51 protein-coding genes, 1 rRNA gene and 1 riboswitch are annotated in these 56,742 nt (G+C 57.7%); of the genes, 13 read left to right on the forward strand and 39 right to left on the reverse strand.

Features of this window, described 5'->3' with window-relative positions; all coding sequences use genetic code 11:
• A partial coding sequence (locus RMS95_RS09190) for an uL13 family ribosomal protein (protein WP_310645599.1) occupies positions 1 to 120 on the reverse strand: 120 nt, incomplete at its 3' end.
• A gap of 209 nt (positions 121 to 329) precedes the next feature.
• On the opposite strand from RMS95_RS09190, the gene RMS95_RS09195 reads away from it, so the two are divergent.
• Complete coding sequence (locus RMS95_RS09195) at positions 330 to 1,217, forward strand: 23S rRNA (adenine(2030)-N(6))-methyltransferase RlmJ (protein WP_310645514.1); 888 nt, start codon at positions 330 to 332, stop codon at positions 1,215 to 1,217.
• A 14-nt stretch (positions 1,218 to 1,231) separates the two neighbouring features.
• Here RMS95_RS09195 and RMS95_RS09200 read toward each other — a convergent pair whose 3' ends face one another.
• Positions 1,232 to 1,933, reverse strand: coding sequence for a haloacid dehalogenase type II (locus tag RMS95_RS09200; RefSeq protein WP_310645515.1), 702 nt, complete (start codon positions 1,931 to 1,933; stop codon positions 1,232 to 1,234).
• 139 nt (positions 1,934 to 2,072) lie between these two features.
• Here RMS95_RS09200 and paaA point away from each other — a divergent pair, with 139 nt between their 5' ends.
• Genes paaA through paaE form a run of 5 tightly spaced genes read left to right on the forward strand, consistent with a single transcriptional unit; the run spans position 2,073 to position 5,854 of the window.
• A complete protein-coding gene (gene paaA / locus RMS95_RS09205) occupies positions 2,073 to 3,104 on the forward strand; it encodes a 1,2-phenylacetyl-CoA epoxidase subunit PaaA (protein ID WP_310645518.1) in 1,032 nt (343 codons plus the stop codon).
• Positions 3,101 to 3,406, forward strand: a complete 306-nt coding sequence (gene paaB / locus RMS95_RS09210) for a 1,2-phenylacetyl-CoA epoxidase subunit PaaB (RefSeq protein ID WP_310645520.1) — start codon at positions 3,101 to 3,103, stop codon at positions 3,404 to 3,406. Before paaA ends, paaB begins: the two co-directional genes overlap by 4 nt.
• A complete protein-coding gene (gene paaC / locus RMS95_RS09215) occupies positions 3,406 to 4,188 on the forward strand; it encodes a 1,2-phenylacetyl-CoA epoxidase subunit PaaC (protein ID WP_310645522.1) in 783 nt (260 codons plus the stop codon). The genes paaB and paaC overlap by 1 nt, the downstream gene beginning before the upstream one ends.
• Complete coding sequence (paaD, locus tag RMS95_RS09220) at positions 4,182 to 4,745, forward strand: 1,2-phenylacetyl-CoA epoxidase subunit PaaD (protein WP_405023378.1); 564 nt, start codon at positions 4,182 to 4,184, stop codon at positions 4,743 to 4,745. The genes paaC and paaD overlap by 7 nt, the downstream gene beginning before the upstream one ends.
• Positions 4,746 to 4,765: 20 nt before the next feature.
• Positions 4,766 to 5,854: a 1,2-phenylacetyl-CoA epoxidase subunit PaaE gene (gene paaE / locus RMS95_RS09225; protein ID WP_310645525.1), complete on the forward strand. Its 1,089-nt coding sequence runs from the start codon at positions 4,766 to 4,768 to the stop codon at positions 5,852 to 5,854.
• Positions 5,855 to 5,929: 75 nt separating this feature from the next.
• On the opposite strand, the gene RMS95_RS09230 is transcribed toward paaE, so the two are convergent.
• The 4 genes from RMS95_RS09230 to ahcY form a co-directional block, all read right to left on the reverse strand.
• The gene (locus tag RMS95_RS09230) at positions 5,930 to 6,535 is read right to left on the reverse strand and encodes an OmpW family outer membrane protein (RefSeq protein WP_310645527.1); all 606 of its coding nucleotides are present in this window, start codon (positions 6,533 to 6,535) and stop codon (positions 5,930 to 5,932) included.
• A gap of 126 nt (positions 6,536 to 6,661) precedes the next feature.
• Positions 6,662 to 7,501, reverse strand: a complete 840-nt coding sequence (gene metF, locus RMS95_RS09235) for a methylenetetrahydrofolate reductase [NAD(P)H] (RefSeq protein ID WP_310645529.1) — start codon at positions 7,499 to 7,501, stop codon at positions 6,662 to 6,664.
• A 22-nt stretch (positions 7,502 to 7,523) separates the two neighbouring features.
• A complete protein-coding gene (locus tag RMS95_RS09240; RefSeq protein WP_310645531.1) occupies positions 7,524 to 8,279 on the reverse strand; it encodes a TlyA family RNA methyltransferase in 756 nt (251 codons plus the stop codon).
• Between the two features lie 19 nt (positions 8,280 to 8,298).
• Entirely contained in the window at positions 8,299 to 9,732 is a 1,434-nt protein-coding gene (ahcY, locus tag RMS95_RS09245) for an adenosylhomocysteinase (protein WP_310645533.1), read from the reverse strand.
• 97 nt (positions 9,733 to 9,829) lie between these two features.
• A riboswitch (S-adenosyl-L-homocysteine riboswitch) is annotated at positions 9,830 to 9,953 on the reverse strand.
• 63 nt (positions 9,954 to 10,016) lie between these two features.
• Here ahcY and RMS95_RS09250 point away from each other — a divergent pair.
• Together RMS95_RS09250 and RMS95_RS09255 are read left to right on the forward strand one after the other, a co-directional pair.
• Positions 10,017 to 11,861, forward strand: a complete 1,845-nt coding sequence (locus RMS95_RS09250) for an ATP-binding protein (protein WP_310645535.1) — start codon at positions 10,017 to 10,019, stop codon at positions 11,859 to 11,861.
• 39 nt (positions 11,862 to 11,900) lie between these two features.
• The gene (locus tag RMS95_RS09255; RefSeq protein WP_310645537.1) at positions 11,901 to 13,532 is read left to right on the forward strand and encodes a peptide chain release factor 3; all 1,632 of its coding nucleotides are present in this window, start codon (positions 11,901 to 11,903) and stop codon (positions 13,530 to 13,532) included.
• 4 nt (positions 13,533 to 13,536) lie between these two features.
• Here RMS95_RS09255 and RMS95_RS09260 read toward each other — a convergent pair whose 3' ends face one another.
• From RMS95_RS09260 to RMS95_RS09275, 4 genes are all read right to left on the reverse strand, one after another.
• Entirely contained in the window at positions 13,537 to 14,742 is a 1,206-nt protein-coding gene (locus RMS95_RS09260) for an MFS transporter (protein WP_310645539.1), read from the reverse strand.
• A 2-nt stretch (positions 14,743 to 14,744) separates the two neighbouring features.
• A complete protein-coding gene (locus RMS95_RS09265) occupies positions 14,745 to 20,657 on the reverse strand; it encodes an excinuclease ABC subunit A (protein WP_310645541.1) in 5,913 nt (1,970 codons plus the stop codon).
• A gap of 154 nt (positions 20,658 to 20,811) precedes the next feature.
• Positions 20,812 to 20,994, reverse strand: coding sequence for a hypothetical protein (locus tag RMS95_RS09270; protein WP_310645543.1), 183 nt, complete (start codon positions 20,992 to 20,994; stop codon positions 20,812 to 20,814).
• Positions 20,995 to 21,078: 84 nt separating this feature from the next.
• Positions 21,079 to 22,737: an MFS transporter gene (locus RMS95_RS09275; protein WP_310645545.1), complete on the reverse strand. Its 1,659-nt coding sequence runs from the start codon at positions 22,735 to 22,737 to the stop codon at positions 21,079 to 21,081.
• Positions 22,738 to 23,130: 393 nt separating this feature from the next.
• On the opposite strand from RMS95_RS09275, the gene RMS95_RS09280 reads away from it, so the two are divergent.
• Positions 23,131 to 23,439 (forward strand): DUF485 domain-containing protein, encoded by a 309-nt coding sequence (locus RMS95_RS09280; RefSeq protein WP_310645547.1) that lies wholly within the window; start codon positions 23,131 to 23,133, stop codon positions 23,437 to 23,439.
• On the forward strand, positions 23,436 to 25,163 hold the full coding sequence (locus tag RMS95_RS09285) for a cation acetate symporter (RefSeq protein WP_310645549.1): 1,728 nt from the start codon (positions 23,436 to 23,438) through the stop codon (positions 25,161 to 25,163). The genes RMS95_RS09280 and RMS95_RS09285 overlap by 4 nt, the downstream gene beginning before the upstream one ends.
• An 86-nt stretch (positions 25,164 to 25,249) precedes the next feature.
• On the opposite strand, the gene RMS95_RS09290 is transcribed toward RMS95_RS09285, so the two are convergent.
• From RMS95_RS09290 to RMS95_RS09335, 10 genes are all read right to left on the reverse strand, one after another.
• The gene (locus tag RMS95_RS09290; protein WP_310645601.1) at positions 25,250 to 25,912 is read right to left on the reverse strand and encodes a 3'-5' exonuclease; all 663 of its coding nucleotides are present in this window, start codon (positions 25,910 to 25,912) and stop codon (positions 25,250 to 25,252) included.
• Between the two features lie 2 nt (positions 25,913 to 25,914).
• On the reverse strand, positions 25,915 to 27,735 hold the full coding sequence (locus RMS95_RS09295) for a DUF294 nucleotidyltransferase-like domain-containing protein (RefSeq protein WP_310645551.1): 1,821 nt from the start codon (positions 27,733 to 27,735) through the stop codon (positions 25,915 to 25,917).
• A gap of 28 nt (positions 27,736 to 27,763) precedes the next feature.
• On the reverse strand, positions 27,764 to 28,396 hold the full coding sequence (locus tag RMS95_RS09300) for a 2-hydroxychromene-2-carboxylate isomerase (protein WP_310645553.1): 633 nt from the start codon (positions 28,394 to 28,396) through the stop codon (positions 27,764 to 27,766).
• Positions 28,393 to 28,713, reverse strand: coding sequence for a DUF1289 domain-containing protein (locus RMS95_RS09305; RefSeq protein WP_310645555.1), 321 nt, complete (start codon positions 28,711 to 28,713; stop codon positions 28,393 to 28,395). Before RMS95_RS09305 ends, RMS95_RS09300 begins: the two co-directional genes overlap by 4 nt.
• Positions 28,714 to 28,754: 41 nt before the next feature.
• Positions 28,755 to 29,480: a DUF4197 domain-containing protein gene (locus RMS95_RS09310; RefSeq protein ID WP_405023379.1), complete on the reverse strand. Its 726-nt coding sequence runs from the start codon at positions 29,478 to 29,480 to the stop codon at positions 28,755 to 28,757.
• Between the two features lie 63 nt (positions 29,481 to 29,543).
• Complete coding sequence (locus RMS95_RS09315; RefSeq protein ID WP_310645557.1) at positions 29,544 to 30,455, reverse strand: hydroxymethylglutaryl-CoA lyase; 912 nt, start codon at positions 30,453 to 30,455, stop codon at positions 29,544 to 29,546.
• A 22-nt stretch (positions 30,456 to 30,477) separates the two neighbouring features.
• Positions 30,478 to 31,398 (reverse strand): glyoxylate/hydroxypyruvate reductase A, encoded by a 921-nt coding sequence (locus RMS95_RS09320; protein WP_310645558.1) that lies wholly within the window; start codon positions 31,396 to 31,398, stop codon positions 30,478 to 30,480.
• A gap of 4 nt (positions 31,399 to 31,402) precedes the next feature.
• Entirely contained in the window at positions 31,403 to 33,469 is a 2,067-nt protein-coding gene (locus RMS95_RS09325; RefSeq protein WP_310645560.1) for an acetyl/propionyl/methylcrotonyl-CoA carboxylase subunit alpha, read from the reverse strand.
• A gap of 73 nt (positions 33,470 to 33,542) precedes the next feature.
• The gene (locus RMS95_RS09330) at positions 33,543 to 34,337 is read right to left on the reverse strand and encodes an enoyl-CoA hydratase/isomerase family protein (RefSeq protein ID WP_310645562.1); all 795 of its coding nucleotides are present in this window, start codon (positions 34,335 to 34,337) and stop codon (positions 33,543 to 33,545) included.
• A 16-nt stretch (positions 34,338 to 34,353) separates the two neighbouring features.
• Positions 34,354 to 35,961 carry a carboxyl transferase domain-containing protein gene (locus RMS95_RS09335; RefSeq protein ID WP_310645564.1) on the reverse strand — a complete coding sequence of 536 codons (1,608 nt, stop codon included), beginning with the start codon at positions 35,959 to 35,961 and terminating at the stop codon, positions 34,354 to 34,356.
• Positions 35,962 to 36,049: 88 nt separating this feature from the next.
• Between RMS95_RS09335 and RMS95_RS09340 the strand changes: the two genes are divergently transcribed.
• Positions 36,050 to 37,099: an AraC family transcriptional regulator gene (locus tag RMS95_RS09340; RefSeq protein ID WP_310645566.1), complete on the forward strand. Its 1,050-nt coding sequence runs from the start codon at positions 36,050 to 36,052 to the stop codon at positions 37,097 to 37,099.
• A gap of 31 nt (positions 37,100 to 37,130) precedes the next feature.
• On the opposite strand, the gene RMS95_RS09345 is transcribed toward RMS95_RS09340, so the two are convergent.
• The 18 genes from RMS95_RS09345 to RMS95_RS09430 form a co-directional block, all read right to left on the reverse strand.
• Positions 37,131 to 37,787: an HAD family phosphatase gene (locus tag RMS95_RS09345; protein ID WP_310645568.1), complete on the reverse strand. Its 657-nt coding sequence runs from the start codon at positions 37,785 to 37,787 to the stop codon at positions 37,131 to 37,133.
• A 17-nt stretch (positions 37,788 to 37,804) separates the two neighbouring features.
• On the reverse strand, positions 37,805 to 38,209 hold the full coding sequence (locus RMS95_RS09350; RefSeq protein WP_310645570.1) for a YchJ family metal-binding protein: 405 nt from the start codon (positions 38,207 to 38,209) through the stop codon (positions 37,805 to 37,807).
• Between the two features lie 10 nt (positions 38,210 to 38,219).
• A complete protein-coding gene (locus RMS95_RS09355; protein WP_310645572.1) occupies positions 38,220 to 39,113 on the reverse strand; it encodes a plastocyanin/azurin family copper-binding protein in 894 nt (297 codons plus the stop codon).
• 61 nt (positions 39,114 to 39,174) lie between these two features.
• Positions 39,175 to 40,305, reverse strand: coding sequence for an acyl-CoA dehydrogenase family protein (locus RMS95_RS09360; protein ID WP_310645574.1), 1,131 nt, complete (start codon positions 40,303 to 40,305; stop codon positions 39,175 to 39,177).
• A 35-nt stretch (positions 40,306 to 40,340) separates the two neighbouring features.
• The gene (locus RMS95_RS09365) at positions 40,341 to 41,006 is read right to left on the reverse strand and encodes an SDR family oxidoreductase (protein WP_310645575.1); all 666 of its coding nucleotides are present in this window, start codon (positions 41,004 to 41,006) and stop codon (positions 40,341 to 40,343) included.
• A gap of 9 nt (positions 41,007 to 41,015) precedes the next feature.
• A complete protein-coding gene (locus RMS95_RS09370) occupies positions 41,016 to 42,209 on the reverse strand; it encodes an acetyl-CoA C-acyltransferase (protein WP_310645576.1) in 1,194 nt (397 codons plus the stop codon).
• A 45-nt stretch (positions 42,210 to 42,254) separates the two neighbouring features.
• The gene (gene can / locus RMS95_RS09375) at positions 42,255 to 42,923 is read right to left on the reverse strand and encodes a carbonate dehydratase (protein WP_104799555.1); all 669 of its coding nucleotides are present in this window, start codon (positions 42,921 to 42,923) and stop codon (positions 42,255 to 42,257) included.
• Between the two features lie 29 nt (positions 42,924 to 42,952).
• The gene (locus tag RMS95_RS09380; protein WP_310645578.1) at positions 42,953 to 44,134 is read right to left on the reverse strand and encodes an isovaleryl-CoA dehydrogenase; all 1,182 of its coding nucleotides are present in this window, start codon (positions 44,132 to 44,134) and stop codon (positions 42,953 to 42,955) included.
• A 19-nt stretch (positions 44,135 to 44,153) separates the two neighbouring features.
• Entirely contained in the window at positions 44,154 to 44,600 is a 447-nt protein-coding gene (locus RMS95_RS09385; protein WP_310645580.1) for a PaaI family thioesterase, read from the reverse strand.
• Entirely contained in the window at positions 44,597 to 45,022 is a 426-nt protein-coding gene (locus RMS95_RS09390; protein ID WP_310645582.1) for a MerR family DNA-binding transcriptional regulator, read from the reverse strand. Before RMS95_RS09390 ends, RMS95_RS09385 begins: the two co-directional genes overlap by 4 nt.
• Positions 45,023 to 45,085: 63 nt before the next feature.
• The gene (locus RMS95_RS09395; protein ID WP_310645584.1) at positions 45,086 to 45,970 is read right to left on the reverse strand and encodes a SprT family zinc-dependent metalloprotease; all 885 of its coding nucleotides are present in this window, start codon (positions 45,968 to 45,970) and stop codon (positions 45,086 to 45,088) included.
• A 22-nt stretch (positions 45,971 to 45,992) separates the two neighbouring features.
• Entirely contained in the window at positions 45,993 to 46,739 is a 747-nt protein-coding gene (locus tag RMS95_RS09400; RefSeq protein ID WP_310645605.1) for a lysophospholipid acyltransferase family protein, read from the reverse strand.
• Entirely contained in the window at positions 46,739 to 47,347 is a 609-nt protein-coding gene (gene gmhB, locus RMS95_RS09405) for a D-glycero-beta-D-manno-heptose 1,7-bisphosphate 7-phosphatase (protein ID WP_310645586.1), read from the reverse strand. The genes RMS95_RS09400 and gmhB overlap by 1 nt, the downstream gene beginning before the upstream one ends.
• A 41-nt stretch (positions 47,348 to 47,388) precedes the next feature.
• Positions 47,389 to 49,530: a glycine--tRNA ligase subunit beta gene (glyS, locus tag RMS95_RS09410; protein ID WP_310645587.1), complete on the reverse strand. Its 2,142-nt coding sequence runs from the start codon at positions 49,528 to 49,530 to the stop codon at positions 47,389 to 47,391.
• Between the two features lie 17 nt (positions 49,531 to 49,547).
• Positions 49,548 to 50,453, reverse strand: coding sequence for a glycine--tRNA ligase subunit alpha (gene glyQ, locus RMS95_RS09415; RefSeq protein WP_310645589.1), 906 nt, complete (start codon positions 50,451 to 50,453; stop codon positions 49,548 to 49,550).
• A gap of 64 nt (positions 50,454 to 50,517) precedes the next feature.
• A complete protein-coding gene (gene lnt, locus RMS95_RS09420; protein WP_310645590.1) occupies positions 50,518 to 52,164 on the reverse strand; it encodes an apolipoprotein N-acyltransferase in 1,647 nt (548 codons plus the stop codon).
• On the reverse strand, positions 52,164 to 53,054 hold the full coding sequence (locus RMS95_RS09425; protein ID WP_310645592.1) for a CBS domain-containing protein: 891 nt from the start codon (positions 53,052 to 53,054) through the stop codon (positions 52,164 to 52,166). Before RMS95_RS09425 ends, lnt begins: the two co-directional genes overlap by 1 nt.
• 72 nt (positions 53,055 to 53,126) lie before the next feature.
• Positions 53,127 to 53,852: a GNAT family N-acetyltransferase gene (locus RMS95_RS09430; RefSeq protein WP_310645593.1), complete on the reverse strand. Its 726-nt coding sequence runs from the start codon at positions 53,850 to 53,852 to the stop codon at positions 53,127 to 53,129.
• Positions 53,853 to 53,983: 131 nt separating this feature from the next.
• Here RMS95_RS09430 and RMS95_RS09435 point away from each other — a divergent pair, with 131 nt between their 5' ends.
• Positions 53,984 to 55,681, forward strand: a complete 1,698-nt coding sequence (locus tag RMS95_RS09435) for an AMP-binding protein (RefSeq protein WP_310645595.1) — start codon at positions 53,984 to 53,986, stop codon at positions 55,679 to 55,681.
• The gene (locus RMS95_RS09440; protein WP_310645597.1) at positions 55,678 to 56,598 is read left to right on the forward strand and encodes an MBL fold metallo-hydrolase; all 921 of its coding nucleotides are present in this window, start codon (positions 55,678 to 55,680) and stop codon (positions 56,596 to 56,598) included. The genes RMS95_RS09435 and RMS95_RS09440 overlap by 4 nt, the downstream gene beginning before the upstream one ends.
• Before the next feature lie 49 nt (positions 56,599 to 56,647).
• On the opposite strand, the gene rrf is transcribed toward RMS95_RS09440, so the two are convergent.
• Positions 56,648 to 56,742, reverse strand: a 5S ribosomal RNA gene (gene rrf / locus RMS95_RS09445); the annotation flags it as partial.

Genomic DNA, 56,742 nt, shown 5'->3' on the forward strand with positions numbered 1-56,742 from the left:
GTGTTTGCCGCGCAAACGGAGAGCAACTTCGCTGGCTACTCGTCCGAGCACCTTATCGGTGGCGTCAATCACAAACCACTCATGCACCACGTCAGCGGGTTTTGCGCTGAATGTAGACATAGTTAAATCCTAAAAGGAGAGAGGTTTGTAGGGCCCTTTTCCACGGTCGGCGTTCTTCTGTTGAGAACCTCTTAGGTGGGATGTGCTTCTTGCGAAACCTCTGCCGCGGGACCACTCAAGCGCTGCAGAGCCTGAAATTATACGAAAAATCAAGGACTTAAAGCAAGTCTCGCCAAAACCACCAGAAATGGCGGGTTACCATCCGGCCCATGTTCAGTTATCGCCACGCCTTTCACGCCGGAAACCATGCCGACGTCCTCAAACATTTGACGCTGATCGCGACTTTGAAGCACTTGATGCACAAAGATCCCGGCATTCAGTTTGTGGACACCCACGCCGGTGCGGGCCTCTATCGCCTCGACGGCGACTATGCTGAAAAAAGTGGCGAAGCCGCTGACGGCATCCTGAAGTTATTGGCCACCAAAGATTTAGCCAAAGTCCCTGCCTTGCAAGAGTACCTGGACATGGTGGCCAGCTTCAATTCGGGCGGCAGCACTCGCATCTACCCCGGATCGCCCTTCATCATGCATCGCTTGTTGCGTTACGAAGCCCGTGACCGCCTCAAGCTGTTTGAGATGCACCCGACCGATCACAAATCGTTGACGGGCAACATTGAGCAGCTCAATGCGGGTCGCACGGTCAGCGTCACGCGGGCTGACGGCTTTGAGTCACTCAAAGCCTTGTTACCACCGCCGGTCTCGACCAGCGGCTCGCGTCGCACCTGTGTGCTGATCGACCCCAGCTACGAAATTAAAAACGATTACTACCGCGTGATCGATTGCATTCAAGACAGCTTGAAGCGCTTTGCCACAGGCACCTACATCGTCTGGTACCCGATCATTCCTCGCCCCGAGGCGCACGATTTGCCACGCAAACTCAAAACCATGTGCACCCAGCTCAAAAAACCTTGGTTGCACGCGACCTTGGCGATTGGCCGCGCCACCGGTGGCGACGACACGGGGTTGAACGCCAGCGGCATGTTCTTGATCAACCCACCCTACACACTCAAACCGCTGCTCAACGAAGCCTTGCCCATCGTGGCCAAAGCTTTGGCACGCGGCCCCGGACAAAGCTGGGCGGTGGAATCGGGCGGCTAAGCATCGGCGCCTGCTTACCGCGTTGGCGCCAAAAAGGCCAAGACATCTGTCAAATCGCGACCGGTGACCGTGGGCTTAGGCCCTAGGGTTTCATGCGGCAAGCTCTGGCGATTGACCCACAATGTTTGAAAACCAAACCAAGTGGCCCCCAGCGCATCCCATGCGTTGCTCGACACAAACAAAATCTCATCCAGCCGGAACGGCAAGACTTGCTGCACCAAGCCGTAGCTTTCGGGTGAGGTCTTGAACTGGCGCACACGGTCGACCGAAATGATGTGGTCGATCAAGGTGGACATGCCTGCATGGGTCACCGCCACACTCAACATGTCGGGGCTACCGTTGGACAAAATCGCCGTCGGAATACCTTGCGCTTTGAGCGCCTCCAGCACCCCCACGTTTTCAGGAAATGCCGTGAGATGCGCGTATTGGCGCATCAACGCCCCTTCATTCGCCGCCGACTGGGCCAAGTGCAAACGCGCCAAGGTGTATTGCAAAGCAGCCCGCGTGACCTCAAAAAATGACTGGTAATGCCGGCTTCCCCCTTCGGCGTGTGGATCGGACATCGTGATCAAGCGGGAATATTCAATCTGCTTGTCGCGCCACAACACCGAAATCGCAGCGCCTTGACCTGGGTACAAACGCTCAGCCAGCGCCCCAATTGAATACACATCAAACAAGGTGCCGTAAGCATCAAAAACAACGGCTTGAATAGCCATGGCGATGTCCCTTTTTTAAAACGCACATTGTCAGGTTTTTAGGCTCGGAAAAACCCCTAGAGAATTAACCGACCAGTCGGTCGGCTAATTCTCTATACTTTCGCTTGTGCACCGCATGTCGCTGGTGCAGGAGTGGTTCATGTACACCCAATCGTTCAACGTGCCCGACGCCACCGATGCGTCAGCCCCTCAAGGCGCTCAGCTCAAAGCTGTGGCTAAACCCGTCAGCGCATCAGAAGCGGCCTTGCAAAAGGCCTTCGACGTGCGGATTGATGCAGATGGTCGCATCGAGCCGCAAGACTGGATGCCCGAGGCCTACCGCAAAACCTTGGTCCGCCAAATCAGCCAGCACGCCCACAGCGAAATCGTCGGCATGCTGCCCGAAGGCAACTGGATCAGCCGCGCCCCCAGCCTCAAACGCAAAGCCATCCTGATCGCCAAGGTACAAGACGAGGGCGGCCACGGTCTGTACTTGTACAGCGCCGCCGAAACCTTGGGCACCAGCCGCGATCAGATGCTCGATGCCCTGCACACCGGCAAAGCCAAATACAGCTCCATCTTCAACTACCCCACCCTCACTTGGGCAGACGTAGGCGTGATCGGTTGGTTGGTCGATGGCGCGGCCATCATGAACCAAATTCCCCTGTGTCGTTGCTCCTACGGCCCTTACGCTCGCGCCATGGTGCGCGTGTGCAAAGAAGAAAGCTTCCACCAACGTCAAGGCTATGAAGCCTTGTTGGTGATGATGACCGGCACTGCCGAGCAAAAAGCCATGGTGCAAGACGCCGTCAACCGCTGGTGGTGGAAGTGCTTGGCCATGTTCGGGCCACCCGACGCCGACAGCCCCAACAGCGTTCAGGGCATGCGCTGGGGCATCAAGCGCATCAGCAACGACGACTTGCGCCAAAAGTTTGTCGACGCCACCGTGCCACAGGCCAAGGTGCTGGGCGTGACCCTGCCCGATCCCGATTTGAAATGGAACGAGGCACGCGGCCACCATGACTACGGCCAAATCGACTGGGACGAATTTTGGGCCACCGTCAACGGCCATGGTCCTTGCAACAAAGAGCGATTGGGCACCCGAGTGAAAGCCTGGAATGACGGCCAATGGGTGCGCGACGCAGCCTTGGCCCACGCACGCAAACAACACACCATGAAGGAGGCCGCATGAGCCAAGCCACCCCCAAAGCATTGAACGAATGGCCCCTGTGGGAAGTTTTTGTGCGCAGCAAACAAGGCTTAGAGCACAAGCACTGCGGCAGCCTGCACGCCAGTGATGCACAACACGCGCTGCAGATGGCGCGCGATGTGTACACACGTCGCCAAGAAGGCGTGAGCATTTGGGTGGTGCCATCCAACACCATCACGGCCAGCGCGCCTGACGACAAAGCCGAATTCTTCGAGCCCGCCAGCGACAAAATTTACCGCCACCCCACCTTCTACACCATCCCCGACGAAGTGGGGCACATGTGATGACCGCGCACTTGGACTACGTGCTGCACTTGGCCGACAACGCCTTGGTGCTGGGCCAACGCAACGCGGAATGGTGCGGCCACGGCCCCATCTTGGAAGAAGACATTGCCATGGCCAACATCAGCTTGGACTTGGTGGGTCAAGCCCGCCTGCTCTACCAACATGCGGCCACGCTCAAAGGCGATGGGGCGACCGAAGACAGCTTGGCCTATTTCCGTGACGTACCCGACTTTCGCAACTACACCTTGCTGGAGTTGCCGCATCACGCGGCCTTGGTGGGCTACGCCGTGGACAACCGCGACTACGCCGTCACCATCGTGCGCAACTTTTTGTACAGCACGCTGATGGCCCTGGTTTGGGAAAAGCTCCAAACATCCCAAGACGAACACTTGGCAGCCATTGCCGCCAAATCACTCAAAGAAGTGCGCTATCACCTGCGCCACTCGCACGACTGGCTGGTGCGCTTGGGCGACGGTACCGAGGTGTCGCACGCCAAAACACAAGCGGCGCTGAACCACCTAATGCCCTACACCCAAGAGTTTTGGTCAGCCAGTGACTTTGAATCACACGTCACATCGGCGGGCATTGGCGTCGACACCGCCACCGTGCGCGACGACTGGCAAACCTTGGTGAACAACGGCATCGCTGACGCCACCTTGCAGCAGCCATCCACAGAAGGGTTTGTTCACACTGGTAAGCACGGCTTGCACTCCGAGCATTTGGGCTTTTTGCTCGCCGAGATGCAAAGTTTGGCGCGCGCCCACCCCCAAGGCGTGTGGTGAACACATTCGCCGCATCCGTGCCAGATGCGTCCGCGAAAGCGGCGTCGCTGGCACGCATCTGGGCGGCGCTCGACACCTTGAGCGACCCTGAAATTCCCGTGGTGACCCTGCGTGAAATGGGCATCTTGCGTGACGTGGTGTGGCAAAACGATGGCGTCTTGGCCGTGATCATCACGCCCACCTACAGCGGCTGCCCGGCCATGGGACAAATTGAAGACGACGTGCGCACCACCCTGGCCACCTTGGGCGTGAACGCCCGCGTGCAGACCCAGCTCGCGCCAGCATGGACCACCGACTGGATGAGCCCAACCGCACGCGACAAACTGCGGGCCTACGGCATCGCCCCGCCCGCACGTTGTGGTGCCAACAGCAACACCGATGCCGCTTCCACCGTGGTTCAGTTCGCCAGCCGTGCGAACAAGCCTGAGGTCGTACCGTGTCCGCACTGCAGCTCGCACGACACCACCGAAACCTCGCACTTTGGCTCCACCGCCTGCAAAGCACTTTACAAGTGCTTGTCATGCATGGAGCCGTTTGACTACTTCAAACCCTACTAATTTTTGAACAGGCCAGCCCCATGTCTGCAGCCCCTCAATTTCATACCCTCACCGTGTCAAGCGTCGATGCGGAGGCTGCAAATGCAGTCGCACTCAGCTTTCGCATCCCTGCTGAGTTGCAAAGCACATTTGCGTTTGAACCCGGTCAGTTTTTAACCCTACGCGCCACACTCGAGGGGCAAGATGTACGCCGCAGCTACTCCATCTGCTCAACACCCCAAACGCTGGCACGCGATGGTCTGTTGCAAGTGGGCATTCGCGCGGTTGACGGCGGCCTGTTCTCGAACTGGGCCACCACCCAACTGAAGGCAGGCGACACATTGCAAGTCATGCCCCCGCAAGGCCGCTTTGGCGTCCAACGCCCACGCGCTTTGCACCGCGTAGGCTTTGCAGCAGGCTCGGGCATCACCCCCATCTTGTCGATCATGGCCAGCACGCTGCACAGCCAGCCCGAATCGAAATTCACCTTGGTCTACGGCAACCGCCACATGGCCAGCGTGATGTTCAACGAAGCGCTGCAAGACCTGAAAGACCGCTACCCCGACCGCTTGACCTTGATCCACATTTTGTCGCGCCAAGCCCAAGAAGTGCCCTTGCTCGAGGGACGGATTGATGGCGACAAAGTCCGCGCCATCATCGCGACATTGCTGCCCGTGAAGAGCATGGATGAGGTGTTTGTGTGCGGCCCAGAAGCCATGATTGAAGCCACAGAAACCGCGCTCATTGACGCAGGCGTTTCTGCCAAACGTGTGCATTCTGAGCGCTTCACATCGAGCACACCCGCCACACCTCGCAAGGCCAGCACCGCGCAAACAGACGCCACCAAGCATGCCATCCAATTGCGCATCGTCTTGGATGGCAAGCCCTACGACATGACCATGGGCCCCGATGACCATGTGCTGGACGTGGCGCTCAACCATGGTCTCGATTTGCCTTATTCATGCAAGGGTGGCGTGTGTTGCACCTGCCGCGCCAAGGTGATGGAAGGCCAAGTGGAAATGAGCAAAAACTTCACCCTTGAACCTTGGGAAATGGAACAAGGCTTTGTGCTGAGCTGCCAAGCACGCCCCACCACCGCCAGCGTGGTGGTGAGCTTTGATGAGCGTTAAGTTTCTGATCGCCCATAAAAAATGCCCTGCGATCGCAGGGCATTTTTGTCGCAACGAAAGCGCTGCGGTTCGCGCTTAGAAGCGGTAGCCGACGCCGACAGCCACCAACAGCGGATCAAGTTTCAACGTACCAGCCTTGGCGCCGTTGGCATAAACATCCGTCTGGATATAAACCTTCTTCACGTCCAAGTTGACAGAGACTTGCTTGGTCACAGGAACATCCACGCCGACTTGCAATGCGGCACCCCAGCTGTGGCTATCCAAAGTCACAGGCGCCAGCGCGGTGCCAGCCAACGCGGAGAAGTCTGTCCCAGTGATCTTGGTGTAGTTCACACCTGCGCCCACGTAAGGCTTGAAGCCTTGAAAATCCGTGAAGTGATATTGCGCTGTCAATGTCGGCGGCAAGTGCTTGAACGAACCAATCGCTGCGGCATTGGAATACACAGCTTGCGATTGGGGCAGCGTCAAGATCAACTCAGCAGCCACGTTTTTGTTGAAGAAGTAGGAAACATCAACCTCGCCAATTGTTTTGTCGTTTACCGTCAAACCCAAGCCCGTGGAATCCTTGTTTGCCATGTTCAACTCAACGGCACGCACACGCACCAACCAAGGCGACTCTTGCGCGGCGACTTGACCGGCGACCAACATGCCCACAGCGGCAGCGATGATTATTTTTTTCATGATTTTTCCTTCTTAGACTCGGGTCTATTCCCGTGAGATCTATTTCAAATCAAGAAGGACGCGAACGAATTGATGCGCATCAATGCCGCCTGCTGCGACATTTGACAAAGATCAAACGGACGCGGTTTAAGCGGTCAAACCTAGGTTTTCACAAATGGACAAGGTCGCTGCGCTTTGGTTCATGCTGTAGAAATGCAAGCCTGGGGCACCCGCGCTGCGCAGTTGGTCGCACAAGTCGGTCACCACCTCCAAGCCAAAGGCTTTGATGGACGCGATGTCGTCCCCGTAGCCCTGCAAACGCAAACGAATCCAACGCGGAATCTCAGCGCCACACGCATCTGAGAAACGCAAGAGCTGTGACGAGCTGGTGATCGGCATGATGCCCGGCACGATGGGGATGTCAACACCGAGTTTTTGCACGTCGTCCACGAAACGGAAATACGCATCGCTGTTGTAGAAATATTGCGTGATGGCCGAATCAGCCCCCGCACGGGCCTTGGTGGCAAAGGCTTGCAAATCAGCTTCTGCCGATTTGGCTTGCGGGTGAATCTCGGGATACGCCGCCACCTCAATGCCGAAATCATCCCCCGTTTCGGCGCGGATGAAGGCCACCAAATCGCTGGCGTACTGAAACTCACCGCCCGCGCCATAACCACTGGGCAAATCACCACGCAAAGCCACCAAACGCTTCACGCCCATGGCTTTGAATTCGGCCAACTGCTGACGCACGCTGTCGCGCGTCGCGCCGATGCACGAAAAGTGCGATGCTGCCGCCATGCCCTCACCCAAAATTTCTTTCAAAGTCGACATCGTGCCCGCTTGCGTCGAACCACCAGCACCATAAGTGACCGAACAAAACTGCGGCTTGAGCGGATACAACGCTTGGCGCACCGCACGCAACTTGTCTGCCCCCTCTGGGGTTTTGGGTGGAAAAAACTCAATGCTCAAACTGTTGTTGACGATCATCTCTATCTCTCTTCATGGCGCGTCAGGCACGACGGGCACCGATCCAAAACTCTTGGTTGCCATCGCCACCGGCAATGGCGCTGGGCCAATAGCCCAACACGTCTAAATTCAATGTGACACAGGCCTCGCGCAAACGCGCCTCGACCTGCACATAACTGGCTTCGTCTTTGACCAAGCCCCCTTTGCCGATGTCGCTGGGCTGCAATTCGAATTGCGGTTTGACCAACATCAACAGCGCACCATCCGCTTTCAAAAACGGCAAGATCGCGGGCAAAACAAGGGTGAGCGAAATGAACGACAAATCGCCCACCACCAAGTCAAAACCTTGGTGCACATCAGGAATCCGCGCATCGTTGACTTGCAACTCACGGGCATTGATGCGCTCCACGCACACCACACGTGCATCGTCACGTAAACGTGGATGCAACTGACCATGCCCCACATCCAACCCCACCACCTGCGCAGCGCCTTGCTGCAGCAAGCAATCGGTGAAGCCGCCGGTGCTTTGGCCCACATCAAGACAGCGCAAACCCTGTGCAGACAAGCCACTGCTTTGCAAGGCGCCTTCCAGCTTCAAGCCACCGCGAGAGACATAACGCGCCTCCGCGGTGTCCAGCAAGCGGAGCTCGCTGGGCAGTGGCAGCTCGTCACCATTTTTGGTCACAAGCTTCCATGGCTTGGTGCCCAAGCGCCACTCCACGCCCGAGGCAATCAGCCGCTGCGCTTGGGAGCGCGAAGCGGCCAAGCCACGGTCAACAAGAAGCTGGTCTGCACGCATGGACAAAAAGCCAAAGGGCTTAATAGCGATACGTGTTGGCTTTGTATGGGCCGTTCTTAGACACGCCGATGTAGGCGGCTTGCTCGTCGCTCAACTCGGTCAGCATGGCGCCGACTTTCTTGAGGTGCAAACGGGCCACTTTTTCGTCGAGGTGCTTAGGCAACACATAGACCTTGCCGGCTTCGTATTCGTCTTGCTTGGTGAACAACTCGATCTGAGCGATCGTTTGGTTCGCAAAGCTGGACGACATCACGAAGCTGGGGTGACCGGTGGCGCAACCCAAGTTCACCAAACGGCCTTTGGCCAACAGGGTGATCTTCTTGCCATCGGGGAAGATGACGTGGTCGACTTGCGGCTTGATCTCGTCCCACTGCAATTTTTCGAGCGAAGCAACGTCGATTTCGTTGTCGAAGTGACCGATGTTGCAAACGATGGCTTCATCTTTCATGGCGGCCATGTGCTCGTATCGGATCACGTTCTTGTTGCCGGTGGCCGACACGAAGATGTCGCACTTGTCAGCGGCATATTCCATGGTCACGACTTTGTAGCCTTCCATCGCAGCTTGCAGGGCATTGATCGGGTCGATCTCGGTCACCCACACTTGAGCGCTCAAAGCGCGCAAGGCTTGAGCAGAACCTTTGCCCACGTCGCCGTAGCCAGCCACGCAAGCCACTTTGCCCGCGATCATCACGTCGGTGGCGCGCTTGATGGAGTCCACCAAGGACTCGCGGCAGCCGTAGAGGTTGTCAAACTTGCTCTTGGTCACCGAGTCGTTCACGTTGATGGCGCGGAACATCAGGCTGCCTTTGGCGGCCATTTCGTTCAAGCGCAGTACGCCGGTGGTGGTCTCTTCGGTCACGCCGATGATGTGCGCGCCCTTGCGGCTGTACCAAGTGGGGTCCACGGCCAGTTTGGCTTTGATGGCGTTGAACAAACACGTTTCTTCTTCGCTGGTGGGGTTGGCGATCAACGAAGCATCGGTTTCGGCGCGCTTGCCCAAGTGCATCAACAAGGTGGCATCGCCGCCGTCGTCCAAGATCATGTTGGGGCCTTCGCCTTCAGTGCCTTTGGCGCCGAATTCAAAAATGCGGTGGGTGTAGTCCCAGTACTCAGCCAAGGTTTCGCCTTTGGTGGCGAACACGGGAATGCCAGCTTCTGCGATGGCAGCAGCTGCGTGGTCTTGGGTCGAGAAGATATTGCAAGAAGCCCAGCGCACGTCAGCGCCCAAAGACTTCAAGGTTTCGATCAACACAGCCGTTTGGATGGTCATGTGCAAAGAGCCGGTCACGCGAGCGCCTTTCAAAGGCTGCGCTTTGGCGAATTCTTCGCGAATGGCCATCAAACCGGGCATTTCGGTTTCGGCAATTTTGATTTCTTTGCGGCCCCAAGCGGCCAGCGACATATCGGCCACGATGAAATCGGTGGCGGGGTTGGATTTGAGAACAGCGTTCATGGGTGAGACTCCAAAGGTGGGCAAAGCCACTGAGAACGCGCGGTAAGCGTCGGGAGTCCAAAAGAGGAAATTTCCGAGGGACTCACCTCACGTTGACAGTGGGTGAGCGCGGTTGGAAACGTGAGGCCAACGCAAAAAAGCAGCGTATAGGCCTGTGTGTCCGAGCCTCACCTGTGAATCGCCAGAAATGGCGGGTACAGGCTGCAGCGCTCCTCGGATAGGCATTATTTTAGCCTGCGAGACACGACCACCTTAGAATTAAATCTAAAGGTTTAATATCGAGCATGAACGTCCATCGCCACATCCACATCTTCATCAAACGACAACTCGCCACGCATTTACGCCAAAGCGCGAATGTGTACTTCGTCTGGTTTTCGGTGGCCGCCATGGTTGGCCTGATAGGCCTCACGCCTTGGTTGTATTGGCTGGGCAACACCGCCAGCGCCCACTCTTGTGCTTTGGCGGTGCTTTGCGTTTTACTGGGCATGCTGGTGTGGCGCTATGGAGGCGGTGTGAAATGGGGCGGCTTGATCTATCAAGTCACGCTCATGACGCTGGTGCTCTTCAACGCGAGCATCACTGGTGGGGTCGCCTCGCCAGTGCTGACGTGGCTCGCCATCATTCCTTTGTTGCCGCTGTTCATGGGCTCACGCATCGGGGGTATGTTGGCGATGCTGGCTTCGATGTTGGGCGTGATCGGCCTGTATGTGTTGCAAACCAGAGGGTGGTTGCCGCCCATCGAGGATCAGTTTGTTTTGCAATCGCTAGGCGATGGAGCAGCCCCCACCGACAACGCGTGGCAAACCCTGTCATTTGCCGCCGGCATGTTCATCCTCATGCTGTTGGCGCAATTGGCCTTGGTGCAAACCTATGACACAGCCAACGAGCAGCACTTGCGTCGCCTGCGCAAAACGAATGCGCGGCTAGAAAACCTGTCCAACAACCTCAAAGTGGCCAGCGCTCACAAAGACCAATTCTTGGCCATGGTCAGTCACGAAATGCGAACCCCACTGAACGCAGTCATGGGTTACTTAGGCCTGCTGTCCTCAGACACACAGCTGCCAGAACCCGCAGACCAATACGTCAAAGGCGCTCGCAACTCGGCCGCGCACTTGGTCACCGTGATCAACGACTTACTGGATTTTTCGCAAATTCAACAAGGTAAATTGGTTCTGAACTTGCAACCAGTGAATTTACGCGAGATGCTCACCAGCACCCACCAAACCTTGACCCCGCGTGCCGATCAACTGGGCTTGGCCTATCCCCTAGACATCGACGGCAACGTCCCTGAATGGGCCTTGGTGGATGCCCATCGACTGGCTCAAATCATTTTGAACTTGTTGGGCAACGCCTTGAAATTCACCTCTCAAGGCCAAGTGCGTATGCACATCCGTTTTGACACCATGCCCAACACCCCGTCACACGGCAACTTGACGATACGCGTGGAAGACACGGGAACTGGCATGCCTCAATCGGCCCTCGAAAACATCTTTAAACCGTTTGTGCAGCTCAAAATCAGCGACAACGATTTGAAAGCTGGCAACGCCTTACACGGCAATGGATTGGGGCTGGCCATCACGCGCAGTTTGGTGCAAAGCCACAAAGGCAGCATCAACGTGGAAAGCACACTCGGAATGGGCAGCGCCTTTACCGTCAAACTGCCCATCGAGGTGGCTGAACCGCCCATGGCTCGCCGCCCCATCGATGCCAGCAGCGCCAACCCGATTACGCTCGACATTTTGGTAGTCGATGACCACGTCACCAACCGATTGGTGGACACCGCCAGCATCAAACGAGGCCTACCCAATGCCCTGATTGATCACGCCATCAACGGCACCGATGCCCTGAACAAAATGCGCGAACACCGCTACGACCTCGTGCTGATGGACTTGATCATGCCGGACATTTCGGGCACCGAGGTGGTTCGTCGCATCCGCGATGATCTGGACCATCCTTACCGCGACGTCCCCGTCATCGCCTTGACCGCCAATGTGGCGGAAGATGCGGTCAAAGCGTGTATGGCGCTCGGTTTTCGCGAGGTGTTGCCCAAGCCCTTTGACCGCGACATCTTGGTGCAAGCGATTCTGACCCACGCTCAACCGCAAAGCGCGCAGCCCCGAGCGCTATGATTCTGCCCTTTGACATGACGTGCTGACACGCACCGCCCCATGAGCTCTTTTCTGAACGAAGTGCGCCGTCGCCGCACCTTTGCCATCATTTCTCACCCCGACGCGGGTAAAACCACGCTGACCGAAAAACTCTTGTTGTTCTCGGGCGCGATTCAAATCGCGGGCGCCGTCAAAGGCCGCAAGGCCAGCCGCCACGCCACCTCGGACTGGATGGAGATTGAAAAGCAACGCGGCATTTCGGTGGCCTCGTCTGTGATGCAGATGCTGTACCGCGACCACGTCATCAACCTGCTCGACACACCCGGCCACAAAGACTTCTCGGAAGACACCTACCGCGTTCTGACCGCCGTGGACTCGGCCTTGATGGTGATTGACGCGGCCAACGGTGTGGAAGCGCAAACCCGCCGCTTGATTGAGGTCTGCCGTCAGCGTGACACGCCCATCATCACGTTTGTGAACAAGATGGACCGCGAAGTGCGCGACCCGCTCGACATCCTCGACGAAGTCGAACGCGAGCTTGGCATGCCCTGCGTGCCCATGACGTGGCCTGTGGGTCAAGGCAAGTTGTTCGGCGGCATCATCAACTTGCGCACGCAAGCCATGACCGTGTTTGACTCCGGCTCCGAGCGTTTGCCGCAAGACTTTGAAACCCACCCCTTGAGCGATCAAGCCCAACTGGCCGAACGCTTCGGCTTGGAATGGGCCTCCGCCATGGAAAGCATGGAGCTGGCCACTGGCGCATCGCCCAAGTTCGACAAAGAAGCCTTCTTGGCAGGCAAGCAAACACCCGTGTTCTTTGGCTCAGGCGTGAACAACTTTGGTGTGATGGAAGTGCTCGACGCCTTGGTCGATCTCGCACCTTCACCCCGCCCGCGTTTGAGCCACCTTGTCGTCAACAAGCAAGCCATTGAGAAAACCATTCAACCCGAAGACGAAGGTTTTGCGGGCGTGGTCTTCAAAGTGCAAGCCAACATGGATGCCAACCACCGCGACCGCATCGCGTTTGTGCGCGTGGCCTCGGGCAAATTCACCCCAGGCATGAAGCTCAAGGTGCAACGCACCGCCAAAGAGCTGCGCCCCACCAGCGTGGTGACCTTCATGTCGCAACGCCGCGAAGCGGTGGAAGAAGCCTATGCCGGCGACATCATCGGCTTCACCACCCACGGCGGCGTGCAGTTGGGCGACACCATCACCGACGGCCAAGCCTTGCAATTCACAGGTTTGCCGTTCTTCGCACCTGAGTTGTTCATGACGGTGATTTTGAAGAACCCCTTGCGCACCAAGCAACTGCAACAGGGCTTAGACCAACTGGGCGAAGAAGGCGCGATTCAAGTGTTCAAACCAGAAGCCGGCGGCGCGATGCTGCTGGGCGCGGTGGGCCAACTGCAGTTCGAAGTAGTGCAACACCGCTTGAAAGCCGAATACGACTGCGATGTGAAGTTAGAGAGCTGTCAGTACACCGGTGCACGTTGGATCACGGCGGACACGCCTGCGGAGTTGCGTGAGTTCACGTATGCATATCCACAGCGCATGGCGTTGGACGCGGCCAACACCTTGGCGTATTTGTGCACGTCACCTTATGACGTGCGGTTGGCGCAAGAGCGTTTTCCGAAGATCCATTTCCATCCGCTGCGCGAGCATGCGGGCTTGGCGTTGTCGACAGCCGGTTGACCTTTTATTGCATTCGGTCTCGACGTGCCAAAGCTGGAAACAACTTGAGCCATGAGGCGGCGACCAACACGGTACCCACGCCGCCGCTAACCACCGACACGACAGGGCCCCAGAGCGCAGCGACTGCGCCAGACTCAAACTCGCCAAGTTGGTTCGACGCGCCAATGAAAATCGAATTGACGGCCGCCACACGACCTCGAATTTCATCGGGAGTTTGAAGTTGCATCAAAGTCAAGCGCGTCACCACGCTGATGTTATCTGCCGCGCCTGTGACGGCCAATGCCAGCAACGACAACCCGAAGTGGTGCGACAAGCCAAACACCATCGTCGCGCCACCGAACACGGCCACAGCTCCCAATAAGCTGTAGCCCACATGGCGGTGCAATGGCCAACGCAGCATGGCAAACGACATCAGCAGCGCCCCTGCAGCAGGTGCAGCACGCAGCAGACCCAAACCTTCGGGACCGGTGTGTAAGACATCACGCGCATAGATGGGCAACAACGCCGTGGCGCCGCCCAACAAGACGGCGAACAAATCTAGCGACGTGGCGCCCAACAAAATTTTGTTGTGCCAAACAAACGTCACCCCCGCCATCGCGGATTGCCAAGACACGGCCTCTTGTGTGGCGTGATGCACGTAGCGCACGGTCAAGGTGAGCACGCTCGACAGCAGCATCATGACCACGCAAGCGGCGTACACCGTCAACGCGCCATGTGCATAGATCACACCACCGAGCGCAGGTCCGCCAATCGTGCCAGCCTGTAAAGTGCTGGAACTCAAAGCCACGCCACGTTGCAGCAAGTGGGTGGGCAACAAGGTGGGCGTGAGCGCTTGTTGTGCAGGCATTTGAAAAGCCCGCGTGCTGCCCAACACCACAGAGAGTGCCAAGATCAACTCACGGCTGACAAACTCACCCGCAGTGGCCCACACCAACACAGCCGACACCGTGGCCTGAATGGCCACACACGCGGCGAACAAACGCCCACGATGCACACGGTCTGCCACATGCCCAGCAGGCAAGGTCAACAACAAGGCAGGCACGAACTGAAAGAGCCCCACCAAGCCTAAGTCCCACGCGCTGCCGGTGAGGTCGTACATGTGCCACGCCACGGCCACCATCAACATTTGATTGGCGGTGATCACCAAAAAGCGTGCGCCCATGAAACGCACAAAACTGCGATGCGTCAGCAAGTTTTGAAGGGTGGGCATGGTCACACCCGCGCCAGCACGGGCTTCAGCGCGACACCCGTGTGGGTGCCCTGCGCGACCACTGCTTCGGGCGTGTCAGCCGCCACGATCAAGCCACCGCCGTTGCCGCCTTCGGGGCCGAGGTCGATGATCCAATCGGCTTCGGCAATCACATCAAGGTCGTGCTCAATCACCACCACGCTGTGACCACCATCCACCAAGCGGTGCAGCACGCGAATGAGCTTGTCCACGTCGGCCATGTGCAGGCCCACCGTGGGCTCGTCCAACACATACAGCGTGTGCGGGGCTTTGTTGCCACGGCGCGTCACGTCATCGCGCACCTTGCTCAGCTCGGTCACCAGTTTGATGCGCTGCGCTTCGCCGCCACTGAGTGTGGGTGAAGGTTGACCCAAGGTGAGGTAGCCCAAGCCCACGTCTTTGAGCAGCTGCAGCGGGTGTGCGATGTTGGGCATGGTGGCGAAGAAGTCCACCGCCTCGTCGACCTCCATTTGCAATACATCGCCAATGCTTTTGCCACGCCAGCTCACCGCCAAGGTCTCGGGGTTGAAGCGCGCACCGTGGCAGGTTTCGCAAGGCACTTTGACGTCAGGCAAAAAGCTCATTTCAATCGTGCGCAAGCCTTGGCCTTCGCAGGTATGGCAACGGCCTTCGCCGGTGTTGAAGCTGAATCGCCCGGCACCGTAGCCGCGCGCTTTGGCTTCTAGTGTTTCAGCAAACAGTTTGCGAATCGTGTCCCAAAAACCAATGTACGTGGCGGGGCAGCTGCGCGGTGTTTTGCCAATCGGCGTTTGGTCGACTTCCAACACGCGGTCGATGGTTTGGTAGCCCTCCAAGCCTGTGCAACCCACCCACGCGGGGTGCTTCCCTTCTTCATCGAGCTTGCGACCTGCTTGTGTCGAGCGCTGCGCCACCGCAGCCGCCACGTTGTGCAACAACACATCACGCGCAAGCGTGGACTTGCCCGAGCCAGACACGCCGGTCACCGCCACCAGGCGCTTGAGGGGAACGTCCACACACACGTCGTTCAAGTTATGCAGCGATGCGCCTTCGAGCGAGAGCCAGTTGAGCGGCAATACGCCATCATCTTCCGAAGCGAGGGAAGCCACGGCACGGCGTGCCTGCAAGGGGTGTCGCATCGCGTGCAACAAGTAACGCCCCGTTTGCGAATCCGCTTGATCGGTGATGTCCTTCACCGAACCCTCGCCCATCAAACGCCCACCGCGCTTGCCCGCACTCGGCCCGATGTCGATGATGTGGTCGGCGCGACGAATGGTGTCTTCGTCGTGCTCGACCACCACCAGGGTGTTGCCTTTGTCGCTTAGCAAGTGCAGCGCATTCAACAAAATTTGGTTGTCACGCGCATGCAAGCCAATGGTGGGCTCGTCCAACACGTAGCACACGCCTTGTAAGTTGCTGCCCAATTGCGCGGCCAAGCGAATGCGCTGTGCCTCGCCGCCACTGAGCGTGGGAGCGCCACGGTCAAGCGTGAGGTAATTCAACCCGACTTGCTCTAAGAACTCCAAACGGCTCTTGATCTCAGGCAACAGATCACGCGCAATGTCAGCCTCACGACCGCTCAACGTCAGGCTCTCGGCCCACTTGCGAATGTCCGTCACGCTCAAGCGCGCGATGTCGGTGATGCCCACGCCCGCAAACTTCACGGCGCGTGCCGTAGCATTCAAACGCGTGCCTTCGCAGATAGGGCAGGCGGTGTCGACCAAATCGTCGACATCGGGTTCGGCAAAGGTTTGCTCACGGCCTTTGTCCTTGTCGTCGCGCACCGAATCGTCCAGCACCTTGCGCTGATCCTTGTTGAGTTTCACGCCCGTGCCCACACAGTCGGGGCACCAGCCGTGTTTGCTGTTGTAAGAGAACAGGCGTGGGTCGAGCTCGGTGTACGAGGTGTCGCACACCGGGCAAGCACGTTTGGTGGAATACACATCCAAGCGGCCAATGCTGTTGGTGTCAGCCCCCGCCTCCATCGCTTCGCGCAACCCGTCGAGCTGGCTCAACACATGCACCACGCCTTTGCCGTGCTCCAGCGCAGTCGCCAAGGCAGCGCGTAAGGCGGGCTCATTCTGCGCAGAGACTTCGAGGCTGGCCACAGGCAATTCAATGGTGTGCTCTTTGAAACGGTCCAAACGCGGAAAGCCCGTGGTCGGCAAGAAATGTCCATCCACACGCAAATGGCTGTAGCCACGCGGACGCGCCCAATCGGCCAACTCGGTGTAAACGCCTTTGCGGTTCATCACCAAGGGACTCAGCAATCCAATGAGCTGCCCTTTGAACTCGCGCATCAACTGCGCGGCAATGCGGTCTGGCGTTTGCGGCTGCACGGCGGCGCCGTCATGGATGCAATGCTGCGTGCCCAACTTCACATACAACAAGCGCAAGAAATGCCACACCTCAGTGGTGGTTCCCACCGTGGACTTGCGCCCCCCGCGACTCAAGCGCTGCTCAATCGCCACCGTCGGCGGAATGCCATACACCGCATCCACCTCAGGTCGACCCGCAGGCTGCACGATGCTGCGCGCATACGCATTCAAGCTTTCCAAGTAACGCCGCTGACCTTCGTTGAACAAAATATCAAACGCCAACGTCGACTTGCCCGAACCCGACACCCCAGTGATCACGTTGAACTTGCCGCGAGGAATGTTCACGCTTAAGCTCTTGAGGTTGTGCTCTTTCGCATTGATGATTTGAATAGCGCCCTCACCGACGGAGGCGACACGCGCACCCGCTGGCGGAGCAGCCGATGTGCCGGGCAACAATGTTGAGCCTGCGTCTGAGGCGCCCGGCATACCGGCTGTTCCGACAGCTGCGCCAGCAAAACGAAGCGCGCCTTCTGCAGCGAGAAGCCCCACAGAAGCCTGGGCCACCGCATAAATCGACCCCATAGACTCCGCATACTCACGCAACGCCAGACCCGTGTGCGAGGTCGGATGCAAACGCACCACCTCCGGCGGACCTTCGGCCACCAACAGGCCACCCGCGTCACCCCCTTCGGGGCCGAGGTCGATCAACCAATCGCTGGCACGGATCACATCGAGGTTGTGCTCAATCACGATGAGCGAGTTACCGTCTTCCAGAAGGCGGCGCATGGCACGCATGAGCTTGGCAATGTCGTCAAAGTGCAGGCCCGTGGTGGGTTCGTCAAACAAGAACAAGACGCCTTTTTTGGCCAAGGCTTGGCGGCTGGATGTTTTGGCTTTGGCCGCTTCGGCCAAGAAGCCGGCGAGCTTCAAGCGTTGGGCTTCACCGCCGCTCAAGGTGGGCACGGGTTGACCGAGTTTGACGTAGTCGAGGCCAACATCCACGATGGGTTGCAGGGTGCGTACCACGTCGCGGTCGCTGGCGAAAATTTCTAGCGCTTCGCCCACGGTGAGGTCCAACACATCGGCCACGTTCAAGACTCTTCGCGTCGCAGCTGCGGGTGCAGCGTCTTGCTCGTCTTCGCTTCGCTCAGAATGTCGCTGCGCCGCAGCCCCCACAGCCACGCCGCGAAGCTCGCGCTCGATGGTGATTTCAAGAATTTCTGGCCGGTAACGTTTGCCATTGCAATCTTGGCAACGCAAATACACATCGCTCAAAAACTGCATTTCCACATGTTCAAAACCTGAGCCGCCGCAGGTGGGGCACCGGCCATCGCCGCTGTTGAAGCTGAACTTCGAGGCGGTGTAGCCGCGTTGCTTGGACATCGGCGACACCGCAAAGATTTCGCGAACAGCGTCCCACGCGCCGACGTAGCTGGCGGGGTTGGAGCGGGCAGTTTTGCCGATGGGCGACTGGTCTACAAACACGACGTCACTCAAATGGTCGGCGCCGAGCAAACGGTCGTGCACGCCCGGCGTTTCGGTGGCGCGACCGAAGTGGCGCATCAAGGCGGGGGTCAACACGTCTTGGATGAGGGTGGATTTGCCCGAGCCGCTCACGCCGGTGATGCAGACCAAGCGCTGCAGGGGAAATTCGATGCTGAGGTTTTGCAGGTTGTGCTCGCGCGCACCTTCCAAAATCAAGCGCGGCGTGCTGTCGGTGACCAAGCGTTTGAGCCCCAAGCCGATGCTTTTGCGGGCCCCCAAATAAGCGCCGGTCAAAGTGTCGGCAGATTTCAAATCTTCGGTGGTGCCGTCAAACACAATCTCGCCGCCCTTGACACCGGGGCCCGGGCCCATGTCGATGATGCGGTCGGCGCACAACATGACGGCCGGATCGTGCTCGACCACCACCAAGGTGTTGCCCGCATCGCGCAAACGCAACATGGCTTGGTTGATGCGGTTCATGTCGCGCGGATGCAAGCCAATGCTGGGCTCGTCCAACACAAACAAGGTGTTGACCAAAGAGGTCCCCAACGCCGTGGTGAGATTGATGCGCTGCACCTCACCGCCGCTCAGGGTGCGGCTTTGACGGTCGAGCGTGAGGTAACCAATGCCCACGTCGCTGAGGTACTTCATGCGCGTGCGAATTTCGTCCATCAGCAAGTGCAGGGCTTGGGCATCAGCGCCCGCCACATCCACTTGGGTGGCCTTGAAAAACTGATGCAGTTTGTCGATGGGCAAAAGCATCAAGTCGTGCAGGCACAAGCCGGGCATGGCTTCGAGCTGCGCACGCGTCCATTGAACGCCTTGCGGCATGAAGCGCTTCGCGGGAGGCAATACCGCATCGGCGTTTTCTTTGCTGCCAATGCGCCACAGCAAGCTGTCGGTTTTGAGTCGCGCGCCAGCACAAACGCCGCAAGGGGTATAGCTGCGGTACTTGGAGAGCAACACACGAATGTGCATCTTGTAGGACTTGCTCTCGAGGTATTCAAAGAAACGCTTCACGCCATACCACTGGTGGTTCCATTTGCCTTTCCACAGTGGCGAGCCGTGAATGACCCAGTCTTTTTGCGCTTGGGTCAGCTTGTACCAAGGTGTGTCGCGCGGAATGCCTTCGGCTTCGGCGTGGCGCATCAAGTCGTCTTGGGTTTCTGCCCAAGCAGGCGTTTGAATCGTTTTGATGGCGCCCGCGCGCAAGGTGAGTTTCTCGTTAGGAATGACCAACCCGTAGTCCACCCCAATCACGCGGCCGAAACCGCGACAGGTCTCGCATGCACCCACGGCCGAGTTGAACGAGAACATAGACGGAATGGGGTCGCTGTAGCGCAAGTCGCTGTCGGGGCAGTGCAAACCGGTGGAGAAACGCCACAGTTCGGGCGTCGACTCAGCATCCAAGGACCAGTACACATTGAGGCGCCCACTGCCGCGCTTGATGGCCAACTCAATCGCCTCCAAAACGCGCGATTGCTCGGTGTTGCCCAATTTGAAACGGTCGGCCACCACATCCAACAACTTACGCGGCCCTGTGGGCGTGGCCACTTCGCGCTCGGCATGGATGCGCGTGAAACCGCTCGCGCTGAGCCATTGCTCGACTTCTGCCGAGGTCGTGTTGGCAGGCAACTCAACGGGGAAGGTCATGATCAAGCGCGGATCTTGTGCTTGGGCGGCACAACGGCGTTGCAGCTCGGCGTAAATGGTTTGTGGCGTGTCGTGCTGCACGGCTTGCGCGGTTTGACGGTCAAACAACTGACCGGCACGGGCGATCAACAGCTTCAAGTGATCGTTCAGCTCTGTCATCGTACCCACGGTGGAGCGAGAGCTGCGCACGGGGTTGGTTTGGTCTATCGCAATCGCGGGGGGCACGCCTTCTACTTTGTCGACGGCCGGACGGTCCATGCGGTCTAAGAACTGACGGGCATAAGCGCTGAAAGTCTCTACATAGCGGCGCTGCCCTTCGGCGTACAAGGTGTCAAACACTAGGCTGGATTTACCGGAGCCACTGGGGCCCGTCACCACCGTCAATTCGCCGGTGCGAATGTCGAGGTCTAAGTTCTTGAGGTTGTGCTGGCGTGCGCCACGGATGCGGATGGTGCCTGACATGGCGGAGCCTTGTGAAGTGAGCCCAACATTCTAGGGACTCTGTGGCACCCCAGCGGCGACTCAGGGCATTGACAGAACGCCCTTCAGAAAGCAAAACGCCACGGAAATCCGTGGCGTAGATCAAGCCCCGAGACAGGGCGTGAGAATGCAGCGCTTACTTGGCGGCAGAGGCCTCTGCCGCAGGGGCGGAGGCGGGACCAGACGCAGCTTCTGCGGGGGCATGAATCGCTTCATCGCCATGCTTCTCGCCACCCATGTCCAAACTGCTACCACCCTTCATGATCACAAAGATGGCGAGTGCGGCAAAGATCAAAAAACCCAAGAAAATTTTCAACATATCAAGTCTCCGAAATCAGTAAAAAGCCCTCCACGAGGGAGGGCTGCAATGTAGCACCTAGGCGGCCCTAGGTGGCTGACACGCTTAGTCGTCAGCGTAGATGTCGACGTCTTTGGTTTCTTTCACAAACATCATGCCGATGACGAATGTCATACCAGCGATGATGATGGGGTACCACAAACCGTTGTACATGTTACCGGTCTGCGCCACGATCGCAAAGGCGGTGGTGGGCAGCAAACCGCCGAACCAGCCGTTGCCAATGTGATACGGCAAAGACATCGAGGTGTAACGAATACGTGTGGGGAACATTTCCACCAACATCGCAGCGATAGGGCCGTACACCATCGTCACCAAGATCACCAAGTAAGTGAGGATCAAGGTCACTTTGACGGTGTCCACTTTGGCTGGATCAGCCTTAGAGGGGTAACCGGCTTCTTTCAAAGCATCTGCCACAGCCTTTTTGAACTCGGCAGCTTTCGTCTTGGCTTCGTCAGCAGGCATGCCTTTGGCGTTGTAGCTGGCAATCTCTGTCTCACCAATTTTGATGGTGGCAGGTGCACCTGCTGCGCCGACGGCGTTCTCATAGCTCACCGAAGCGCCAGCCAACACTTGTTTGGCGATGTCGCAAGAGCTGGTGAATTTCACCGTACCTGTCGGGTTGAACTGGAACGAGCACTCGGCGGCGTCAGCGGTCACGACCACTTTGTTCTTTTGTTGTGCAGCGTGCAAGTCAGGGTTAGCCGCCTTGGTCAACGCTTCGAACACGGGGAAGTAGGTCAGCACAGCCAACAAGCAACCCAACATGATGATGGGCTTGCGGCCAATCTTGTCAGACAGCGAACCGAACACCACGAAGAACGGGGTACCGATCAGCAATGAAATAGCCACCAAGATGTTGGCAGTAGCGCCATCCACCTTCAAGGCTTGCGTCATGAAGAACAAGGCATAGAACTGACCCGAGTACCACACCACGGCTTGACCCGCGGTCAAACCGATCAAGGCCAAGATCACGATCTTCAGGTTTTTCCATTGACCAAACGCTTCGGTCAAAGGCGCCTTAGAGGTTTTGCCTTCGGCCTTCATTTTCACGAAAGCAGGTGACTCGTTCATGGACAAACGGATGAAGACCGACACGGCCAACAACGCGATGGACACGATGAACGGCACGCGCCAGCCCCAATCCGCGAAAGCAGCTTCGCCGATGGTGGTGCGTGTACCCAGAATCACCATCAACGACAGGAACAAGCCCAAAGTCGCCGTAGTTTGAATCCAAGAGGTGTAAGCACCGCGCTTGTCATGAGGGGCGTGTTCAGCCACATAAGTGGCAGCACCACCGTACTCACCGCCCAAAGCCAGACCTTGCAACAAACGCAAGCAGATCAGGATGACGGGAGCCGCCACGCCAATGCTGGCGTAGTTGGGCAAGATACCCACGATGAACGTGGACAAGCCCATGATCAAAATCGTCACCAAGAAGGTGTACTTGCGACCGATCATGTCGCCCAAGCGGCCAAAAAAGATCGCGCCAAAAGGACGCACGATGAAGCCGGCAGCAAACGCCAACAGCGCGAAGATGAACGCAGAGCCTTCATCCAAGCCGCTGAAGAATTGCTTCGCAATAATTGCAGCGAGTGAACCGTAAAGGTAAAAGTCGTACCACTCGAAAACAGTACCCAATGAAGAGGCGAAGATCACCTTCTTCTCTTCGGCCGACATTGGGCGGCCTACGTCTAGTGTTGCCATGTAAGTTGTCTCCTTAGCTTTGAATTGAGCGCCCGGATACGGGCACTGTGCGGAGCGACTATCTGTGGACTTGCTGACCGTATTCTGACAACCAAAGTACCTCTGCGCACGGTGATCCATCGCCAAAAACCCACAAACCAAGTGGTAACCCTTTGTCTTTATTTTTCAATGCGAGATACAGCGCAAAAACCGCCCCAAAACAGTGCCAAACATTGACTGAAAAATTCGGGTATTCACCGATCAAATAAAAACAAGCATCTAGCCATTAAGTCCTAAACCAAGGGTTTCCCCACCCCCTTTACGTAAGCACTTGGTCAGTCCCTCTCCGCAGAATCCGCGCAGCCAAGAGGGCTTTTGCCCTCCTGGTTTTTTACAACCCTTAGGGAGATAACCATGAGTGATCCAGTGGTCGACAAGATCCAAAGTCACCCGAAGTACCTTGAGTTGCGCAGCAAGCGCAACAGCTTCGGCGTGCTGCTCACCATTTTGATGCTGGTCGTTTATTACGGCTACATCGCTTTGATTGCATTCAACAAACCATTCCTTGCACAACCGATTGGCGCAGGCGTGACATCGCTGGGTATTCCCATTGGTTTGGGCGTGATCATTTTCACGATCGTGATCACCGGCCTGTACGTGCGTCGCGCCAATGGCGAATACGACGCGTTGACCAAAGAAATTTTGAAAGACGCCACCAAATGATCAAATTTTCAACACTGTTGACAGCTCTGTTGGCGCTTGTCGCGAGCAGCGCTGTCATGGCAGCAGGTGGTGACGTCGGCGACACCGCCAAACAAGCCACCAACTGGACGGCCATTGGCATGTTTGCAACCTTCGTGGCAGGCACCTTGTGGATCACCAAATGGGCCGCTGCTAAGACCAAATCTGCTGCGGACTTCTATACCGGCGGTGGCGGCATCACAGGCTTCCAAAACGGTTTGGCGATTGCGGGCGACTACATGTCTGCCGCTTCGTTCCTCGGTATTTCCGCTGCCGTGATGGCATCGGGCTATGACGGCCTGATCTACTCGATCGGCTTCTTGGTCGGCTGGCCCGTCATCACCTTCTTGATGGCCGAGCGCCTGCGCAACTTGGGCAAGTTCACCTTCGCCGACGTGGCAGGTTACCGCTTCAAGCAAACACCGATTCGCGCCTTCGCTGCCTCTGGCACCTTGGTCGTGGTCGCGTTCTATCTGATCGCTCAGATGGTGGGTGCGGGTCAACTCATCAAGTTGTTGTTCGGTTTGGACTACTGGATGGCCGTGGTCATCGTCGGCGCGCTGATGATGGTGTACGTGTTGTTTGGCGGCATGACCGCCACCACGTGGGTGCAGATCATCAAGGCGTGCTTGTTGCTCGCTGGCGTGACCTTCATGGCCTTCATGGTTTTGGCGCAGTTCCACTTCAGCCCTGAAGCCTTGTTTGCACAAGGTGTGGCGGTGAAAGCAGCCATCGCAGAAGCGGGTGGCAAGACCCCCGAAGAAGCACAAGCAGCGGGCCTGGCTTTGATGGGCCCTGGCGGCTTCATCAAAGACCCCATCTCTGCCATCTCTTTCGGTATGGCTTTGATGTTCGGTACGGCTGGCTTGCCACACATCTTGATGCGCTTTTTCACGGTGCCTGACGCCAAAGAAGCCCGCAAATCTGTGTTCTGGGCGACCACTTGGATTGGCTACTTCTACGTGTTGATCTTCATCATCGGTTTTGGCGCGATCACTTTGGTCTTGACCAACCCCGAAATGGCGGATGTCGCCAAAGGCGTCATCAAAGGCGGCGCTGGTACCGCCAACATGGCGGCTGTGTTGGTGGCCAAGTCGGTCGGTGGCGACGTGTTCTACGGCTTCATCTCGGCTGTGGCGTTTGCAACCATCTTGGCTGTGGTGGCTGGCTTGACGTTGTCTGGCGCATCTGCTGTGTCGCACGACTTGTACGCCACGGTGTTCAAGAAGGGCCACGCCGACAGCGCTGCTGAACTGCGCGTGTCACGCATGACCACCTTGGCCTTGGGTGTGATCGCTGTGGCCTTGGGCATTGCGTTTGAGAAGCAAAACATCGCCTTCATGGTGGCCTTGGCTTTCGCGATTGCCGCATCAGCCAACTTCCCTGTGCTGTTCATGTCTGTGCTGTGGAAAGACTGCACAACACGTGGCGCGGTGATTGGTGGCTTCTTGGGCCTGATCTCTTCTGTGGCGTTGACCGTGGTGTCGCCTTCGGTGTGGGAAGCCACACTGGGCAACCCCAAAGGCTCGGCCTTGTTCCCTTACGCATCGCCTGCGTTGTTCTCGATGACCATTGGTTTCGTGGGCATCTGGTTGTTCTCGATCCTCGATCGCAGCGACGATGCGAAAAACGAGCGTGCCGCATTTGCGGCTCAGCAAGTGCGTTCGGAAACTGGCTTTGGTGCCTCGGGCGCTTCGGGTCACTGATCCAAACCGTGCTCCCCCCAGCGCGCTTTGCAGCGCAATGGGGGAGACAAAAAAAACCGGGCTTCGTGCCCGGTTTTTTTTCGTCGTCAACGCCCTGAATGACCGCGCAACTGCCTCAACTTGATGAAAGCCATTGCAGCCATCACCGCATCGTTCAAAGCGTCATGGGCCTCACGCACAGGCAGGTTCAAATCGGCCATCAGCGTGGCAAAACGTAAATCGATGTCGGGGTTGGTCTGCTGCTCATAAGGCAACATTTGGCGAAACTTGTGTTCGTAATACAGGCCCGACACTTCAATCTTCGGCTGCGGCAAGCCCTGCCCCAACAAAGGCCAAATGGCGCGATTGAGCATGGCCACATCGAACTCTAAAAAGTAGCCCACCAAAGGGCGGCTGCCAATGAAACGCATGAGTTGCTTCATCGCTTCGTCCAAGGGCAAGCCTTGCGCCACATCTTGTTCACGCAACCGGTGAATGCGCACGCTGTCCGCAGACACCCCACGCTCAGGACGCACCAGCAACTCCAAACGCTCGCTGGTCATGATGCGGTTGCCCACAATGCGCACAGCGCCAATCGAAATGATCTCGTCCGTATTGACGTTCAGACCTGTGGTTTCGCAATCCAAAGACACCCATTCGTTCGGTGGCGGCGCGTCGAACATGAAACGAAACTCGGGCAGACCCAAGTGGTAAATCAGCCACTCACGTTTGAGCGCCCCCCACCAACGCTGCGGCGACAACAAAGACATCATCACAGCGCATCCAACTTGAAACGACTGCGCAGCAAGCCTTTGAAATGCTTGACCACCCCCAACGCGTCTTTCAACAAATCGCGCTCCAAGGTAGAAAGCTTGGCCACATCCACCAAGCCACTCACGGCCTGTTGCGTGTCCATCTCGGTCAAGCCCGCTTTGAGTTTCAAGCCCATCAAAAAGTGCAAGGTTTGTGTGAGGTCCGCGGCCAACGCAGGCGTGATGACCGACTTCACCACCAAGGCATCAATGCGGTCGATGGTGCTGGTCTCTTGCAAATGCTCGGCCAGCGCCAAACTGCGCACGCCATGCACCAGCGGGAAGATGCCCTCTTTTTTCAGATGCAGTCCTTTTTGATCGTCCAACCCGAGCAAACGGTTCCACCAGCCTTGGGACTGACCGAACGCATCGATCGACGCAGCAAAACGCGCCAACATCGCATCGCTGTCGGTGGCCAAACGCATCAAGGCCTGCTGAGCATGCGCCAACAAATGCGCATCGCCGCACACGGGATGGGCATCTAAAAAGATGGCCAGGTTCATCAAACTGTCGGCATCGGGCATGAGCAACCACTGCTGCACCATTTGCCCAAATTCGTAGGCAGACTTGCGCCACATCGGGTTGCTGACCATGATGTGGCCCGGACATTCGGGATAGCCAAAAGCGGCCAGCGCTTGTGAGAACTCGAGACAAATGGCGTCTAAGTTGTCGGGCGGCGTGTAGCCATCACGCAAGATCAACCCATTGTCTTGGTCGGTCTTGAGCAACTGCTCGCCCCGACCTTCGCTGCCCATCACAAACAGACAACTGTTAGCCACCAAATCGGCAGGGGCAATGAGTTGCCACGCCCGTTCAAACAAGCGCGCATTCAAGTCTTGGACCAAGCGCGCAATCAAACTCACCCGCGTGCCACTGCGGTACAAGGTGGTCACCATGCGCGTGATTTGCGTGGCGGCTTGCGCCAACCCAGCAATGTCGGTCGCCGCCTCCACCTGCACGGTGATAAGGTGCGAATGGTTGGACAAAAAGCTGAACAAATCCAGCGCCTCCAACACACCCACCACGCGCGCACCATCGGACACCACCAAGCGGTGCACACGGTGGCGCATCAACAACGCCAAGGCGTCGCCCACTTGATCGGAGGGTTGAATGGTGATGAGCTCGAAATTGGACAGAGGCCCGACAGGCTGCTGATCCAACGGTGTTCCGCTCAGGATGGCACGTTGCAACGTTTTCGCCGTGAAGATCCCCAAACGCTCTGGGGTGGTCGAGGTGTCGCGCACCAACACACTGGCGGTACGTTGCGCCTGAAACACTTTGACGACCGACAACACATCGGTGTCGCTGTCGACGAAATGCGGGGGCCGCACAAAGGCTTCATCAACACGCGACAGTGTCAGCGACTGCAACTCATGCTGGCTTTGTCGCTGCGACAAGGCGATGAGTTTGTTGCTCAAGTCCGAGAACAGCAAGGCCCCGAAGGTGGCGTTGCTGGCAATCAAATCGGTGACGGTTTGACGTGCCAGCTGGTACGCCACCACCTCTTCTTGCGCGACAAAACGGCTGCTGGTTTTGCCGGCCACCAAGCCGCGGCCATCGAAGGTGTCGTCGGGTGCGTAGGTCGTGATGACTTCATCGCCTTCCAACTGCGTGACATAGCCTTTGATGATCACGAACAAATGCGTAGGCGCATCACCTACATCGAGAATGATGTCCCCCTCGGGGTAATACACCACATCCACGCTGTCGCGCACCAAGCGCTGTTCGTCGGTCGTTAAGCAGTCAAACGGGGAAGCGGAAAAATTGAAAGCGTTAGGCATGCGGTCAGTCTCAAAGCAAGACCTCCATTCAACGCGTCACGCCTTGCTGAATGCTTGCAACCGAGTCCCACGCGCTGTCAAACCATGGATCTCCGTCAAGGTAAGCACGCATCATGGGCAATGCATCCAAGCCCCAGAACAACATGTCGTCGACGCAAAACGTCGGCACACCAAACACCCCACGCGCAATGGCTTCTTCGGTATTGGCCTTCAGCTGGGCTTTCACCTCGGGGGCATCACTGGCACGCGCGGGGTTGAGTTGCGTCACTAAGGCTTGCAGGCGTGCAGCGTCATCGGCTGGCGCGCCGCCCTGCCAAACATGACGAAAAATGCTTTCGCACACATAACGATTGGGCTGACCATCGGCCGAAGACCCCACCGCCAAACGCAACAAAGCCAAGGGGTTGAACGGATGCGCAGCAGGCATGTCTAAATGCACCCCCAATTCACGGGCTTGCCACAGCACCTGTCGATAGGTCCACTCCCGTTTGCCCGCGATCTCGGCGGGCCCCAATTGGCCGTGGTGCTTGAGCATGCCTGCAAACAGCACCGGCTTGTAGACCACGTGTTGGCTCACACCCATCAAGGCGCTGGGCAAGGTCTCAAACGCCAAATAGGCATAAGGTGAAATGAAATCAAAATAGCAGGTGATGGTTTTCATGGCGTCACTTTCAGGGAACCCCCTTGTTGTGCAACCGCCACCGAAATGCGTTCGGCAATGCGGGCCCAGACCAAGCGCTTACGGGCGTCGGTCGCTTGACCCCAGCCGCCGATTTCATCCAAGGTGCGCCAGCAGCCTTCACAGACTTGGGTGTCATCGGTCATGCGACACACCGAAATGCAGGGCGAAGGCACAGGCCCCGCATCGCGCAGCACAGTTTGTGAATACGCCAACAAATTCAACGCGACGGCTGAAGGGCCTTGAGGTTTGGGGGTGAGTTCGCTTCCACACATGGCGACATTGTCGAGCAAAGACAACGCCCCCTGTGTCTCACTTGGTATTGATCACCCCAAGGGCTTTAACGCACCGCGCCAAAGACTTTCGACAGCAGCGCACTCCCTGCGGCGGCAGGGTTTTGGCGCAGCTTTTTCTCCTCTTCGCCAATCATCAAATACAGGCCATCCAAAGATTTGCCGGTCACGTATTGCTGCACATTCGCGTTGTCTTTGTTGACCACACCAAAGTTGGCGGCCTTGCCAGCCACTTCGTTGTAGAGCGAGGCCGCGCCTACTTTTTCAGTCGCTTGGGTCACGGCGGGCAAGAACTTGGCCGCCATGGGCTCACGTGTTTTACTGGAGAAGAACTCCGTGACCGAGGTGTCGCCCCCACTCAAAATGGATTTGGCATCACTCACCGACATCGACTGAATGGCCCCCGCCAGCAAGTCTTTGGACAAGGGAATGGCGGACTCGGCCGCGCGGTTCATGGCCAGCACCAGTTCGTCAACTTTTTGCCCCAAGCCAAAGCGCTTGAGCAATTTGGAAGCGTCATTCAAGTAGCCGGGCAAGCCAATACGCACCTTCTCGTTGCCCATGAACCCATCGGTTTGTCCGAGCAAACTCACGGCGGCTTGCGCACCTTTTTCCAACGCGGCTTTGAGGCCTTGACCGGCGTCTTTGTCGGTTAAATCGGCCAAGCTCAGGGCATGGGCTTGGGTATAAGCCAACGTCAACAAGGCCGCAAAGCCTGCGCTCATGTGGCGATTGAATTGGCGGCGATTGGGTTGAACGCGTGAGATCTGCATAAAGCTCCTGAGGGTTGAATGTCCGAAGGAGCGAGTCTATCGCCAGATTTGAATATTAAAGTGTTAAATATTGTTGCGTTTGCTGATCACAGCGCGCGCGACGCGTGAGCCGGATGGCCGGCCCAAAAAGTCGCTGATGAAGGCGCCTGCGTCAATCAGCGCATCAAGGTCTATGCCGGTCTCAATGCCCATGCCGTGCAGCATGTACACCACGTCTTCGGTGGCCACATTGCCCGTGGCACCTTTGGCATACGGACAACCGCCCAAGCCCGCCACCGACGACTGAAAGTTCCACACGCCCATCTGCAAAGCGGCCAAGGTGTTGGACAGGGCCTGTCCATACGTGTCATGGAAATGTCCTGACACATGGGCCACATCAAAGTGCTGCAAGGTGGCCTCGATGGCTTTTTGCACCGTGAGTGGCGTACCCACACCTATCGTATCGGCCACGTCGACGCGCTGCACGCCAATGCTTTTCATCAAGCCCGCGAGGTAAGCCACACGCTCAGGCGCAATCTCGCCTTCGTAAGGGCAACCCACCGTGCAACTCATCGCACCGCGCACAGCGATGCCGGCCGCCAAGGCCGCTTCAACGACCGGTGCAAAACGTTCGATGCTCTCGGCGATCGAGCAATTGATGTTCTTTTGACTGAACGCCTCGCTGGCCGCGCCGAACACCACGATCTCGTCGGGCTTAGACGTGACCGCCGCTTGAAAGCCTTGCACATTGGGCGTGAGCACCGAGTAGCGCACGTTGGGTAACCGCGCGATGCCCGCCATCACCTCGGCGTTGTCGGCCATTTGCGGCACCCATTTGGGCGACACAAAACTGGTCACTTCAATCTCGGTCAAACCTGCCGCTTGCAGGTGATGCACCAGCGCGATCTTGACCTCGGCGGGCACGGGTTGCTTTTCGTTTTGCAGGCCGTCGCGAGGGCCCACATCGATGAGTTGGACACGGGAGGGCAAGTTCATGGATGTCATCGTTGTCAATCAATCAATAACCCGTGCGCGGGTCGACCAAGCCAGAAATGGGTTGGCCCTGTTCGAGCGCCAACATCTTCTGTGCGATCTGCGCGACGCTCTCATCGCGCAAGGTACGTGCCGAGGTATGCGGCGTGACCGTGATTTTGGGGTGCGTCCAGAACTCATGGCCCTCAGGCAGCGGCTCGGTGCGAAACACATCCAAAGTGGCGCCGGCCAAATGGCCACTGTCGAGCAAGGCCAACAAATCTTCTTCCACCAAATGACGGCCACGCGCCACGTTGATCACATACGCATGCGGCGGCAGTTGCGCCAAGGTGGCTTGGTTCAACACGTTTTCTGTTTCGGGCGTGAGCGGCAACAAGTTCACCAACACACGGCTGCTGGACAAGAACGCATGGAGTTGCTGCGCGCCAGCAAAGCACTGCACACCCGGCAATTGTTTGGCACTGCGGCTCCAGCCATTCACAGGGAATTCAAAAGCTTGCAAGGTCTTGGCCACGCGGGCACCCAACACACCCAAGCCCATCACGCCGACCGAAAAATCGGCACGCACGTTGGGCTTGCGGTACGACCACTTGCCTTCACGCACATCGCGCTCATACGCATCGAACTCTCGAAAATGACGAATCACCGCATGGCTCACGTACTCGGCCATTTGCACGGACATGCCCGCATCGTCCAAGCGCACCACTTGCAGCATGGGCGGCAAGCGCAGTTGCAACAAAGCGTCCACCCCGGCACCAATGTTGAACAAGGTCTTAAGACCCACTTGTTCATCGATGAAGGCTTGTGGCGGTGCCCACACCACCGCATGGTCAGCCACAGGGCTCCCAGGCTGCCACACCGACACGTCCGCTTGCGGCAACAACGCACGCAAGCTGTCCACCCAAGGTTCGGGTTTGATGTTCGTGAGGCAGACGGTGATTTTCATGCGGTCATTCGGTTTTGAGTTTGAGCAACTCCGCGCCTTCTGCCACTTGGTCGCCGGGTGCATACAGCAACTCCAGCACTTCGCCATCGGCGGGCGCGGCCATGGTGTGTTCCATTTTCATCGCTTCCATCACGGCGAGCGGCTGACCGGCTTTGACTTTGTCACCTACGTTCACCGCAAACGACACCACCTTGCCGGGCATGGGTGCGGTCAAGCGCCCGCCCTCTTCTTGTATCTCACCCGCGTGCGCCAAGGCATCGACCACCGTGATGCGTGTTGCACCGTGCGCGGCAAACACATGGGCCACATCCTCACCGCCTTCCACATGAATGAAGACCTGCACTCGGGCCTTTTGTTCAGCAAAAGCAATCGCCAGTTGATCGCCCTCGACACGCCATGTCAGGGCGCCTGCGATCGGCGCTGCCTTGTCAACGGCCGCGTGCGATGGGGCATCGGCAGCCACCTGCTCGGTCACGCTCAGTTGTGTCGCGCCATCGTGGCCGTAGGTCAGCAACGCCGTTTGCGCTTGACCGTGAAACACAAACCCAAAACGACGCGTCGCCACGCCGTAAGCACGCCAACCGTCGCGACGGCTGAATGGATCGTGGCCTGCCAAGGTGGCTTCACGTTGCAAGGTGCTGGCCACCACAGCGGCAGCGGTCAAAGCCAAACCCAAAGGTTCTTGGCCGAACAAGGCTTTGTCTTCGCGCTGGATGAGCGCAGTGTCAAGCTTGGCGGTGGCAAATGAATCGGTTTGGATGACACGACGCAAGAACTGCACATTGGTGGTCAAGCCCACGATGCGCGTTTGCGCCAAGGCCTCGTCCAAACGCGCCAGCGCTTGCGCGCGGGTGTCGCCGTGCACGATGAGCTTGGCCACCATGGAGTCGTAAAACGGGCTGATGCTGTCGCCTTCACGCACGCCATCGTCTATGCGCACAGGGCTGCGGTCAAAGCTGCTGCACGCGGGCTTGCGGTACACCTGCAAGGTGCCGGTAGCGGGCAAGAAATTGTTATCGGGGTTCTCGGCACAAATGCGTGCTTCGATGGCATGGCCGTGAATACGCACTTGGTCTTGGCCCAAAGGTAAGGGCTCGCCACTGGCAACGCGCAACTGCCATTCCACCAAGTCGAGCCCTGTGATGGCTTCGGTCACTGGGTGCTCCACCTGCAAGCGGGTGTTCATCTCCATGAAGAAAAACTTCATCGACTCGGGGCTGTCATAGCCCGTTTGTTCAACGATGAATTCCACCGTGCCTGCTCCCACATAGTTCACGGCTTTGGCCGCGGCCACGGCTGCCTCGCCCATCTGCTTGCGCAGCGCTTCGGTCATACCGGGGGCGGGGGCTTCTTCCAACACTTTTTGATGGCGGCGTTGCACCGAGCAATCGCGCTCGAACAAATACACGCAGTTGCCGTGCGTGTCGCCAAACACTTGGATTTCGATGTGACGAGGGCGCTGCACATACTTCTCGATCAACACCGCATCGTCGCCAAAACTGTTGATGGCTTCGCGTTTGCAACTGGCCAAAGCGTCTGCAAAGTCTGATGTTTGTTCAACGATGCGCATGCCTTTGCCGCCCCCGCCCGCACTGGCCTTGATGAGCACGGGATAGCCCATTTGATCGGCCTCGCGCTGCAGCAAGGCAGGGTCTTGGTCAGCACCGTGATAACCGGGCACCAAAGGGACGCCCGCTTTCTCCATCAACTGCTTGGACTCCGCTTTGAGGCCCATGGCCTGAATGGCCGAAGCGGGTGGGCCAATGAAGACCAAGCCCGCGGCGGCACAGGCTTTGGCGAAATCTTCGTTTTCGCTCAAAAACCCATAGCCTGGGTGCACCGCTTGGGCACCCGTGTCTTGCGCGGCTTGCAAGATGCGCTCCCAGCGCAAGTAGCTGTCTTTGGGCGCGCTGCCGCCGATGTGAACGGCTTCGTCACACACCTGCACATGCTTGGCTTGCGCGTCTGCGTCTGAATACACGGCGACAGTTTTGATGCCGAGCTTGCGGGCGGTAGTTGCCACACGGCAGGCGATTTCGCCGCGGTTGGCGATGAGAATTTTTTGAAACATGACGGGGTGTCTTTCTGAGTTCAAGGCGTGGCGTGAAATAGCGAAGGATCAAGCGACATGGGGGACGCCCACGTCAAAGCAACCAGTTGGGTTTGCGTTTTTGCAAAAACGACTGCACGCCTTCTTTACCTTGTGCGCTGGCACGGATGTCTGCAATGCCCGCCACGGTGTGGGCGACCAGCGCATCGTCTATGTCGCGCCCTGCCACGTCTTGCACCAAGCGCTTACAAGCACGCAGCGCGTTAGGGCTGGCACTGACCAAGGCGCCGGTCAGCTCGGCCACTTTGGCATCCAAGGCCTCCGCCGTGACCACCTCGTGGACCAAGCCCATGCGGTGCGCGTCAGTGGCGTTGAAACGCTCAGCCGTCAAAAAGTAGCGGTGCGAGGCACGGGCGCCCATGGCGCGAATCACGTAAGGGCTGATGGTGGCGGGAATGAGTCCGAGCTTGACCTCGCTCAAACAGTAGGTGGCCGTGTCCACACTCACCGCCATGTCGCACGCAGCGACCAGTCCCAAGCCTCCCGCAAACACATCGCCCTGCACGCGGGCGATGGTGGGTTTGGGGCAGTCGTAAATGGCGCGCAACATGGCCGCGAGCTGTCCAGCATCGGCCAAGTTTTCATCACGCGTGTAGTCGGCCATGCGGCGCATCCAATTCAGGTCGGCGCCTGCACAAAACGCGGGGCCAAGGGCGGCCAACACCACGCAGCGCACGTCAATCGCTTGACCGGCTTCGATGAAAGCAGTTTTCAACTCAGCAATCACCTCATCGTTGAACGCGTTGCGCACATCGGGGCGGCTGAGCGTGATGGTGCGCACGCCCGCATGGGTAGAAATAGACAAGGCGGAAGGGGTTGTGGTTGTCATGAAAACACCTCGTCCATCACATGCGGAACAAACCGAATTTGGTTTCAGGAATCGTCGCATTCAACGACGCACTCAATCCCAGCGCCAGCACGCGACGCGTGTCGGCGGGGTCGATCACGCCGTCGTCCCACAAGCGGGCGGTGGCGTAGTAAGGGTGGCCTTGGTCTTCGTATTGCTGCTTGATGGGCGCTTTGAAGGCTTCCTCTTCCTCCATGCTCCAAGCACCGCCCTTGCCTTCAATGCCATCGCGCTTGACCGTGGCCAACACGCTGGCGGCTTGCTCTCCACCCATGACGGAGATGCGCGCATTCGGCCACATCCACAAAAAGCGCGGGGCAAAGGCACGGCCGCACATGCCGTAGTTGCCCGCGCCAAAACTGCCGCCAATGATGATGGTGAACTTCGGAACAGCTGCGGTGGCCACAGCCGTGACCATCTTGGCGCCATTGCGAGCAATACCTTCGTTTTCGTACTTGCGGCCCACCATGAAGCCCGTGATGTTTTGCAAAAACACCAGCGGGATTTTGCGTTGGCAGCACAGCTCAATGAAGTGCGCGCCTTTCAAAGCCGACTCGCTGAACAAGATGCCGTTGTTGGCGATGATGCCGACTGGCATGCCTTCAATGCGGGCAAAACCACACACCAAGGTCGTGCCAAAACGTGATTTGAACTCGTCAAATTCCGAGCCATCGACGATGCGGGCAATGATCTCGCGCACATCAAACGGCTTGCGTGTGTCCGCAGGAATCACACCGTACAACTCTTGCGCATCGAACTTCGGCGGCACAGGCTTGTGCGTCGCGATGTTGGGTTGCTTTTGAGCATTCAGGTTTTTCACCGCATGACGCGCCAGCGCCAACGCATGCACATCGTTTTGTGCCAAGTGATCGGCCACACCGGAGAGTCGGGTGTGCACATCACCACCGCCCAAGTCTTCGGCGGTCACCACTTCGCCGGTGGCCGCTTTGACCAAAGGAGGGCCGCCCAAGAAAATGGTGCCTTGGTTTTTCACGATGATGGTTTCGTCACTCATGGCAGGCACATACGCGCCACCGGCGGTGCAACTGCCCATCACCACCGCGATTTGCGCAATACCTTGTGCGCTCATGTTGGCTTGGTTGAAGAAGATGCGGCCAAAGTGGTCGCGGTCGGGGAACACCTCGTCTTGGTTGGGCAAGTTGGCACCGCCCGAATCGACCAAGTAAATGCAAGGCAAGTTGTTTTGCTGTGCGATTTCTTGTGCGCGCAAATGCTTCTTCACGGTGAGCGGGTAGTAAGTGCCACCCTTCACCGTGGCGTCGTTGCACACGATCATGCAGTCCACACCGCTGACGCGACCGATGCCGGCAATCAAGCCCGCACACGGGGCATCGTTGTTGTACATGTTGAGCGCGGCGAGCGGCGCCACCTCTAAAAATGGCGTGCCGGGGTCGAGCAACATTTGCACGCGGTCACGGGGCAACAGTTTGCCGCGGGCGGTGTGTTTGGCGCGCGCCGCTTCGCCGCCACCGACGGCTATTTTTTCGAGATGGGCCTTCAGGTCATCCACCACGGTGCGCATGGCGGCGGCGTTGGCCGTGAAGTCGGCGGAACGGGGGTTCAATTGGGTGTGCAAAACAGTCATGCTTTCGTCCTTTGCGTCAGAGCGTAAAACGAACCGACCCTGACGGGGCGTCAGCATGGTTGCAAATCCTGCCACAATGGCTGCCAATATGGTTAACCCTAGCCGCCCGCAGCCCCCCTCGCCCGCCCAAGGTCGTGCAGAGACGCCAATTGCTTTTATTCAAGCTATCGCCGCCGCTTACGCACAGCGTGGCATGCCCATGGATGAGGCCTTGGCAAAGGCACAAATTGAGCCATCTCTGCTTCTGAAAAACAACGCGCGCGTGACTGCCATGCAAATGGAGTTGATCTCAGGCATCGCCATGCAAGCGCTGGACGATGAAGGCTTGGGCTGGTTCAGCCGCCGCCTGCCTTGGGGCAGCTATGGGCTGCTGGTGCGCGCATCGCTCACATCAGCCACGCTGGGCTTGGCACTGACGCGCTGGTGCAGACACCACGGCTTGCTGACGGACGACATTCACTTGCACCTCAGCGAGCGCGACGGCGTGGCCACGTTGCAGTTGGACGAGGTGCGCGACTTGGGCGAGTTTCAAGAATTCTGTGTGGTGTCGGTCTTGCGCAATGCCTTGGGTGTGGCGTGTTGGCTGACCGACTCACGCATTCCCCTGCAGGCCACGCACCTGCGCATTGCCGCGCCAGCCCACCAAGACAGCTACCGCGTGTTGTTTGACGGCCCCACCACGTTCGATGCCGCCGTCAACAGCCTGCAATTTGATGCCGGTTATCTGGCCCTGCCCGTGCGTCGCGACGAAGCCGCGCTGCAACACATGCTGCAACGCGCGCTGCTGCTGACCGTGCGTCCCTACCGACGTGACCGGTTGTTGGTCGAAAAAGTGCGCCAAACTTTGGCCCTGCACCCCGAGCATTGCCGCAACGCCGAAGACTTGGCCGCGTGGCTGCACATGTCGGCGCGCACGCTGCACCGACAACTGAAAGAAGAAAACGCCTCGCTGCAAGAACTCAAAGATGCCGTGCGCCGCGACCTCGCCATGACGCAGCTGCAACGCACGACACGCCCGTTGAAACAAATTGCCGAAGCCGCAGGATTTCAAAACGAGAAAAGCTTTATCCGTGCATTCAAAAGCTGGACAGGCAGCTCACCCGACGCGTTCCGTCGACAACGCATCACGGCGCCTTAGTGCACATCAGTGCGCGTTAGTGCGCCCGGGCTCAGGCGGCGGTAAACAGCGCGGGCAGCTCGCTCATGCACGTGAACACATGGGCGGCACCCGCCGCACGCAACGCGTCCGCCTGCCCGTGAGCGGCATAGCCCCACACCGTCGCCCCCGCGGCGACGCCTGCCGTCACGCCCACAGGCGTGTCTTCGATCGCCAAGCAGCGCTTGGGGTCTTTGCCCAAATGCGCAGCAGCGGCCAAATACACATCGGGTGCGGGTTTGGTCTGAGGCACTTCATGGCCGCTGAAGATGCGCCCGTCAAAGAACTCGAACAAGCCCACCTTGCCCAACATCAAATTGATTTTGAAACGGTCTGCGCCTGACGCGCACGCGATCTGCCCTTGACACGCGTCGAACACGTGTTGCACCGCTTGATGAATGTGCGCAATGGGTGTGATGTCAGCATCTAAGCGCAGATTGCGTCGGCGGTAAAACTCATCCATGAAGGCGTCGGTCAACGGCTGGCCGGTGTTGGCCTCGATCAAGTCGCGGCGGTTGCGCACGGTGTGGCCCACAAAGTGCGCCATGCACTCTTGCAAGGTCAGGGTCCAGCCACTTTCTTGCAGCATGTCGCGCAAGGCCCCACAGGTGATGGCTTCGCTGTCAACCAGCACGCCATCGCAATCAAACAACACAGCTTCGAATTTCATGCCGCAATTATGAGGGGCTAAAGCACGTCGCCATCCACGTAAAACCAACGCCCGTCTTCACGCACAAAGCGGCTGCGCTCGTGCATGCGCACGGCGCCACTGGGCAAACGGTAGCGGGCGACAAAGGTCACCTCGGCCGTGTGGTCCCCGGTCATGCGGTGGTCGCGTACATCCAGGCCCAGCCATTTGGCGCCCGCATCAAAGTCCAGTGACGCAGGTCGGGTGCTGGCGTGCCACGTCGCCAGTAAATAGTCCGCACGCTCATGCACAAAGGCGCTGTAGCGCGAGCGCATCAAGCGCTCTGCATCTGGGGGCAACGCCACGTCAACGTGGTCCACAAAAGCACCGCAGCAGTCTGTGTAGGCGATGGGGCGGCGCTTTGCATCGGTACGCCCACACGGGCAATCGGTCACGGGGGGCATGCAGCGCCTCTTAAGGTAACACCGAAATGGTGCCGCGCATGCCTGCGTCGTAATGACCGGGCTCGAAGCAGGCCATGTGCAGCACGCCGGCATCGGTGAAGGTCCAGACCAACTCGCCGGTTTCGCCTGCGCCCAATGACAAGGCGTTGTGGGCGTGTGAATGGCCCTCTTTTTGCGCGTTCATGGCGGCGGCATGCGCGCGTAAATCATCTTCGCTGCCAATGACCATGTCGTGACGCACCTTGCCAGTGTTGGTGACGCGAATGCGCACAGTCTCACCGGAGGTGGCTTGCCAATTGGCAGGGGAGAAACGCATGGCATCGTTCATCTCGATGGCGACGATACGGGCGTCTGTCGACGCAGCGTCCGGATGGGTATGCACGGCCTCTGTCGCAACACCATGCGTGTGAACCTCTGCGGTTGAACCGCTGTCGTGAGAATGGCTGTACTCAGAAGGCGGCAGGCCTTGTAACAGCGACCACGCGGTGGCGGAGATGGCCATCACCACGGCAAACGCAACCAAGCCATACGTCACCAACGACCGCAACGGCGTGCGGGCACGACCGTCGAGGAAGTACATGGCCAAAAGACTGAGCACAAAGCCCAAGGGCACCACCCACAAACTGCGGTCTGGCGAATCGGGGAAGTGTTGCAAACCCCCAGTGAAAAAGCCCAAGCCAATCGACGACACCAAGCCAAAACCGAGCACGTCGGTCCAGCGCACGTTCAATGCGTCACGGTTGCGCGTTTCCAACCAAGCGCCCCACAAATAAAACAGTACGCCAAAGCCAGCCGTCCAAAACGAACGCGCTTCACTGAAAAACCCGTGGTTAACAGCGCCAGCAATGAAGCTGATGCCGCCGTATTTGAAAAGCGTGGCGATGTGCGATTGTGCAAAATTCATAGGAAATCCTGTTGATTCAGCGCGATGCTACACAAGCCACATCAACAAGACGTGCGCTATATCAAGCCAAGGCGCGTTGAATGATGATTTTTTGCACGTCGCTGGTGCCTTCGTAAATTTGGCACACGCGCACGTCGCGGTAAATGCGCTCCACAGGGAAGTCGCTCACCACGCCGTAGCCGCCCAAGGTTTGAATGGCGACGCTGCACACCTGTTCTGCCGTTTCACTGGCAAAGAGTTTGGCCATCGCGGCTTCTTTCAAACAAGGTAAGCCGGCATCGCGCAAAGCGGCAGCGTGGTACATGAGTTGGCGTGCCGCTTCGAGTTGTGTGGCGCAATCGGCCAAGCGAAAACCCACAGCTTGATGGTTGAAGATGGCGGTGCCAAAGCTCACGCGCTCTTTGCTGTATTGCAAGGCAGCTTCAAACGCGCTGCGCGCCATGCCAATGCTTTGCGCGGCGATGCCGATGCGGCCGCCTTCCAAAGCAGACAGCGCAATCTTGTAGCCCTCGCCTTCTTGTCCAATCAAGTTCTCGGCAGGAATGCGGCAGTTGTCAAAGTTGATTTGTGCGGTGTCGCTGCTGTGCTGACCGAGCTTGTCTTCCAAGCGCGCCACTTGATAACCAGGGGCGCTGGTGGGCACGATGAAGGCGCTCATGCCTTTCTTGCCTGCGCCTTTGTCGGTCACGGCAATGACGATGGCCACATGGCCGTTTTTGCCGCTGGTGATGAATTGCTTCACCCCGTTGATGACGTATTCGTCGCCCTCTTTGGTGGCCGTGGTGCGCAAGGCTGATGCGTCAGAGCCCACATGTGGCTCGGTCAAGCAAAACGCGCCAAGCATGTTGCCCTGCGCCAATTCGGTGAGCCATTGCTTCTTTTGCGCGTCGTTGCCGTAGCGCATGAGGATGGCGTTGACGGGGCAATTGGTCACGCTGATGGCCGTGCTGGTGCCGCCATCGCCAGCGGCGATTTCTTCCAACACCAAAGCAAGCGTGAGGTAATCGAGGCCCGCGCCGCCCAAGTCTTCGGGCACACAAATGCCATACGCACCGAGGGCGGCCAAGCCTTTGTGCACGGCGTGCGGGAAGGTGTGTTCTTTGTCCCACTTGGCGGCGTTGGGCCAGAGTTCTTGTTGGGCAAAGTCGCGCACGGCGTCGCGAATCATGGTTTGGTCAGGCGTGAGCAACATGGAAATTTAAAAATAAAGAGGACAAGAATCGAAGATCACCAAGGAATGGTGCTGCCGTCGTGCGATAAAAATTGGCCGCCCTGCGCGGACGTCAACTGAGACAAGGTGCGGCGCATGTGCGTCACACTTTCTTGCGCCGTCAACGTGGCATGGGCGCCGCCCATCTCGGTCTGCACCCAACCGGGGTGCATGGCAATCACGCGAGCCCGTGGGTAAGCGGGTTGCGAGGTGCGCACCACCATGTTGAGCGCTGCTTTACTGATGCGGTACAGCGCGGCGTCGCTGCTGCGCGTGCCTTGCAAGCTGCCCATCACGCTGCTGATGCAGGCCAACACGCCATCGGCCTCTTCAACCATGGGCGCGATTTGAGGGATGGTCATCATGGCGCCCATCACATTCGCATGCATGACGTGGTCAAACGTGTCTTGCGTCGGGGGTGTATCGGCACTGGCGCGGTCCATCACGCCAGCCACGTACAACGCCACGTCGAGCTTTTCGCCATCGAGCAGCCACGCCAACGACGTGACGCTCACGGGATTGGCCACATCGACACGCAAACACTGGGCGCCCAGTGCTTGCACGCGATCACGCCCTGCGTCGTCACGGGCTGTGGCCATCACGCGCCAGCCGTCCGCCATGTATTGACGAACCAGCTCTAGTCCAATGCCGCGTGATGCGCCAATGATGAGTGCGGTCGGCATGGTGAAAACTTAAACCAATTCGAGCGCAACGGCGGTGCCTTCACCGCCGCCGATGCACAAGGTGGCCAAGCCTTTTTTCAGGCCGCGTGCTTTCAGCGCGTGAATCAACGTGACCATGATGCGTGCGCCCGACGCGCCGATGGGGTGACCCAACGCACAGGCACCGCCGTTGACGTTGACTTTGTCGTGCGGCACGTTGAGTTCTTTCATCAGCGCCATGGGCACCACGGCGAAGGCTTCGTTGACTTCCCACAAATCCACATCGGCCACAGACCAACCAGCTTTGGCCAAGGCTTTTTGTGTGGCGCCGACAGGTGCGGTTGCAAACCATTCGGGCTCTTGCGCATGCGTGGCGTGGCTGACGATGCGGGCCAAGGGCGTGCATCCCAATTTCTTGGCGGTGCTTTCGCGCATCAACACCATGGCGGCTGCGCCATCGTTGATCGACGAGCTAGAAGCGGCCGTGATGGTGCCGTCTTTCTTGAAGGCAGGCTTGAGCGTGGAGATCTTGTCGAGCTTGACCTTGCCTGGGCCTTCGTCAATGGACACCACGGTTTCGCCCGCACGCGTTTTCACGGTGACGGGGGTGATTTCTGCGGCAAAGGCGCCGCTTTCGGTGGCGGCTTTGGCGCGTTGCACGCTGGCGGTAGCAAACGCGTCTTGCTCTGCGCGCGTGAAGCTGTATTTGGCGGCGCAGTCTTCGCCGAATGTTCCCATGCTGCGGCCGGGTTCGTACGCATCTTCCAAACCGTCAAGCATCATGTGGTCAAAAATACGGTCATGGCCCAAACGGTAACCGCCACGGCCTTTGAGCATGAGGTACGGCGCATTGGTCATGCTCTCCATACCGCCCGCGACCAACACGTCGTGCGAGCCGGCCAACAGCATGTCATGCGCAAACATCGCAGCACGCATGCCTGAGCCACACATTTTGGACAAGGTCACCGCGCCAGCACTCTTTGGCAAACCGCCTTTGAAACCCGCTTGACGCGCAGGCGCTTGGCCTTGACCGGCCATCAAGCAGTTGCCAAACAAGAGCTCGGTCACCAACTCAGGGGTGAATTGAGAATGAAGACCCGCCCGCTCTAACGCGGCCTTGATGGCGGCACCGCCGAGGTCGTGGGCGGCCAGACTTGAGAAGTCGCCTTGAAAGCTACCCATGGGTGTACGGGCTGCACTGACGATGACGATAGGGTCGGACATGAGTTTCTCCAATAAAAAAGAAAAGTGCCACGCCGACCCCGAGGGTCACGCGGCGGGAAGCATGCCACCACGAGGGTAGCGTTTGAAAGCGTTGCGGAAGACGTCAACCACTTCGCCAGCATGGCTCATGGTGACGCCGAGGTCTTTGACCAAGCCGTTGTCGAGGCCGTAAATCCAGCCGTGCACGGTCACCTTTTGACCACGACCCCAAGCATCCTGCATCACGTTGGACAACGCCACATTGCCGACTTGCTCAATGACGTTCATCTCACACATGACCGATTCCAGCTCAGCTTGTGGCAAATGGTTGAGGCGTTGGCGATGGCGCAAGCGCACATCTTGCACATGGCGCAACCAGTTGTCGGCCAAACCCACGCGTGTGCCACGTGTGGCCGCCAAGACGCCACCGCAACCGTAGTGCCCCACCACCATGATGTGCTCGACCTTGAGTGCGTCCACCGCGTATTGGATGACCGACAAGGCGTTCAAATCTGAATGCACCACCACGTTGGCCACGTTGCGATGCACGAACACCTCGCCAGGATCCAACCCCGTGATTTGGTTCGCAGGCACGCGGCTGTCAGAGCAGCCAATCCACAAATACTTGGGGTTTTGCTGGTTGGCCAGGCGCGAGAAATACGCAGGATTCTCTTGAATCATGCGGCCGGCCCATGCCCGGTTGTTATCAAAAAGGTGCTGAAGTGATGTGCTCATGCGGTCATTGTCGCAGTGCAGCGATGGCCTTAACAAGTCTCAGCGAAAAGCTCACGGCCAATCAGCATGCGACGAATCTCGCTGGTACCTGCACCAATTTCATACAACTTGGCATCGCGCCACAAACGGCCTAAGGGGTATTCGTTGATGTAGCCATTGCCACCAAAAATCTGCACGCCTTCACCGGCCATCCACGTGGCTTTTTCGGCCGTCCACAAAATGACGGACGCACAGTCTTTGCGCACTTGACGGACATGATCGGTGCCAAGCAAATCGAGATTTTTAGCGACGGTGTAGGCGAAGCTGCGACCGGCTTGCAACACGGTGTACATGTCGGCCACTTTGCCTTGAATGAGTTGGAACTCACCAATGCTTTGGCCAAATTGCTTGCGGTCGTGGATGTAGGGAATGACGTTGTCCATCACCGATTGCATGATGCCCAAAGGACCGCCTGTCAGCACAGCACGTTCGTAGTCCAAGCCGCTCATCAGCACTTTGGCGCCCATGTTGAGGCCGCCCAAAATGTTTTCGGCTGGCACCTCGACGTTGTTGAACACCAACTCGCCCGTGTGGCTGCCGCGCATACCGAGCTTGTCGAGCTTTTGCGCCACGCTGAACCCCTTCATGCCTTTTTCGATCAAGAAAGCTGTGACACCGCGCGCGCCCAACTCGGGCTCGGTTTTGGCGTAGACCACCAAAGTGTCAGCATCGGGGCCGTTGGTGATCCACATCTTGCTGCCGTTGAGCACGTAGTAGTCACCCTTGTCTTCCGCTTTGAGCTTCATGCTGATGACGTCGGAGCCCGCACCGGGCTCTGACATCGCAAGCGCCCCCACATGCTCACCGCTGATGAGCTTGGGCAGGTACTTGGCGCGTTGCGCATCGGTGCCGTTGCGTTTGATTTGATTGACGCACAAGTTGCTGTGCGCGCCATAGCTCAAACCCACGCTGGCGGAGGCGCGAGAAATTTCTTCCATCGCGATCATGTGGGCGAGATAGCCCATGTTGGCGCCGCCATATTCTTCACCCACGGTGATGCCCAACACGCCCAAGTCACCCATTTTTTGCCACAGGTCCATGGGAAATTGGTCGTTGTGGTCGATCTCGGCGGCACGAGGCGCGATCTCGGCTTGGGCGAATTCGCGCACGGCGTCGCGCAAGGCATCGATGTCTTCACCGAGTTGGAAATTCAGTCCGGGCAAATTGTTCATGGCGGTCTCCTTGTGGGTCTCAGTAACTTTGTTTGACGGTGGCCAAGGTTTGTTGCATCAGGGCGCAAGGCGACTCACCGCCATCGTCGTTCAGATGCACGACCTCGGCCGTGGTGATGATGAGTCGCTTGCCGGCACGCACCACATGGCCGCGTGCGCGCAACTCCCCCCCTTGAAATGCAGCGAGAAAGTTGATCTTGTATTCAACAGTGGTCACCTCTTGGCCCTCAGCCGCCAAGGTGAGGCCGGCGTAGCCTGCGGCGATGTCGGCCAGCGCGCCCATGGCGCCGCCGTGGTAACCGCCTTGTTGTTGGGTCACACGCTCGGAATAGGGCAAGGCGATTTCGACCTCGCCAGGGGCCACCGACACCAAGCGTGCGCCAAGGTGGCGCATCATGCCTTGACGCACAAAGCTCGATTCGATGCGGGCATGCAACTCGGGGTGCGCGATAGGTGTCGTACTCATGCTTTAGCCGCCTTGGTGGATGGGGTGGCGCTCGCAGCACCTTGCTTGGCGAGCAGATTACGTGCCTCTTTTTCATGCACCTTGACTTCGTCGAGGTTGGCTTGAATTTCGGCCATTTGTTCTTCCAGCTGGCGTTTGTGATCGGCCAACACCACCAAAAACTTCTGCAACTGAGGGCCCGTATCGCGTGGGCTGTCGTACATGTCGATGAGGTCTTTGGCCTCCGTCAGCGACAACCCCAAACGCTTGGCACGCAAGGTGAGCTTCAAACGCGTGCGGTCGCGGTGGCTGTAGACGCGGTTGCGACCACCGGGGCCGGAGCGCTCGGGCTGCAGCAGCCCCATGTCTTCGTAAAAACGGATGGCCCGGGTGGTGAGATCGAACTCACGCGCCAAGTCGCTGATGGAATATGTGGTAGCCATGGTGTGTTTACGTTTACGTAAACGTCAATTATGACGGGAAAATTCAACCGCGCAAAAAACGTCTCAATTCCAAGGCGGCAAGGGCTCGTTTTTCAGCACCCGACGGCGCTCGGCGTAGTCCGGCATCACCGTTTTGACGGTGTCCCAGAACCGTGGACTGTGGTCCATCACCCGCAAGTGGCTCAACTCATGCGCGACCACATAGTCAATGACGTCGAGTTTGTGATGGACCAAGCGCCAGTTGAGGCGAATGGCGCCGCTCGAACTCGCACTGCCCCAGCGGGTCGCCGCGCTGCTGAGCGACAGGCGCTGCCATTGCACATTCAGCAGCGGGGCGAAGTGATGCAAACGCTCGGTGAACAAGGTTTTGGCTTGCCGCATGAGCCAAGCCTGAACGGCATCGCGAATCTGCTCTGGGGTGGCATGAAGCGGCAGCCCCAAACGCAAGGTATGCGGTGCCAAGCCATCTTGCGCGGATTCAAATTGCGCGCTGTTCTTTTTCAAAGCGCTGCTGGAATCGAGCACTGCCTGAAGCTCGCCCCCCAAATACGGCACCACAACGCCGTCGCACCACACAATGCGCTGGGCACCCATTTGGGCGTGACGTTCGCCCATTTCAATCAGCTTGCGTGAAATCCAATCGGCCTTTTGACGCAACGCAGACTCGACCTCGCCGACCGTCACCCACGTTGGCGCACTGACCTCCAGCCCATCTGGCCCGACCGCCATGCCAATGGTGCGGCGCTTGCCACGGCGAAAGGCATACGCCACATCCGTGGCACCTAACAAAATGCGCCGCGTGGCGCGTGGATGTGTGAACTGTGCTTTGGGCAGCACATGGGCCAAGGGTTCAGCAGGTTGATGCGGCCCCTGCAGCGGTCGCGACGTGGGCAAAGGCGGCGCAGCTTGGCTTTGCGGCGCCTCAAATAAATCAAGCACGAGTTGCATGAAGCGGCTCATGCGTGACGCCTCACGACTTGGCGACGTAGGCCTCAGGATCGAGGCGACGCATTTCGGACTCGATCCAATGTTCGACCTCACGGGTCAGCTCATCGGCTTCGCGGCCCACGCTGTCAATGGGCGCGCCGATTGACACGTCCACCACGCCTGGAAATTTGATGAAAGCCTTGCGCGGCCAGCATTTGGCAGAGGTGACGGCAATGGGAATCACGGGCGCGCCCGTGGCGATGGCCAGACGTGCACCACCGCTCTTGTAGTTCCCGCGCTCGCCACGCGGAATGCGCGTGCCTTCGGGAAACATGATGACCCATGTGCCTTGCGCCAACAGCTTTTGGCCCTGCTCTACCACTTTCCCGAAGGCCTTGGCGCGCTGGCTGCGGTCGATGTGAATCATGTCCAGCAAGCCGATGGCCCAACCAAAAAATGGCACGTACAGCAACTCACGTTTGAACACGTAAGCCAAGGGGTGAGGCATGATGGCCGGCATCAAAAATGTCTCGTACGTCGACTGGTGTTTGACCAACAAAATGGCGGGGCTGGTCGCGCCGTCAGGCAAATTTTCTTGCCCTTGAATGCGGTAGCGCACACCCATGATGACGCGCGCGGCTTGGATGCTCAGGTTGAGCCAATACGCGGCAATGGCGTAACGCTTGTCCGCACGCAGCCCAACAGCTGCAGCCAAGACAATCAGCAACGCAAACGGGATGACGGTGACAAACATGAACGCCATGTGCACGGTCGATCGAATCATGGCCATCATGCGTGAGCTCCTGTTTTGTGCGGTGCTTTGTGCACCGCGTGGACTTTGGTCTCGGGTTGCGCTAACAGCCAATCGACAAAGGCTGCCAAGTCGTCATGCACACAGGTGTCTTGCGGAAAATCAGCGGGCAATGTTTTGCCACGCAGTTTTTGGCCCTTGCCCGTGTGGACCAAATGCGGGGTGCAACCCGCGGCAGCACCGGCTTGCAAATCACGCAAGCTGTCACCCACCGTGTGCACGCCGGTCAACTCCATGCCATAACGCTCGCCAATCTGTTCAAACAACCCCGGCGCCGGTTTGCGGCACTGGCAGGCTTCATCGGGACTGTGCGGACAATAAAAGACCGCATCAATGCGCCCCCCCACAGACCCCAAAAGCTTGTGCATTTTGGCGTGCATGGCGTTGAGCGCGGCCACGTCAAACAAACCACGGCCCAAGCCCGATTGGTTCGAGGCCACCACCACATGCCAACCCGCATGGTTCAGTCGCGCAATCGCCTCGAGTGCGCCGGGCAAGGGCAGCCACTCATCGGCAGACTTGACGTAATCGTCGCTGTCTTGGTTGATGGTGCCGTCGCGGTCGAGGATGACAAGTTTGGTGATCATGCGTGGTGCGTCTTAGGCTCAGGTCAGTCAGTGAAGACGTGTCAAGTCGCGAGGCACGACAAGTCGGCCACGCGGTTCATGGCGAGGTGCAAGCTTTTGAGCAGGCCTTGGCGATTCAAGCGCAAGTCCATCTCTTCGGCGTTGACCATCACATCGTCAAAGAAGGCATCGACGGGCGAACGCAAGGTGGCCAACGTTTGTAACGAAGCGGTGTAATCGCCCGCCTTGAACTGCGCTTCCGATTCGGGCAGCAACTTTTGCATGATGGCGTAGAGCGCTTGCTCGGCGTCTTCTTTGAACAAGGCGGTGTTGACGTGTGCATCGACTTCGCCTGCTTTTTTGAGCACGTTACCGATGCGCTTGTTGGCAGCAGCCAACGCTGGGCTTTCAGGCAATGCAGCGAAGGCGCGGACGGCGGTGAGGCGCTTGGCCACATCGCTCAAGCGTTGTGGACGCAAGGCCAACACGGCTTCGACCTCTTGGGCCGAGTAGCCTTGCTCGCGCAAGCCGCCAGAGAGGCGGTCGTAAATGAACGAGGTCAATGCCGCCGCAGGGTCTGTGATCTTGTCGCCAAAGGCGGGGATGGCTTGTGCAATCAAAGCATCCAAGCCCACATCCAAATTGGCTTCGCTCAACATGCGCACCACGCCCAACGCGTGACGACGCAACGCGAAGGGGTCTTTGTCGCCCGTTGGCAAGTTGCCAATGCCAAACATGCCGACCAAGGTTTCGATTTTGTCAGCCAAGGCCACCACCACACCCACGGTGTTGCGTGGCAATTCGTCACCCGCAAAGCGAGGCTTGTAGTGGTCTTCAATGGCTTGCGCTGTCGTCTCGCCCAAACCATCGTGGCGCGCGTAGTAGCCGCCCATGATGCCTTGCAACTCAGGGAACTCGCCCACCATGTCGGTCAGCAAATCGGTTTTGGCCAGTTGGGCCGCGGTGTCGACGGCTTGCATGAAGGTTGTGTTCACGGCGGCGTCTTGGGCTTGCGGCAACAAGGCAGCAATGCCTTTGGCAATGGCGCGCACGCGGTCGGTGCGCTCGCCTTGGGTGCCGAGTTTGTTGTGATACACCACCTTGGCCAAACCGTCCACGCGCGAAGCGAGGGTCTTTTTGCGGTCTTGGTCAAAGAAGAATTTGGCATCGGCCAAACGAGGGCGGACCACGCGTTCGTTGCCGCCTGTGACCGCGGATGCGTCATCAGGCGTGATGTTGCTGACCACCAAAAACTTATTGGTGAGCTTGCCGGCTGCGTCAAGCAACGGGAAGTATTTTTGATTGGCCTTCATCGTGAGGATGAGGCACTCTTGCGGCACGTCGAGGAATTGTTTTTCAAACTCGCACACCAACACATTGGGGCGTTCGACCAAGGCGGTAACTTCGTCGAGCAATGCTGCGTCTTCAATCGCCTTTACACCGCCGCCAACTTTGGCTGCAGCGGCTTCAAGTTGACGCGCAATCTCTGCACGGCGTTCTGTGAAACTGGCGATGACTGCGCCGTCTTTGGCGAGTGTGTCTGCGTACACATCAGCATTAGCTAAAACGACTGGCGACACCTTGGCTTCAAAGCGGTGGCCTTGTGTGCTGTTGCCTGCGGTCAAGCCCAATGCTTTGACGGGCACCACGGTGCTGCCATGCAAAGCGATCAAGCTGTGTGCGGGGCGCACAAAGTTGACGCTGCTCCAACCGGGCAATTCACAGTCGGTTTCAAGCTGATAGCTCATCACTTTCGGGATGGGCAATTTGGCAATGGCGTCGCTCAAAGCTTTTTGCAAGCCGTCGGCCAAGCTCGCACCTTTGACGATGCTGTCGTAGAACAAGGCTTCGGCCTTGCCATCGGGTGCGCGTTTGAGTTGCGCCACGGCCTCGGGGCCAGCGCCCAAGGCTTGCAGTTTTTTCAGCAAGGCGGGGGTGGCGTTGCCGCTGGCATCCAAGCCAACAGTAACCGGCATAAGTTTTTGTTGCACGGCTTTGTCTGCAGCCAATGCAGAGACGGCAGTGATGTGCGCAGCCAAACGGCGGGGCGATGCGTAAGCGGTCACCGCAGAGTTCGCAGCGGTCAAGCCTTGCGCTTTGAGTTGCTCAAACAGAACGCCTGAGAACGCGTCGCCGAGTTTTTGCAAGACTTTGGGTGGCAACTCTTCCACGAAGAGTTCGATGAGTAGGTTGTGTGTCGTCATGTTTTTGTGTCCTACGCTCAAGCGGTCTTCTTCGGCATTTGGTCAACCCACTCACGCGGGGCCATGGGAAAGCCCAAGCGCTCACGGCTCTCGTAATAGCTTTGCGCCACAGCGCGCGCCAAGTTACGGATGCGGCCGATGTAGGCGGCACGCTCGGTCACGCTGATGGCGCCGCGCGCGTCGAGCAAGTTGAAGGTGTGTGCGGCCTTGAGCACTTGCTCGTAGGCGGGCAATGCGAGCTGTGCGCCCATGAGGTGCTGCGCTTGTTTCTCGTGTGCGCCAAAGGCGGTGAACAAGAACTCGGCATCGCTGTGCTCGAAGTTGTAGGTGGATTGCTCGACTTCGTTTTGTTTGTACACGTCGCCGTAAGTCAGGCCATCGGTCCATTGCAGGTTGTAAACGTTGTCCACCCCTTGCAGGTACATGGCCAAGCGCTCGAGGCCGTAGGTGATTTCGCCGGTGATAGGTTTGCAGTCAATACCGCCGACTTGTTGGAAATAAGTGAACTGCGTGACTTCCATGCCGTTCAACCAAACTTCCCAGCCCAAGCCCCATGCGCCCAAGGTTGGGTTTTCCCAATCGTCTTCCACGAAGCGGATGTCGTTTTTCTTGAGGTCAAAGCCAAGCGCTTCGAGCGAGCCCAAATACAGTTCCAAGATGTTGCTGGGTGCGGGCTTCAACACCACTTGGTATTGGTAATAGTGCTGCAAACGGTTGGGGTTCTCGCCATAGCGGCCGTCTTTGGGGCGGCGGCTGGGTTGCACGTAGGCGGCCTTCCAAGGCTCTGGGCCCAAGGCGCGCAAGAACGTGGCGGTGTGCGAGGTGCCCGCACCGACCTCCATGTCGATGGGTTGCAACAAGGCGCAGCCTTGCTCGGCCCAGTAGGACTGGAGTTTGAGAATAATTTGTTGAAAAGTCAGCATAAAACCCATGCCAACATGGCGTTGGCGAAAAGGAGCAGGTCAAGACGCCTGCAAACCCTTGATTTTACGGGCCGAAATAGCGTTTGCCGTGCTTGGTCCGAGAACCGAGCCACGCAACCCACATCCACACGCCTGCCGCAAATGCCACCAACGGCCAAAGCCCCCAAGCAGAGACCCAACGGGCGTAGGGTGTCACAGCGCCGTGCACCCCTTGAACTTGAGCGTGCAAGGCGCCTTGCACGCTGCTAGGCAGCCGATGCGTGACCACCCCTTGTGCATCGATGATGGCCGTCGCCCCCGTGTTGGTGGCGCGCAGCATGGGACGGCCCAGTTCAAGCGCCCGCATGCGGGAAATATTCAAGTGTTGGTCAATGGCCACGGTATCGCCAAACCAAGCGATGTTGCTGAGGTTGACCAAGATGGTGGGAGCCTGCTCGGGGTCGGCGAAGCTTTTGGCCAGCTCCTCGCCAAACAAATCTTCGAAACAAATATTCGGGGCGATGCGCTCCCCCTTCCATGTCAACGAGGGCTGAACCACCGCGCCGCGCGAAAAGTCGCCCATGGGAATGTGCATCATTCGGACAAACCACTGAAACATGGGGGGCACAAACTCACCAAAGGGCACCAAATGGTGCTTGTCGTAACGGTAAGGCTCACCCGTCGCATGGGGCTGGAGGGCCAAAACGGAGTTGGTGAATTGACGTGCGCTACCCACCAGACCTGACGCGTCAGGGTCAACTTTGGCCACCAACGGCATCCCAATCAAAGCGGCTTGCTGGCCTTGTGAAAAATGTTGCTCCAAGCTTTGCCAATAGCCGCTGGGCAATTGTTGGGGCAAGAGCGGCAAGGCTGTTTCGGGGATCACGACCAAGTCCGCGCGACTGTCCAGCAAACCTTTGCGATAGTCATTCAGGGCTTGGGCCACACCTGAACCAAACTTCAAATCTTGCTGCACATTGCCCTGCAACAGCGTGACGCTCAAAGGCGCTGATGGGTGCGCGTCGGGTTCTGGCGCAGAAGGCGCCAAGGCTGTGACGCCCACCGTCGCCAAAGTAGCCGCCATCAACCCGCCCGCCAAACGACTGCGCCACACACCACGCGACACGCCGTTTTCAGCTCCCAGCAACATGGCCACAAATGCAGCCATGGCACTGAGACCGTACACGCCGACCCACGCGGCCCAAGCATGCAGCACACCGTCGACATGGGCATAGCCAATGGCGCCCCATGGAAGACCTGTGAAGAGGGTGCCGCGCACCAACTCGGCCAACATCCACAACACGGCAAAGGCGCTCGCTTTGCTCAACGCGCCTAAGTGGCGCACACCGGTGGCGTGATACACCCAAGCGGCGGCTGCGTAAATACACGCCAAGCCAGCGGCAAGCGCCAACACGGCCGCCCCAGCCAAAATAACGGGCATGCCGCCATAGGTGTTCATTGAAATGAACAGCCACCACAGGCAGCCGACCAGCCATGCGCAGGCAAACCACCACATCCGCCAAAACGCCTCTTGGGGTTGTGCTGAACGGTCTAGGCAAGCTGCAGCAAATGACAAGCTCAACATCTGCAACCAGCCCAGCGCGACGCCTTGGTGGCTGCCAGCAAACGGCCACGCCAAAGCCAAGGCTTGCAGCAACCCTGCGGTGATCAAACCCAAGGTCAGCCAGACGCGAGACAAAGCCAACGGGTATGAGCTTGTGGTGAGTTGCATCAAACGGCTTTGGACGCCGCCTTCGCAGGCGTTGGGTAGACCTTGAACCACTTCACGGCACCTGCTTTGGTGTGCATCACTTCGAACCGCTGTTCGCTGACATCGAAAAACTCGCCCCGACGCGGCACATGCCCCATGGCATGGGCAATGAAGCCTCCAATGGTGTCGAACTTGTTGTCGCCGTTGGCGGTGTCTTCGTCCAACTCAAACGTGATGTTGAAGGCCTCGGCCACACGGGAGACATCGGTGTCGCCACTGACACGGAACGTGCGATCGGCGAGCGAAAAAATATCGCCAGCATCATCGTCCTGATCGAACTCATCCTCAATTTCGCCGACGATTTGTTCCAGCACGTCTTCGATGGTGATGAGGCCGGCAATGCGGCCAAACTCGTCGACCACCAAAGCCATGTGGTTACGGGTGTTGCGGAACTCACGCAACAGGTCGTTCAAGCCTTTGCTTTCAGGGACAAAGACCGGAGGGCGCAGCAGAGTGCGCAAATTGAGCGCAGGCGAGCGCTGGAGTTTGAGCAGATCTTTGGCCAACAAGATGCCAACGATGTTGTCACGCTCACCCTCAAAAACCGGAAAACGCGAGTGCGCGGTATCGATGACCTGATGCATGCAGGCGTCAATCGCCTCGTCAATGTTGATCAAATCCATGCGGGGGGCTGCGACCATGACCTCACCCGCGGTCAAGTCGGCCATGCGCAAGACGCCTTCCAACATGATGCGGCTTTCAGCCCCAATGACTTGATTATCTTCTGCGTCGGAGAATGCGACCAAGAGCTCTTCACGAGAGTCAGGGCCAGGATGGATGAACTCGATGAAACGCTGCCAATATGTGCGTTTGTCTGTCGCGTCTGCGGCTCTTGAATTCGGGGCTATCACATGCGTGCGGCGCTTGGCCGCGAGAGTCTGTCAAGGCTTAAGCATAGCCCAAGCATGGTGTTCACTGGCTGACTATTCAGCCGCTTGGTGGCGGCCCGCACGCACACCTTGTCGAATTTCTTCGACTTTGGCCAAAAAGTCCCAAAATTTCTTGGCGTCTTCTTTGATGCTGTAGTTGGCTTTGGCAAACTGATCGACCACCAGCTCTGTGACGCGGCTGTCTAAATCTCGCTTGGGCAAGCGCAAATAGGCCTCGGTTTCAGACCCGTCACGCTCCACGGTGGCACCGCCTTTTCGGGCGATACGGATCATGGGTGCGTTTTCGCTCAGCGCGTGGATGTAAATTTCCGAGATTTTTTCGTTGCGCGCATGCATGACCGCACGCTCAAACAATCGCGCACCGTAGCCGCGTCCTCGTGCGGAGGCTTGCACCGACACGCCAAATTCGGCATTCGACGTGCGGCCGGGCTCTTTCATGATGGCCAAATGCGCCATGGCCACAATGTCTAAATTGCGATTGAAGATGCCGTAAATTTCGTCGCGCTCAAAGTTCAACCCATCCACATAGCGAAGCACTTGCTCGTCATTGGCGGCATAGCCAAAACGCAAATACCGGTCTTGTGGGGACAAGGCCAATAAATGTTTTTTGATGCCGGGCAAGTGACTGGCGTTCAATGGACAAATGGGGATCAAAACACCCTCTGTATCTTGTTTGAGCAGTTGGGGCACACCAATACGGGCAAGCAATTGACGGCCAGCGTCTAAAGCTGTTTGTGTCAGTGTGTGGGTCAAAGTCATGCATGCAATTATACGGGTTTTCCCTTATTCTTGCAATTGACTGACAACAAACCCAGCCTATTGTCTGCCGAGGGACACTCCCAATGGCAACGCACACTTGGCGCATTCAAAATGCCTCTAAGGAGACATGAATGAATAAACCCTGGTTGCAATCTTACCCAGACGGCGTGCCCCATGAGGTACATCCTGAGCAATTTAAATCGGTCGGAGAGTTTTTAGAGACATCGTTCAAGAAAAATGCTTCGGCGCCTTTCTCGGTTTGCATGGACCAGTGGATGACTTATGCAGATGTTGACCATGCATCTGCCGGTTTGGGGGCATGGCTCCAGCAGCTGGGCCTAGAACCGGGTTCTCGCGTGGCCATCATGTTGCCCAACTTGCCCCAATTTGCCGTGACGATGGCGGCCGTTTTACGTGCTGGCTATGTTTGCGTCAACGTGAACCCGCTTTATACGGCGAGAGAGTTGCAGCATCAGCTGAATGATGCGGGTGCAACGACCATCGTGATTTTGGAAAATTTCGCCAAAACGCTTCAAGAGGTGATTGATCAAACACCGATTGAGACCGTCGTTTTAACGTCATTGGGCGACATGCTTGGCTTTTGGAAAGGCCATTGGCTGACCTTTGCCGCCCGACATCTTGCGGCCATGGTGCCTGCGTTCAAACTGTCTCGCACGACCACGCAGGGGCGAGAACGAAAAATTGTGTCCTTTACGCAAGTCTTGGCGAAGGGCGCGAGCTTGTCCTTAAAACCAGCAAATACCAACCTGTCGTCCACTGCTTTTCTGCAATACACGGGCGGTACAACGGGGCTGTCAAAAGGGGCTGTTCTTACGCATGGCAATATCATTGCTGCGGTTTTGCAGGCTGAAGTGTGGTTTACGCCTGCAGTGAAGCGGATTGGTGATATTCGCAAAGTCAACTCCATTGCGGCATTGCCCCTATATCACATCTTCGCCTTGACGCTGTGTTTACTCTCCATCCGTTGGGGCGCACATATGACGCTGATCCCCAACCCTCGGGATATTGATAAGTTCGTGGATGTGCTCAAAAAACGGCCATTTCACCTGCTTCCTGCTGTGAACACCTTGTTCAATGCGCTGCTTCAACACCCGCATTTCAAAACACTCGATTTTTCTAGTCTGTGCGTGTCACAAGCTGGTGGCATGGCCGCGTCTGAAGGCACTGCTAAACGCTGGAAAGAAGTCACAAACTGCGCCATGGTGGAAGGCTGGGGGATGAGCGAAACCTGCGCCATTGGCACGAATAACCCGGTCAACGCGACAGAGTTCAGCGGCAAGATCGGTCTGCCGCTGCCGAGTATTGAGATCGCCATCAAAGACGATTCTGGGCAAAGCTTAGCCACGGGGCAAAGTGGTGAAATTTGCATCAAAGGTCCTAACGTGATGACCGGTTACTACCGACAACCCGAAGAGACGGCAAAGGCCTTCACGGATGATGGCTTCATGAGGACCGGCGACATCGGCATCATGGACGAGCAAGGCTACACACAAATTGTGGACCGCAAGAAGGACATGATTTTGGTGAGCGGATTCAATGTGTTTCCGAATGAACTTGAAAACGTCATCTCACTTTGCCCTGGTGTTGTGGAATGTGCTGCGGTGGGCATACCGGATGAAAAGCAAGGCGAATCCATCAAAGTCTTTGTTGTGCGCAGTGATGTGACTTTGACAGAGGACGATATCTCGAGCTATTGCCGTGGCAACTTGACGGGCTACAAACAGCCCAAATACATTGAATTCAGAGATGAACTGCCTAAGACCAATGTTGGGAAAGTTTTAAGGCGCGAATTACGCGCAAATAAATGACGGCCAGCATTCAACTTCCTAGAGGCATCGCATTTTTAGAACGCGGCTGGCTGTCATCGAACAATGTCTTATTGCATGACAGCGATCAAGCGATCTTGGTCGATACAGGTTATTGGACACATGCCAAACAAACGGAAGATCTGATTCGCTCGGCCATTGGTACGCAACCGTTGAATTGCATCATCAACACGCATCTGCACAGCGACCATTGCGGGGGAAATGCGCATTTACAAACTGTCTATCCACAGGTGCAAACACGCATACCTCCAGGGCATTTTGATTACGTGAGACAGTGGAATGCGGAAGCCCTGACATACACGCCAACAGGTCAACACTGCCCTGTATTCACGGCGGACAGGTGTATTGAATCAGGTGATTTGTTTGATGTGGCTGGGTTGCAGTGGATAGCGTATTCAGCGCCAGGACATGATCCCCACTCCATTGTTTTATTTTGTCAATCAGAGGGCATACTGATTTCGGCTGATACGTTGTGGGAAAAAGGTTTTGGTGTTGTATTTCCCGAAATCGAAGGTATTTCAGCCTTTGAGGAGGTTGGCGCGACCCTAGATCTTATTGAGTCATTGGCGCCTCGTTTGGTGCTGCCGGGCCATGGCACAGCTTTTACCGATGTCAGCGGCGCGCTCAATTACGCAAGGTCTCGGTTAAAAGGATTCAGTACCAATCCTGAGAAACATGCGATTTATGCAGCAAAAGTCCTGCTGAAATTTAAATTACTTGAATTGCAATCCGTAGAGATAGAAGATTTTTGCAAATGGGCAAATAACAGCTCATATTTTCATCTGCTACATCAATATTTCAACAAAAGCTCGTTTCAGGACTGGACGCTAGAGATGTGCGAGTCACTGGTTAAATCAGGTGCTGCGAGCCGTATTGGTAATACATTCATCAACGCCTAAAAGACAAAAAGCCCCACTCAAACGAGCGGGGCTTCTTGCGGCTGTAACAGCCTGACGATGTCCTACTTTCACACGGGAACCCGCACTATCATCGGCGCTAAGTCGTTTCACTGTCCTGTTCGGGATGGGAAGGAGTGGTACCAA

Source organism: Limnohabitans sp. (assembly GCF_031539175.1).
GTDB lineage: Bacteria > Pseudomonadota > Gammaproteobacteria > Burkholderiales > Burkholderiaceae_C > Limnohabitans.

Coding starts and splice junctions, on each gene's coding strand:
- ahcY (WP_310645533.1), bottom strand. CDS start 9,732: ATGAACGCTGTTCTCAAATCCAACCCCGCCACCGATTTCATCGTGGCC.
- lnt (WP_310645590.1), bottom strand. CDS start 52,164: ATGCAACTCACCACAAGCTCATACCCGTTGGCTTTGTCTCGCGTCTGG.
- RMS95_RS09400 (WP_310645605.1), bottom strand. CDS start 46,739: ATGGCCATGATTCGATCGACCGTGCACATGGCGTTCATGTTTGTCACC.
- paaA (WP_310645518.1), top strand. CDS start 2,073: ATGTACACCCAATCGTTCAACGTGCCCGACGCCACCGATGCGTCAGCC.
- paaC (WP_310645522.1), top strand. CDS start 3,406: ATGACCGCGCACTTGGACTACGTGCTGCACTTGGCCGACAACGCCTTG.
- metF (WP_310645529.1), bottom strand. CDS start 7,501: ATGATCGTCAACAACAGTTTGAGCATTGAGTTTTTTCCACCCAAAACC.
- RMS95_RS09380 (WP_310645578.1), bottom strand. CDS start 44,134: ATGAACAATTTGCCCGGACTGAATTTCCAACTCGGTGAAGACATCGAT.
- RMS95_RS09435 (WP_310645595.1), top strand. CDS start 53,984: ATGAATAAACCCTGGTTGCAATCTTACCCAGACGGCGTGCCCCATGAG.
- RMS95_RS09370 (WP_310645576.1), bottom strand. CDS start 42,209: ATGTCCGACCCTATCGTCATCGTCAGTGCAGCCCGTACACCCATGGGT.
- RMS95_RS09275 (WP_310645545.1), bottom strand. CDS start 22,737: ATGGCAACACTAGACGTAGGCCGCCCAATGTCGGCCGAAGAGAAGAAG.
- RMS95_RS09320 (WP_310645558.1), bottom strand. CDS start 31,398: ATGAAAATCACCGTCTGCCTCACGAACATCAAACCCGAACCTTGGGTG.
- RMS95_RS09430 (WP_310645593.1), bottom strand. CDS start 53,852: ATGACTTTGACCCACACACTGACACAAACAGCTTTAGACGCTGGCCGT.
- RMS95_RS09360 (WP_310645574.1), bottom strand. CDS start 40,305: ATGTTGCTCACGCCTGACCAAACCATGATTCGCGACGCCGTGCGCGAC.
- RMS95_RS09260 (WP_310645539.1), bottom strand. CDS start 14,742: ATGCCCACCCTTCAAAACTTGCTGACGCATCGCAGTTTTGTGCGTTTC.
- can (WP_104799555.1), bottom strand. CDS start 42,923: ATGAGCACATCACTTCAGCACCTTTTTGATAACAACCGGGCATGGGCC.
- RMS95_RS09395 (WP_310645584.1), bottom strand. CDS start 45,970: ATGCAACTCGTGCTTGATTTATTTGAGGCGCCGCAAAGCCAAGCTGCG.
- RMS95_RS09270 (WP_310645543.1), bottom strand. CDS start 20,994: ATGTTGAAAATTTTCTTGGGTTTTTTGATCTTTGCCGCACTCGCCATC.
- RMS95_RS09335 (WP_310645564.1), bottom strand. CDS start 35,961: ATGACTGTTTTGCACACCCAATTGAACCCCCGTTCCGCCGACTTCACG.
- RMS95_RS09285 (WP_310645549.1), top strand. CDS start 23,436: ATGATCAAATTTTCAACACTGTTGACAGCTCTGTTGGCGCTTGTCGCG.
- RMS95_RS09310 (WP_405023379.1), bottom strand. CDS start 29,480: ATGCAGATCTCACGCGTTCAACCCAATCGCCGCCAATTCAATCGCCAC.
- RMS95_RS09355 (WP_310645572.1), bottom strand. CDS start 39,113: ATGAATTTTGCACAATCGCACATCGCCACGCTTTTCAAATACGGCGGC.
- RMS95_RS09295 (WP_310645551.1), bottom strand. CDS start 27,735: ATGCCTAACGCTTTCAATTTTTCCGCTTCCCCGTTTGACTGCTTAACG.
- RMS95_RS09390 (WP_310645582.1), bottom strand. CDS start 45,022: ATGGCTACCACATATTCCATCAGCGACTTGGCGCGTGAGTTCGATCTC.
- glyQ (WP_310645589.1), bottom strand. CDS start 50,453: ATGCTGACTTTTCAACAAATTATTCTCAAACTCCAGTCCTACTGGGCC.
- RMS95_RS09315 (WP_310645557.1), bottom strand. CDS start 30,455: ATGAACTTGCCCTCCCGTGTCCAACTCATCGATGTGGGCCCTCGCGAC.
- RMS95_RS09240 (WP_310645531.1), bottom strand. CDS start 8,279: ATGCGTGCAGACCAGCTTCTTGTTGACCGTGGCTTGGCCGCTTCGCGC.
- RMS95_RS09385 (WP_310645580.1), bottom strand. CDS start 44,600: ATGAGTACGACACCTATCGCGCACCCCGAGTTGCATGCCCGCATCGAA.
- paaB (WP_310645520.1), top strand. CDS start 3,101: ATGAGCCAAGCCACCCCCAAAGCATTGAACGAATGGCCCCTGTGGGAA.
- RMS95_RS09250 (WP_310645535.1), top strand. CDS start 10,017: ATGAACGTCCATCGCCACATCCACATCTTCATCAAACGACAACTCGCC.
- glyS (WP_310645587.1), bottom strand. CDS start 49,530: ATGACGACACACAACCTACTCATCGAACTCTTCGTGGAAGAGTTGCCA.
- RMS95_RS09290 (WP_310645601.1), bottom strand. CDS start 25,912: ATGTCTTTGTTGTCGCCGCAGCGTTGGTGGGGGGCGCTCAAACGTGAG.
- RMS95_RS09265 (WP_310645541.1), bottom strand. CDS start 20,657: ATGTCAGGCACCATCCGCATCCGTGGCGCACGCCAGCACAACCTCAAG.
- RMS95_RS09440 (WP_310645597.1), top strand. CDS start 55,678: ATGACGGCCAGCATTCAACTTCCTAGAGGCATCGCATTTTTAGAACGC.
- gmhB (WP_310645586.1), bottom strand. CDS start 47,347: ATGATCACCAAACTTGTCATCCTCGACCGCGACGGCACCATCAACCAA.
- RMS95_RS09200 (WP_310645515.1), bottom strand. CDS start 1,933: ATGGCTATTCAAGCCGTTGTTTTTGATGCTTACGGCACCTTGTTTGAT.
- RMS95_RS09350 (WP_310645570.1), bottom strand. CDS start 38,209: ATGCCCCCCGTGACCGATTGCCCGTGTGGGCGTACCGATGCAAAGCGC.
- RMS95_RS09340 (WP_310645566.1), top strand. CDS start 36,050: ATGGTTAACCCTAGCCGCCCGCAGCCCCCCTCGCCCGCCCAAGGTCGT.
- RMS95_RS09195 (WP_310645514.1), top strand. CDS start 330: ATGTTCAGTTATCGCCACGCCTTTCACGCCGGAAACCATGCCGACGTC.
- RMS95_RS09280 (WP_310645547.1), top strand. CDS start 23,131: ATGAGTGATCCAGTGGTCGACAAGATCCAAAGTCACCCGAAGTACCTT.
- RMS95_RS09345 (WP_310645568.1), bottom strand. CDS start 37,787: ATGAAATTCGAAGCTGTGTTGTTTGATTGCGATGGCGTGCTGGTTGAC.
- RMS95_RS09230 (WP_310645527.1), bottom strand. CDS start 6,535: ATGAAAAAAATAATCATCGCTGCCGCTGTGGGCATGTTGGTCGCCGGT.
- paaE (WP_310645525.1), top strand. CDS start 4,766: ATGTCTGCAGCCCCTCAATTTCATACCCTCACCGTGTCAAGCGTCGAT.
- RMS95_RS09365 (WP_310645575.1), bottom strand. CDS start 41,006: ATGCCGACCGCACTCATCATTGGCGCATCACGCGGCATTGGACTAGAG.
- RMS95_RS09330 (WP_310645562.1), bottom strand. CDS start 34,337: ATGACAACCACAACCCCTTCCGCCTTGTCTATTTCTACCCATGCGGGC.
- RMS95_RS09325 (WP_310645560.1), bottom strand. CDS start 33,469: ATGTTTCAAAAAATTCTCATCGCCAACCGCGGCGAAATCGCCTGCCGT.
- RMS95_RS09255 (WP_310645537.1), top strand. CDS start 11,901: ATGAGCTCTTTTCTGAACGAAGTGCGCCGTCGCCGCACCTTTGCCATC.
- RMS95_RS09300 (WP_310645553.1), bottom strand. CDS start 28,396: ATGAAAACCATCACCTGCTATTTTGATTTCATTTCACCTTATGCCTAT.